Consider the following 45,339-nt stretch of genomic DNA (forward strand, 5'->3'; position numbering starts at 1 on the left):
CACCCGGCCAGCCCTGGGCCGGGGGTATGGGCTGCTGCGGGGGCGCAGAAGGACGCTGCCCCGGCTGCCCCCAGCCCCCGCCACCCACTCCTTGGTGCATCCGCTGCCACTCCGTCTCGTTCCTGCCACTGATGCGAGAACGTTATATGACCGCGGGGGCCCGGCCGTCCACCAGGCCACCGGGCGGGAGTGTCAGGCGTCGGTCTCGTCCGCCAGCGCGCGCAGCGCCAGCCGGTAGGAACCGATCCCGAAGCCCGCCACGGTCCCGGTCGCCACGGCCGCGATGACCGAGGTGTGCCGGAACTCCTCGCGGGCGTACGGGTTCGAGATGTGCACCTCGATGAGCGGCGCCGTGCGCTGCGCGGCCGCGTCCCGCATGCCGTAGGAGTAGTGGGTGAAGGCCCCGGGGTTGATGACCACGGGGATCTTCCCGTCCGCCGCCTCGTGCAGCCAGCGGATCATCTCGCCCTCGTCGTTGGTCTCGCGGACCTCGACGTCGAAGCCGAGCTCCTCCCCCAGCGAGCGGCAGCTGTCCACCAGCCCGGCGTACGAGGTGGCCCCGTACACGTCGGGCTCGCGCGAGCCGAGCCGGCCCAGGTTCGGGCCGTTCAGCACGAGTACGCGGCGGCTCACGCCGACACCTCGCCGTAGGCGGCGATCAGGTGCGCCGGGTCGGGGGCCTCCAGGACGGTCGGCTTGGCCAGTCCGTCGAGGACGATGAAGCGCAGCAGGTTGCCCCGGGACTTCTTGTCGACCTGCATGGTCTGGAGCAGCTTGGGCCACTGGTCGCCGCGGTAGGTCAGCGGCAGGCCGACGGAGGCGAGGACCGCCTTGTGCCGGTCGGCGGTGGCGTCGTCGAGGCGGCCGGCGAGCCGGCCGAGTTCGGCGGCGAAGACCATGCCGACCGACACGGCCGCGCCGTGCCGCCACTTGTAGCGCTCGTTCTTCTCGATGGCGTGCGCGAGGGTGTGGCCGTAGTTGAGGATCTCCCGCAGCCCCGATTCCTTGAGGTCGCTGGAGACGACGTCGGCCTTGACCTGGATGGAGCGCACGATCAGCTCGGCGGTGTGCGGGCCGTCGGGCGTGCGGGCGGCCTGCGGGTCCTCCTCGATCAGGTCGAGGATCACCGGGTCGGAGATGAAGCCGGCCTTGATGATCTCGGCAAGGCCACTGACGTAGTCGTTGACCGGCAGCGACTCCAGCGCCGCCAGGTCGCAGAGCACGCCGGCCGGCGGGTGGAAGGCGCCGACGAGGTTCTTGCCCTCGGCGGTGTTGATGCCGGTCTTGCCGCCGACCGCCGCGTCCACCATCGCGAGGACGGTGGTGGGTACGGCGACCCAGCGCACGCCGCGCAGCCAGCTGGCGGCGACGAAGCCGGCCAGGTCGGTGGTGGCGCCCCCGCCGACGCCGACGATGACGTCGGTGCGGGTGAAGCCGGACTGGCCGAGCGCCTTCCAGCAGTACGCGGCGACCTCGACCGTCTTGGCCTCTTCGGCGTTCGGCACCTGGATGGCGATCGCCTCGTAGCCCTGGTCGGCGAGGTCGTCACGCAGCGCCTCACCGGTCGAGGCGAGGGCCTCGGGGTGGATCACGGCGACCCGCTGGGCCTTCGTACCGATCAGGGAGCCGAGCTCGCCGAGCAGCTGCCGCCCGACCAGCACGTCGTACGGGTCATGGCCGGCGCTTCCGCCGACGTGGATCCGCGTCACCTGGTCTGTCATACGTCCTTCAACTCCAGAGCGTCGAGGACCGCCTGGGCGACCTCTTCGGGGGTGCGGTCGTCGGTGGCCACGACGACGCGTGCGACTTCGGTGTAGAGGGGGCGCCGGGCCTCCATCAGCTCGCGCCACTGGCGGCGCGGGTTGACGGCGAGCAGCGGGCGCGCGGCACCGAGGCCCACGCGCCGTACGGCTTCTTCGACGTCCATCGAGAGATAGGCGACGGGCAGGCCGGTCAGCAGCGTGCGGGTGCCCTCGTCGAGGACGGCGCCGCCGCCGAGGGCGAGGACTCCGGTGTGCTCGGCGACGGCGGCCGCGACGGCCTGCCGCTCCAGCTCACGGAAGTACGGCTCGCCCTCGTCGACGAAGATCTCGGAGACGGGCCGGCCCTGGGCCGTGACGATGTCGGTGTCGGTGTCCCGGTAGGGGACGCCGAGCCGCTCGGCGAGCAGCGCCCCCACCGTGGACTTGCCCGACCCCATCGGCCCGACGAGGACGACGAGCGGTCCGGCCGTCACCGGATCTGCAGGTTGTCGAGGTAGGACCGGACGTTGCGGCGGGTCTCGGGGACCGAGTCGCCGCCGAACTTCTCGACGACGGCGTCGGCCAGCACGAGGGCGACCATCGCCTCGGCGACGATGCCGGCTGCCGGGACGGCACACACGTCGGAGCGCTGGTGGTGGGCCACCGCCGCCTCGCCGGTGGCCACGTCGACGGTGGCGAGGGCGCGCGGAACGGTCGCGATGGGCTTCATCGCGGCGCGGACGCGCAGCAGTTCGCCGGTGGTCAGGCCGCCCTCGGTGCCGCCGGAGCGGCCGGAGGTGCGCTTGATGCCCTCGGGGGTGGAGACGATCTCGTCGTGCGCCTTCGAGCCGGGCACGCGGGCGAGCTCGAAGCCGTCGCCGACCTCGACGCCCTTGATGGCCTGGATGCCCATGAGGGCGGCGGCGAGGCGGGCGTCGAGGCGGCGGTCCCAGTGGACGTGCGAGCCGAGGCCGACCGGGACGCCGTAGGCGAGGACCTCGACGACGCCGCCGAGGGTGTCGCCGTCCTTGTGGGCCTGGTCGATCTCCGCGACCATCGCCTTCGAGGCGTCCGCGTCGAGGCAGCGCACCGGGTCGGCGTCGAGCTTCTCGACGTCGGCGGGGGTCGGGTAGACGCCGTAGGGCGCCTTGGCCGAGGCCAGTTCCACCACGTGGGAGACGATCTCGATGCCCGCGACCTCCTTGATGAAGGAGCGTGCGACGGCGCCGAGGGCGACGCGGGCGGCGGTCTCACGGGCGCTGGCGCGCTCCAGGATCGGCCGGGCCTCGTCGAAGCCGTACTTCTGCATGCCCGCGAGGTCGGCGTGACCGGGGCGGGGGCGGGTCAGCGGCGCGTTGCGGCCGGTGTCCTTGAGCAGTGAGGGGTCGACCGGGTCGGCCGACATGACGGTCTCCCACTTGGGCCACTCGGTGTTGCCGATCATGACCGCGACGGGGCCGCCCTGGGACAGTCCGTGGCGGACGCCGCCGAGGAAGGTGATCTCGTCCTGCTCGAACTTCATGCGGGCACCGCGGCCATAGCCGAGTCGGCGCCGGGCCAGGTGATCGGCCACCAGCTCGGTGGTGACCGGGACGCCGGCGGGAAGGCCCTCCAGCGTCGCGACCAGTGCCGGTCCGTGCGACTCTCCTGCGGTCAGCCAACGCAACCTGCTCAACGATGCTCCTCATGCTCGCGCCTGGTACTGCGACGGCGCGATCGGGTGCGCGGCCCGGACCCGCCTCACCCGAATCCTCCCACGTCCGGAGTGGTTTCACGGGCCCCGGTCCAGCTATCGGACGCCCCGCTGGTCAGCGGACCCTGCTGCGGCGCCCGCGGAGCCAGCTCGCAGCCGTCCACACGCCGACGGAACCGATGAGTCCCCAGACGACGGCCTTGGCCCAGACCGGCAGGTCACCGAAGGTGACCCTGATCATGGCGAACAGCGCGAAGGGGACGTCCCACTTCGACGCGAGTACCTGTTCCGTGTCCGTCCCGTCCATCCATCCCCCTGTAAAGGTGCAGGTGAACAGGGTAAGCCGTGACATTACCGGCGAGTAGTCGGGATTCTGCCAAGATCGCCCGAGACAGAGGCCGCCCGGGCGGCGTGGAGCGTCAGTGGCCCACGGAGAGGGCCGCGAGGCCCGCCCGCCGCATCACGTCGAGCGGCGCCGGGGAGCGGCGGGTCATCTGCTCGACCTGGAGGACCGCTTGGTGCACCAGCAGGTCCAGGCCGCCGAGGAGCGTGCCCCCGCGCCCGGACCAGGCGGCGGCCAGGGCCGTGGGCCACGGGTCGTAGAGGACGTCGAAGAGGGTGCCCGGGGCGTCCGGGACCGCCGCGGCCAGTTCGTCGGTGGCTCCGGCCGGGGTGGTCGCGATGACCAGGGGCGCCTCGAGGGCCGCGGCCGCCCGCGACCAGTCGGCCGTGCGGACGGCCACGCCGAGCCGCTCGCCCCACTGCCGCATCTCGTCGGCGCGGGCCTGCGAGCGGACGTACGCCGTGACCTCGCCGGTGCAGATCCGCGAGAGCGCGGCGAGCGCCGAGGAGGCGGTGGCCCCGGCGCCGAGGATGGCCGCCGAGGACACCTTCTCGACCCCGCGCTCGTGCAGCGCGGCGACGATGCCCGGGATGTCGGTGTTGTCACCCAGGAGCCGGCCGTCCTCGGTGAGCACGACCGTGTTGACCGCCTCGACCGAGGCCGCCGTGTCGCTGACGCCGTCCAGCAGCGGGATGACCGCCCGCTTGAGCGGCATGGTCAGCGACAGCCCGGCCCACTCGGGGCCGAGCCCGGACACGAACCCCGGGAGCGCGGCCTCGTCGATCTCGAAGCGGTCGTACGACCAGTCGACGAGGCCCAGCTCCCGGTACGCGGCACGGTGCAGTACCGGTGAGAGCGAGTGCTCGATGGGTGAACCCAGCACCGCGGCCCGTATCCGTGTCATGTCCTGCTACCCGCCGTTCTTCTGCTTCTGCCGTTCCTGGAACTCGGCGACGAGCTTGAGGTGCTCGTCGTAGGTCTTGGTGAAGGTCGTCGTGTTGCCGTCGACCGACACGAAGAACATCCAGCCGCCGTGATCCGGGTTGAGCGTAGCGGTCAGCGCGTCCATGCCCGGGTTCCCGATCGGGCCGACCGGCAGACCCTTGATGAAGTGGGTGTTGTACGGGTTGTTGAACGCCTGGGCTTCCTTGAGGTTGAAGTTGATCTCGCTCTGGTTCTTGGCGTAGTTGTACGTCGAGTCGAACTCGATCTTCTGGTTCGTGACGTCGTTGGTCTTCTTCATGCGGTTGTAGACGACCTCGGACATCTTGCGGAAGTCGTCGTGGTTCTTGCCCTCGGCGTTGACGAGGCTGGCGACCGTGACGACCTGCAGCGGGTTCTCCAGCCCCAGCTCCTTGGCCTTGGCCTCGATGCCCAGCTCCGCGTACTTGTCGGCGGCGTTCTTGACCATCTGCCTGAGCAGCGACTCGGGGGTGCTGTCCTTGCTGAGGTCGTAGCGCGTGGGGAACAGGAAGCCCTCGAGCGGGTCCATGAGCTTGGGGTTGTTGCCGGCCCATGCGGGCAGCCCCAGGTTCTTGGCGTCGCGCAGGGCGATCTCCTTGGTGGTGCCGTCGGGCTTGCCCAGCTTCTTGTCGATCGCCTCGTACACCTTGGAGTTGCGCATGCCCTCGGTGACGGTGATCACGTTCAGCTTGGTGGGGTCGATCATCAGCGCGACGGCGGCCGCACCCGACATCTTCTTGTTCATCGGGTAGACGCCGGGCTGGATGGACTTGCCCTTGGGGTTGGCGTTCGCCGCGTCGACGAACGCCTGGGCGCTTGCGACGACGCCGGCTTCCTTCAGGATGCGGCCCATCTGCCCCAGGCCCGCGCCCTTGGGGATCTCGACGTCGACCACCTCGCCGGCGCCCTCGCCCGCGAAGTCCTCGGCGGGCGCGAACCTCGCCTTGATGTAGGTGTAGCCGTAGTAGCCGCCACCGCCGACCACGCCGAGGATGACCACGGCCGCGATCAGGCAGGCCGCGCCGCTGCGCTTCTTGGGCTTGCCGCCCTTCGTACGGCCGCCGCGACGGCCCGCGGGCCCGTCGTCGTCACCGTCGTCGTCACCGTCCAGGCCGCCGACGAGGTCGCCCTCGGGCTCCTCCTCCTGCTCGGCCGGTTCCGGCTCCAGGTGGCGCCGGCCCGGGGGCTGCGGCGGCGGGTAGGCCTCGTCGGTGCCGTAGAGGTCCGGGGTCTCCCCCGGGTAGCCGGCCGACGGGTGCTGGGCGTAGTCCGCGCCCGCGTACGGGTCGGTCTGCACCGCGGCCGTGTACTGGCCCTGGCCGGTGTCCCAGCCCTGGCTGTCGTAGACCGGCTGCTGGGACTGGGGCTGCGGCTGCTGCGCGTACTGCGGCTGCTGGGCCTGCTGGGGGTGCGGAGCCTGCTGCGGGGCGTACCCCTGCTGCGGCGGGGCGTACTGCTGCTGCTGCGCGTACTGCTGCTGCTGTGGGTACTCGGGGTACTGCTGGTACTCCTGGTACTGAGGCTGCTGGGGGTACGGCTGCTGGTACTGGGGCTCCTGCTGGTACTCCTGCTGCGGCGCACCGGCGTACGGCACCTGGCCCTGCTGGGTCTGGTGCCCGGTCCACCCCTGGTCCCCGTACAGGGGATCCTCAGGGTGCCAGGGTTCGGGGCCACGGCCCCGGCCATAGTCAGTCATCGGTCCCCTAGAGCCGCGAGACGGAGGCCACGGACTCCGTCATCCGTGGCAACCGGTTCCGCCTCTTTGACGGTGATCGACGGCTGTTCGAATGCCGCCTCATCGCGCGGAACGTTACCGTATCGCGATCAGACAACCACTTCGACGCACTCACCAGGCGGATTACCCGATACCCGTTCGGTCTCAAGAGCGTTCTGGAGGATCACCACAGCGGCGGCCTGATCGATGACCGACCGGCCCTTCTTCGCGTTCCTGCCGGAGGCCCTCAGCCCCTGGGCGGCGGTGACCGTGGTCATCCGCTCGTCCACCAGACGGACCGTCACCGGCTTGATGCCCTTGGCCAGTGCGTTCGCGAAGGCGCGCACCTTGGCCGCGGCCGGCCCCTCCCGCCCGCTGAGCGAGCGGGGCAGGCCGACCACGACTTCGAGGGGCTCGTACTCCTCGACGAGCTGCCGCAGCCGCCGGTGGGCGAAGGGGATGTCCCGGCCCGGAACCGTTTCCACCGGTGTGGCCAACACCCCATCGGGGTCGCAGGACGCGACCCCGATCCGGGCGTCCCCGACGTCGATGGCCAGTCGGCGGCCGCGGCGCAGAGTCATCGTCAGACCGTCTCGACGACGAGGCGCTCGACGGCGCTGATGGCCTCCGGAACGGCTGCCGGGTTCTGGCCGCCGCCCTGGGCGACGTCCGGCTTGCCGCCACCGCCGCCGCCGAGGGTCTTGGCGGCCGTACGGACCAGGTCGCCGGCCTTGAGACCCCGCTCGCGGGCCGCCTCGTTGGTGGCGATGACGGTCAGCGGGCGGTCGTTCGCCACGGTGAACAGGGCCACGACGGCCGGGCGGTCGCCCGGGATGCGCCCGCGCACGTCGAGGACCAGCTTGCGCAGGTCGTCGGCGCCGACGCCGTCCGTCACCTGGCCGACGACCAGGGCGACGCCCTTGATGTCCTGGGCGTTCTGGGCCAGCCCGGCGGCGGCCTGGAGGACCTTCTCCGCGCGGAACTTCTCGATCTCCTTCTCGGCGTCCTTCAGCTTGCCGAGCATGGTGGAGATCTTCTCCGGCAGCTCCTCCGGACGGCCCTTGACCAGCTCCTGGAGCTGGGCGACGACCGTGTGCTCCTTGGCGAGGAAGTTGTACGCGTCCACGCCGACGAGGGCCTCGACACGGCGCACGCCGGAGCCGATGGAGGACTCGCCGAGCAGCTTCACCAGACCCAGCTGGGCGGTGTTGCCGACGTGCGTGCCGCCGCACAGCTCCTTGGAGAAGTCGCCGATGGTCACGACGCGGACCCGCTCGCCGTACTTCTCGCCGAACTCGGCGATGGCGCCCTGCTTCTTCGCCTCGTCGATGCTCATGATCTCGGCGGTCACTTCGAGCTCGCGCGAGAGCACGTCGTTGATCTTCTGCTCGACGTCGGTGAGGACCGAGCCGGGAACGGCGTTCGGCGAGCCGAAGTCGAAGCGGAAGCGACCGGGGCTGTTCTCCGAACCGGCCTGGGCGGCGGTCGGGCCGAGCGCGTCGCGCAGCGCCTGGTGGGTCAGGTGCGTGGCGGAGTGGGCGCGGGCGATGGCCCGGCGGCGCTTGACGTCGATGGCGGCGTACGCGGAGGCGCCCACCGTCACCTCGCCGACCTGGACGGATCCCTTGTGCACGGAGACGCCGGGAACCGGCTGCTGGACGTCGCGGACCTCGATGACGGCGCCGGTGTCGAGCTTGATCCGGCCCTGGTCGGCGAGCTGGCCGCCGCCCTCGGCGTAGAAGGGGGTGCGGTCGAGGACGACCTCGACCTCGTCGCCCTCGGAGGCGGCGGGCGCGGAGACGCCGTTGACCAGGAGGCCGACGATGGTGGACTCGCCCTGGTTGGTGGCGTAACCGGTGAACTCGGTGGCGCCGGCCGCGTCGGCGATCTCGCGGTAGGCGGCGACGTCGGCGTGGCCGGTCTTCTTGGCCTTGGCGTCGGCCTTGGCGCGGTCGCGCTGCTCCTGCATCAGGCGGCGGAAGCCCGGCTCGTCCACGGAGAGGCCCTGTTCGGCGGCCATCTCCAGGGTGAGGTCGATCGGGAAGCCCCAGGTGTCGTGGAGCAGGAACGCCTTGTCGCCGGAGAGGACCGTGCCGCCGGCGGCCTTGGTCTCGGTCACGGCGGTGTCGAGGATGTTCGTGCCGCCCTTGAGGGCCTTGAGGAAGGCGGCCTCTTCGGCGAGGGCGACCGTCTCGATGCGCTTGCGGTCGGTGACGAGCTCGGGGTACTGCTGGCCCATCGTGTCGATCACGACGTCGACGAGGTCCTGCACGACGGGGCCCGTGGCGCCCATGAGGCGCATGTTGCGGATGGCGCGGCGCATGATGCGGCGCAGCACGTAGCCGCGGCCCTCGTTGCCGGGGGTGACGCCGTCACCGATGAGCATGACGGAGGTGCGCATGTGGTCGGCGACCACGCGCATCGAGACGTCGGTGCCCTGGGCGGCGCCGTAGCGCACGCCGGTCAGCTCGGTGGCCTTGTCCATGACCACGCGCAGGGTGTCGGTCTCGTACATGTTCTGCACGCCCTGCAGGATCATGGCGAGGCGCTCGAGGCCGAGACCGGTGTCGATGTTCTTCGACGGCAGGTCGCCGAGGATCGGGAAGTCCTCCTTGCCGTCGCCGGCGCCCCGCTCGTACTGCATGAAGACCAGGTTCCAGATCTCCACGTAGCGCTCGTCGTTGACGGCGGGGCCGCCCTCGACGCCGAACTCCGGACCGCGGTCGTAGTTGATCTCGGAGCACGGGCCGCAGGGTCCCGGGACGCCCATGGACCAGAAGTTGTCCTTCTTGCCCAGGCGCTGGATGCGCTCGGCGGGCACGCCGATCTTCTCGCGCCAGATCTGCTCGGCCTCGTCGTCGTCGAGGTAGACCGTGATCCAGAGCTTCTCGGGCTCCAGGCCGTAGCCGCCGTCCGCCACGGAGCTGGTGAGCAGCTCCCAGGCGTACTTGATGGCGCCTTCCTTGAAGTAATCGCCGAAGGAGAAGTTGCCGCACATCTGGAAGAACGTGCCGTGGCGGGTGGTCTTGCCGACCTCTTCGATGTCCGGCGTACGGACGCACTTCTGCACGCTGGTGGCCCGGGGGGCCGGGGGCTTGGTCTCACCGAGGAAGTACGGCTTGAAGGGGACCATGCCCGCGTTGACCAGCAGCAGAGTCGGGTCGTCCGCGATGAGCGACGCCGAAGGGACAACGGCGTGACCGCGCTCCTCGAAGAAGCTCAGCCAGCGGCGGCGGATTTCAGCCGACTCCATCAGTGGTCCTCATTCCGGTTGTACGAAAGCTTTGGTCGGTGATTGTTCTGGTCGTTCTGGATGGCCTGCAGCCGCCGCGGCCCGGGGAGGGCGGTGACGTTGTCCGGCCGGTCGGGGTCCTGGTGGAGCCCCAGTGCATCGTTCAGCTCGTCCTCGCGCTGCGTCATTCCCGCTCGGACGTCGAGGGCGAAGTCCTTGAGGCGGTGACCCGCCTCCACGGCCTTGTCCGCCGCCTGGGCTGCGAGACTCTCCGGGGTCAGCTTCTTGAGCTGCCGGTTGACCTTGGTGGTGGCCCACACGCCGGCGGCTGCGCCGGCGGTGAACCAGAAGGCTCGGCGGAACATCGGCGGTCTCAGCCCTTCTGCTTACGGCGCCGGGCGGCCGGCACCGTTCGGCCAACGATCACAGTACGGCGCGTTCCCTTCGGCGGCGCGCCGCCCGGGGCGGCGTCCCCCTTGCCCAGTGCCTTGCGGACGCCGTAGCCGAAGGCGGCGACCTTCACGAGCGGGCCGCCGAAGGCGGTGGCCACGGTGGAGGACAGGGCGGAGGCGTTCGAGGTGACCTCCTGGACGTCGCTCGCGATCGCGTCGACCCGGTCGAGCTGGGTGCGCGCGGAGCGGACGGTGCTGGAGGCGTCGGCCAGGAGCGGTACGGCCTGGTCGGTGACCTCGGACACCAGCCTGGTGGTCGCCCTGAGCACCTGCGCCAGCCGCACCAGGGCGACGGCGAGGAAGGAGATCAGGATGGCCCAGAAGACGGCCACGATGATCCCGGCCACCTCTACACCGGACACGTCACACCGCTCTCTGTCTCTACCCGGATCGCCGGCAGTGGCGATTCCTACGAACGACCCTCCGACCCTATCGCGCCGGGGATACCCGGCCGTACCCGAATTCGGGGCCGGGGGCACCTGTCTTGGACGCAACGCATCCGGGCCAGTACGCTCCGTGTCCCATGCGACACAGACCCCTTCGTCATACCGGCCGGGGCAATCTTCCCTCGGAGCTGAGCGGGTTCATCGGGCGGGGTGCCGAACTCGCCGCGCTGGGGCGCCTCCTGGAGGACTCGCGGCTGGTGACCGTGACCGGTGTGGGCGGGGTCGGCAAGTCCCGGCTGGTGCTCGCGGCGGCCGGGGCGGCCTCCGGAGTGGCGCGGGAAGCCGCGGAGCCGGAAGCGCAGGGAGCGCACGGGGCACGAGAGGCGCATGCGCCGGGGCGGGAACGCCACCACGACGGCGTCCGGCTGGCCGAGCTGGCCGGCGTACGGGATCCGGGGCTGCTGGAGCTGACGCTCTCCGAGGCGCTCGGGCTGACCGACCACACCACCCGGCCGCCGCGGACGGTGCTGGCCGAGCACCTGGCCGACAAGCACCTGCTGCTGGTCCTGGACGGCTTCGAGCATCTGGTGGAGGAGACCGCCGCCCTGGTGCGGGAGCTGCTGCTGCGCTGCCCCGGCCTGCGGGTGCTCGCGGCCGGCCGGCGCCCCCTGGAGCTGGAGGGGGAGCGCGTCTTCCCGCTCGCCCCACCGGCCTCGGAGGAGGCGCTGGAGCTGCTGGCGGCCCGCGCGTCCGCCGCCGACCCGGCCTTCGCGGTGACCGGGGCCAATCGGGCCGAGCTCGTGGAGCTGTGCGCGCGCCTGGACAGGATCCCGCTGGCCCTGGAGCTGGCGGCGGGCCGGCTGCGGACGCTGTCCCCGGCCCAGGTGCTCGCCCGGCTGGAGGACCTCTTCGGGCTGTTGACGGGCGGAGCGCGCGGGGGGCTCCCCCGGCACCGGGCGCTGCGTACGGCCATCGGCTGGAGCCATGAGCTGTGCACGCCGGCGGAGCGGTTGTTGTGGGCGCGGCTGTCGGTGTTCGCTGGGCAGTTCGACCTGGACGCCGCCGAGTACGTGTGCGCCGGTCCGGACATGCCGGTGGAGGGCGTGCTGGACCTGGTGGGCGAGCTCGTCGCCCAGTCCCTGCTGGTCCGGGAGGAGACGGCGGCGGGGGCCCGCTTCCGGATGCTGGAGACCGTACGGCTGTACGGGGCGGGCTGGCTGGAGTCGCTGGGCGACGCGGTGCGGCTGCGGCGGCGGCACCGGGACTGGTACATGGGGCTGGCGACCTGGTGCGAGCTGGACTGGTTCAGCCCGCGCCAGTACGAGGTGGCCGCGCTGGTGGAGGTGGAGCTGCCGAACCTGCGGCTGGCCCTGGAGTGCTGCCTGGACGAGCCGGACGAACTGCACCTGGGCCAGTACCTGGCGGGCACCCTGTGGTTCTTCTGGGCGGGCTGCGGGCGCCTGACCGAGGGCCGGCACTGGCTGGAGCGGACCCTGGACGCTCCGGGCGGGGCGACGACGGACTACGAGAGCTCGCGACTGAAGGCCCTGTGGGTGCTGGGTTACGTCGCGGCCCTGCAGGGGGACGCCACGGCCTCGATGTGCGCCCTGCACGAGTGCCGGGACGCGGCGGCGTGCAGCGGGAACCGGGTGGCGGCGGCGTACGCGGTGCACCGGCTGGGCTGTCTGGCCCTGGTCTCGGACGACATGGCCCGGGCCCGGGAGTTGCTGGGCGAGGCGCTGGAGCAGTACCGGGCGGCCGGGGAGCTGAACAGCAACGTGCTGATGTGCCAGGTGGAGCTGGGGATGGCGCTGGCGTTCCTCGGCGACCTGCCGGGGGCGCTCGCGCTGTGCGGGGAGGTCCGGGAGATCTGCGAGGAACGCGGGGAGCTCTGGACGAAGGCGTACGCCCTGTACGTGCTGGCGTACGCGGCCCTGGAGGCGGGCGGCACGCGGGAGGCGAGGCGGCTGCTGACCGAGTGCGTGGAGGTGAACCACGCCTTCAACGACCTGGTCGGGCTGGTGCTGGCGCTGGAGCTGCTCGCGCTGGTGACGGTCGCGGAGGGCGATCCGGCCGAGGCCGCGGTGCTCCAGGGCGCCGCGGAGCCGCTGTGGGGCGGGGTGGGGCTGCAGCTGTTCGGCTCGGGGTACTTCAACGCCCCGCGGCTGTTGTGCCGGGAGCGGGCGGGCGAGCTGCTGGGCGCGGAGCGCTACGCGGCGTTCGAGGCCGAGGGGCGGGAGCTGAGCCGGGAGTCGCTGGTGGTGCGGGCGCTGCGCGGGGCGGCGTGGGTGCCGCGGCGGGCCGGCGCACCGGGCGGGATGCCTGGTCCCCGTCTCTCCCGCAGTACGGCGCCGGTGGACCAGCCGTAGGGCGCAGGAAGCGGAAAACCCGCCGCCCCCGGAGGGGACGGCGGGTTTCCACCAGCCTGTGAGGGCTACGCCTGCCGGAAGATCAGCGGGCGTAGTACTCGACGACGAGCTGCTCGTCGCAGATGACCGGGATTTCCTTGCGGTTCGGGTCGCGGTCCAGGCGGAAGGCCAGGGCCTTCAGGTTGACCTGCAGGTAGCGCGGGGTCTCGCCCTCGCCTGCGTAGCCACCCTCACGGGCGACCTGGAACGGAACCTTCTCGCGGCTGCGCTCGCGCACGGTGATGACGTCGTCCGGACGGACACGGAACGACGGCTTGTCGACCTTGGCGCCGTTGACCTCGATGTGGCCGTGGACGACCATCTGGCGGGCCTGGTAGATCGTGCGGGCGATGCCCGAACGCAGGACCAGGGCGTCGAGACGACGCTCGAGCTCGACGACCAGCGCCTCGCCCGTCTTGCCCTCGGCCTTCTTGGCGCGGTCGTACGCGCGGGCCATCTGGCGCTCGGAGATGTCGTACTGAGCGCGCAGACGCTGCTTCTCCAGCAGACGGACCTTGTAGTCCGAGTTCTGCTTGCGGCCACGGCCGTGCTCGCCCGGCGGGTAGGGGCGGGCCTCGAAGTACTTGACGGCCTTCGGCGTCAGGGCGATGCCGAGGGCACGAGACTTCTTGACCTTGGGTCGCTTCTGGTTCACGGGGAACCTACCTCCATGTAAGTTAGGTGAGGCTTACCTTAGCGAGGAGGACGTAATGTCTCGACCACATGGGATCCCCCTGCCCAGTGCGCAACGCAGTTCGAATTCCAACGAAACGGAATCCGCTTGCGCCGACGATAAGCAAGGTCAGCCGCGTCCCAGGGAAGGCGTTCGGCAGCTCACCGGAGCCGAACGCGTACGAACCCTCGTAGAGTCCAACGCCTCAGTATCCCTCACTCTGATCGGTGCTCGTGACGGTCACGGTTCCGAGGAGTTCGGGACGGGGATGCCGGTCGCTCGGACCGTCACCCCGGACGGGGACGTGATTCTCCTTGTTTCCGGGGAATCCGCGGCTGCCAGGGCAGCCGCTCACGCCCAGGACGACGACCTCACCGCCGTGATCGAGATCACGGATGTGGCGCCGGTGTCCGTCCCACATCGTATCCGAGGCCGCGCATGGCTGGCCGGGTGGCTGACGCCGGTACGCGGGGACGACCGCGCGGCCTGCGCCGCACTGCTCGCCGAGCGCCACCCGGTGGGCGAGCTGCTGGGCCTGGGCGAGTCCCTCGACGCCCCGCACACGGGGCGCCCGGCCTGGATGATGCTGCGCCTGGAGGTCGGCGAGATCACGGTGGACGACCTGTGGGGCGCCGAGCAGGTGGACCCCGATGACCTGGCATCGGCGGAGCCGGACCCGGTGTCCCCGCACGAGGCGGAACTGCTCCAGCACCTGCACTCCTCCCACGGCGACCGGATCGGCGAGCTGTGCGGCCTGCTCGGCGACCGCGGGGCGCGGGGCATGACCGCCGTCCCGCTCGCTCTGGACCGCGTCGGCCTGCGCGTCCGCTTCACCGGCGGCGCCGCCGGCGGCTCCTTCGACGCCCGCTTCGACTTCCCCGATCCGGTGACGGACATCTGCGGCCTGCGGCGTGCCATGCGCGCCCTCTTCTCGGCCGCCGCTCTCTGACGCACCGGCCCCGGTCCCCCTCGCGCAGCGCCGTCAGGTCCCGGCGCAGCACGTCGTCCCGGGTGTCGCGGCCGTTGCGCCCGCCGAACCTTGGCTCCCGCGCCACCGCCCCGGCGCGGCCCCGCCGGACCCGCCCGCGCCAGGCAGCGCTCACGGCGTGCTCGAGGGAGCGCCAGATCTGCTGGGCCCGGGCCAGGTCGGCGGGCGGCCTCGAAGGTGCGGAAGAACCCGGTGGCGATCCCGGGGACCACGGCCATGCCGTAGAACTCGTGGCGCGGCTGGCCGCTGCCGGCCGCGGCCGCGGCCGGCCGTGGCCCTGCGGGGTCAGCCAGAACGCGTACCGCACGCCCCGGTCCAGCGGCTCGCTCAGGCGCTGCGCGGGCCGGGTGTCGGGGGCGCCCGACAGCAGTGCCGTGAGGAAGTCCGCGGGGGCGCGGCCGGGGACCTCGACCCAGGCGCCGTGGACGAGCGCGGTGTCCTGGGTCCGCCTGACGGCCAGCAGGCAGCGGATGGATGAAGCAGCCGACCCCGTCCCCCCGGAGCAGGGCGCGCGCGCCGGGCCGGTGGAGGGCCCCTCGGGAACGCCGAGGGCGGCGTCGGGCAGGTTGAAGCCGAAGTCGATGCGACGCTCGTCGGCGAGCGTGTCTCCGCAGCAGGCCAGGTGGGGAGCACGCGGGCAGCTTGGACACCCCGGTCGGGAGGCCTCAGCCGCCGTCGGTGCCGCGCAGTCGCTCGCGGACCTTCTCCACCACGTCCGCGTAGCGGGCTTCGGCTCCGTAGCGGGTCGGTTCGTAGTACCGCTTCCCGTGGATCTCGTCCGGGGCGTACTGCTGGGCCGCGATGGCACCCGGCACGTCGTGCGGGTACACGTATCCCACCGCGTGCCCCAGCTTCGCCGCGCCCTTGTAGTGCCCGTCCCGCAGATGCGTCGGGACGGAGCCGGCCAGGCCCGCCCGTACGTCGGCGAGCGCCGCGCCGATCGCGGTCGTGGCGGTGTTCGACTTCGGGGCGAGGGCCAGGGCGATCGTGGCGTGCGAGAGGGTCAGCGCGGCCTCCGGGAAGCCGATCATCGCCACCGCCTGGGCCGCGGCGACCGCGACCGGCAGGGCCGTGGGGTCCGCCAGGCCGATGTCCTCGCTCGCGGAGATCATCAGGCGGCGCGCGATGAACCGGGGGTCCTCGCCGGCCTCGATCATCCGCGCCAGGTAGTGCAGAGCGGCGTCCACGTCCGAGCCGCGGATCGACTTGATCAGCGCGCTCGCCACGTCGTAGTGCTGGTCGCCGTCGCGGTCGTAGCGGACCGCCGCCCGGTCGACCGCCTCCTCCAGCGTCCGGAGGGTGATCTCGTCCTCGCCCTGGGCGATGGCCGAACCGGCCCCCGCCTCCAGCGCCGTCAGCGCACGCCGGGCGTCACCGCCGGCGATCCTCAGCAGGTGGGCCTCGGCGTCCTGCGGGAGGGTCACCGCCCCGGCCAGGCCCCGCTCCTCCGTGAGGGCGCGCCGCAGGAGCGCGCTCAGGTCGTCGTCGGTCAGCGGTTCCAGCGTCAGCAGCAGCGATCGCGACAGCAGCGGGGAGATGATCGAGAAGTACGGGTTCTCCGTGGTGGCCGCGATCAGCGTGACCCAGCGGTTCTCGACGGCCGGCAGCAGGGAGTCCTGCTGTGCCTTGCTGAAGCGGTGGATCTCGTCGAGGAAGAGGACGGTCTCCTTGCCGTAGCCCCCGGCCGCGCGCTTGGCGCCCTCGATGACGGCCCGTACCTCCTTGACGCCCGCCGTGATCGCGGAGAGCTCCACGAAGCGCTTCTGGGTGGCCTGGCTGACCACGTAGGCGAGGGTCGTCTTCCCGATGCCGGGCGGGCCCCAGAGGATCACCGAGGAGGCGCCGGCCGGGCCGCCGCTCCCTTCCCCGACCAGCCGCCGCAGCGGTGATCCGGGCTTCAGCAGGTGCTGCTGGCCGACGACCTCGTCCAGGGTGCGCGGGCGCATCCGCACGGCGAGCGGCGAGCTCGCGGGGTCCTTCTCCTGGCGCTCTTCGGCGGCGGCGGTGAACAGGTCTGGTTCCACATGGGAAGCCTAAGCGAGTCCACCGACAAGGCCGCCCGCCGCCGGTCCGCGGGACCGCGGGTCAGGAGGTCCAGAAGTCCCACCAGCGGGTCAGGATCAGCATCCCGATGATCCCGATGTGCAGCACCGGCAGCACCCAGGTGAACTCCTCGAAGAAGCTCCTGAGCCAGCCCGGCGCGGGCAGCAGCCCGGCACGGACGTTGTGGGAGGTGACGTACCAGAACATCAGGATCGTGGCGACCCAGGCCAGGGAGCACCACAGGCACAGCGCGTTGATGTTGTAGAGCGACTGATAGGTCAGCCAGGCGCAGAAGACGACGCCGAAGAGGGTGCCGGCGTTGAAGGTGAGCCAGTACCAGCGGCGGAAGCGGGCTCCGGCCAGGATGCTCATGCCGACGCAGATCACGATGCCGTAGGCGACGAGGCCGAGCATGGGGTTCGGGAAGCCGAAGACGGCCGCCTGGTCGCTCTTCATGATGTTGCCGCAGGAGACGACCGGGTTGAGGCTGCAGCCCGGCGTGAAGTTCGGGTCCTCCAGCAGCTTGAACTTGTCGATCGTGATCACCCAGGCGGCGAGGAGGCCCGCGGCCCCCGTGATCACCAGCAGCAGGGCCAGCGCCCGGCTCGCCCCGAAGGTCGTCCCCCCGGCGGTGTCCGCGTCCGTGCTCCGTGTCGTCATACCGCCCGCTCCACATCTGCGAGGTGATCAAGGCCCGGGCCATTGTGCCGTACGAGCCTGTGAACGGACGGGGCCGGGGAAGGATCCCCGGCCCCGCCCGCCACGCTGCCCGCTCAGGCCAGGCGCGCCTTGACCGTGTCGATCAGCTCGCCGACGGGCACGGCCGTCTGGTCGCCGGACTCCATGTCCTTGAGCTGGACGACGCCCTCGGCGAGGTCGCGGTCGCCCGCGACGACCGCGAAGCGGGCGCCGCTGCGGTTCGCGTCCTTCATGGCGCCCTTGAGGCCCTTGCCGCCGTACGACATGTCCGCCGCCACGCCCGCCTTGCGCAGCTGCGTCACCAGGCCGAACACGGTCGCCTTGGCCTCGCCCAGTGCCACGGCGAACACCGAGGTCGACGCCGGGATGTCCAGCTCGACGCCCTCGGCCTGGAGCGCGAGGACCGTGCGGTCCACGCCGAGCGCCCAGCCCACCGACGGCAGGGCCGGTCCGCCGATCATCTCGGACAGGCCGTCGTAGCGGCCGCCGCCGCCGACCGCCGACTGCGAGCCCAGACCGTCGTGGACGAACTCGAAGGTGGTGCGGGTGTAGTAGTCGAGCCCGCGCACCAGCTTCTCGTCGTCCTCGAAGGCGACGCCGGCCGCCGTCACCAGCGCCCGTACGTCCTCGTGGTACGCCTTGCACGCGTCGCACAGGTAGTCGCGCAGCACCGGCGCGCCGACGAGCTGCTTCTGGACGTCGGCCCGCTTGTCGTCGAGGACGCGCAGCGGGTTGATCTCCGCCCGGCGGACGGTCTCCTCGTCGAGGTCGAGGCCCCGCAGGAAGGCCTGCAGCGCCTCCCGGTACACCGGGCGGCACTCCTTGTCACCCAGCGAGTTCAGCAGGATCCGGAAGTTGCGCAGGCCGAGCGAGCGGTAGGCCTGGTCGGCCAGGATGATCAGCTCGGCGTCCAGCGCCGGGTCCTCGGCGCCGATCGCCTCGGCGCCGACCTGCGAGAAGTGGCGGTAGCGGCCCGCCTGCGGCTTCTCGTAGCGGTAGTAGGAGCCGGAGTACCAGAGCTTGACCGGCAGGTTGCCCTTCTTGTGCAGGCTCGCCTCCAGGGCGGCGCGCAGCACGGAGGCGGTGCCCTCGGGGCGCAGGGCCAGCTGGTCGCCGCCCTTGGTCTCGAAGGCGTACATCTCCTTGGAGACGATGTCGGTGGACTCGCCGACGCCGCGGGCGAAGAGGCCCACGTCCTCGAAGCCGGGGGTCTCGATGTAGCCGTAGCCGGAGTTGCGCAGCGGGGCCGCGATGGCCTCGCGTACCGCCAGGTACTTCACGGAGACCGGCGGGATCAGGTCGTACGTGCCCTTGGGGGCCTGGAAAGTAGCCACGAAGCTTTCGTCACATTCCTCGTCGTGGAGCGGCGGTGCCGTCTCCGAGCCCGGCGGCGACCTCCCGAAGGTACGGGTTGGTCGCGCGCTCGCGGCCGATGGTGGTCTGGGGACCGTGGCCGGACAGCACCACGGTCGAGTCGTCGAGCGGCAGGCACACGCGGGCCAGCGAATCGAGCATCTCGGCGTGGGAGCCGCCCGGCAGGTCGGTTCGTCCGATGGAGCCGGCGAAGAGCAGGTCGCCCGAGAAGAAGACCGGCGGGATGTCGGCCAGCTCGGGCATCCGGAAGGTCACCGACCCCTTGGTATGGCCCGGCGCGTGCGCCACGGAGAAGTCCATTCCGGCCAATTTCAGGGCGGCTCCGTCGGCCAGCTCGCGGACGTCGTCCGGCTCGCCCACGGTCAGCTCGCCCATGAGGGGCATCCCGATGGAGCGGCCGAGGGCCTTCTCCGGGTCGCTCATCATGTAGCGGTCCTCGGGGTGGATCCAGGCCGGTACGTCGTGTGCTCCGCACACCGGGACCACCGAGGCCACATGATCGATGTGGCCGTGGGTCAGGACGACCGCGACGGGCTTGAGCCGGTGCTTCTTCAGCGTCTCCTCGACACCCTGGGCGGCCTGGTGGCCCGGGTCGACGATGACGCACTCCTCGCCGGCGGCGGGGGCGACCACGTAGCAGTTGGTACCCCAAGCACCTGCGGGGAACCCGGCAATCAGCACGTTCGTCCTCAATCGTCGTCGGCGGGAGGTTGCAGGTCGTCAATCCTGCTGCTCAGAGCCTACCGGCGCCGCTCATTACACAGCGAACCCATATACGGTACGGCCTATCCCAGCCCGGACAGCAGTATCAGACACGTACAAGGAGACGACCCGGTGGTCACGAGCGATCAGCGGCGGCGACAGCTCGCCAGGGAGAAGTACGAGCGCCAGCAGAAGCGCCGCGCCGAGGCCCGGAAGAAGAGCCGTCAGCGGGCGGCGGTGATCGGCGCGGCGGTGGCCGTGGTGATCGCGACGCTGGTCGGCCTGATCGTGGGCGGCGTCTTCGACTCGGACAAGGACCCCAAGGACACGGCGGCCGACCCGTCGGCCTCGGCGACGCCGCCGGAGCCGAAGCAGTCGCCCTCGCCGGAGATGGCGATCGACCAGAAGGGCAAGTACACCTTCGCGCTGAAGACCAGTGCCGGTGACATCACCTTCGCGATGGACGCGGCGAAGACCCCGCAGACCGTGAACTCGTTCAAGTCGCTCGCCGACAAGGGCTACTTCGACAACACCAAGTGCCACCGGCTGACGGCCGGCGGGATCTTCGTGCTCCAGTGCGGCGACCCGGAGGGCACCGGCCGCGGCGGCCCGGGCTACACCATCCCGGACGAGAACCTGGACTCCCTGGGCAAGCCCAACGAGCAGGGCCAGGTCGTCTACCCGGCCGGCACCGTGGCGATGGCCAACACCGGCCAGCCCGGCTCGGGCGGCAGCCAGTTCTTCCTGGTCTACAAGGACAGCCCGCTGACGCCGACGTACACGCCGTTCGGCAAGATCGACGCGGCGGGCCTGAAGGTGCTGGAGGAGATCGCCAAGGCCGGCACGGTCGACGGCGGCCAGGACGGTGCGCCGAAGACCGAGGTGAAGATCGAGAAGGGCTCGGTCACCCAGAACTGACGGGTGCTGCGACCCCGGGGCCGGCCGGCCCGCTCCCGTGCGCCGATATTCCGTCGTGCGGGATGCGGACAGCCGGCCCGGCGGTCGCCTATGTTGGCGTTGTGCAGGGCGGGCGCTGCCCGCCCCAGGAAACTGTGGACGATGCCCAGGGGGTGAACCCCCCTCGCAGGCATCAGGTGGAGGAGGCGCTGTGAGCAGCGACCCGTGGGGCCGAGTCGACGAGACGGGCACCGTGTACGTGCGTACTTCCGATGGCGAGCAGGTCGTCGGATCGTGGCAGGCCGGCACCCCCGAGGAGGCCCTGGCCTACTTCGAGCGCAAGTACGAGGGCCTGGTGGTCGAGATCGGCCTCCTCGAAAAGCGGGTGCGGACCACTGATCTGTCCGCCAAGGACGCCCAGACGGCGATCGACCACCTGCGCACGCAGGTCGACGAGCACCACGCCGTGGGCGACCTGGACGCCCTGCGCGTGCGGCTGGACAAGCTGGTCGCGACCGTGGAGTCCCGGCGCGAGGAGCGCAAGGCCGCCAAGGCCAAGCAGGCCGACGAGGCCCGGGCGGCCAAGGACGCGCTGGTCACCGAGGCCGAGCAGCTGGCGCAGAGCGACCAGTGGCGCAGCGCCGGTGAGCGGCTGCGCGCCCTGGTGGACATCTGGAAGGGCCTGCCGCGCCTGGACCGCAAGTCGGACGACGAGCTGTGGCACCGGTTCTCGCACGCCCGGTCCGCCTTCTCCAAGCGCCGCAAGGCGCACTTCGCCTCGCTGGACGCGCAGCGCGAGGACGCCCGCAAGGCCAAGGAGAAGCTGGTCTCGGAGGCCGAGTCGCTGTCGAAGTCGACCGACTGGGGTCCGACGGCCGCCCGCTACCGCGAGCTGATGGCGGACTGGAAGGCGGCGGGCCGGGCGCAGCGCGAGGCCGAGGACGACCTGTGGAACCGCTTCCGCGGCGCGCAGGACGTGTTCTTCGCGGCCCGCAGCGAGGTGTTCGCGGAGCGTGACGCCGAGCAGGTCGAGAACCTGAAGCTCAAGGAGGAGCTGGCCGAGGAGGCCGAGAAGCTCGTCCCCGTGACGGACCTGAAGGCGGCCCGGGCCGCGTTCCGCTCCCTCAACGAGCGCTGGGAGGGCATCGGCCACGTGCCGCGCGACGCCCGGCCGAAGGTCGAGGGCCGGATGCACGCCGTGGAGCGGGCCATCCAGGAGGCCGAGGAGGGCGAGTGGCGCCGTACGAACCCGGAGGCGCGGGCCCGTGCGGCCGGTCTGACCGGGCAGCTCCAGGCCGCGGTCGACAAGCTGCGTGAGCAGATCGACGCGGCGCGCGCGGCGGGCAACAACGCCAAGGCCGACAAGCTGGCGCGGGAGCTGGAGGGCCGCCAGGCCCTGCTGGACCAGGCGCTGAAGGGCCTGGAGGAGTTCGGCGGCTGATCCGGCCGCCCCACGGCGAGGGCCCCGGTACGGATCTTCCGTACCGGGGCCCTCGTCGTGTCCGCCCGCTACGGCCGGCGGGCCGAGGTGACGCGGTAGACGTCGTAGACGCCCTCCACGCCCCGGACCGCCTTCAGGACGTGCCCCAGGTGCTTGGGGTCGCCCATCTCGAAGGTGAAGCGCGAGGTGGCCACCCGGTCGCGGGAAGTCTGGACGGCCGCCGACAGGATGTTGACGTGCTGGTCGGACAGGACGCGGGTGACGTCCGACAGCAGCCGGGACCGGTCCAGCGCCTCGACCTGGATGGCGACGAGGAAGACCGAGGACTGGGTGGGCGCCCACTCGACCTCCAGCATCCGCTCGGGCTGCTGGGAGAGGGAGTCGACGTTGACGCAGTCCGCGCGGTGAACCGATACGCCACTGCCGCGCGTGACGAACCCGATGATCGGGTCGCCCGGTACCGGGGTGCAGCAGCGGGCCAGCTTGACCCACACGTCGTCGACGCCCTTGACGACGACGCCGGGGTCGGCGTTGCTGCGCCGCTTGCTGCGGGCCCGCGCGGGCGGGATCGATTCCTCGATGTCCTCGTTGGCCGCCTCCTCGCCGCCGAGGGCAGCCACCAGCTTCTGCACGACGCCCTGCGCGGCCACGTGGCCCTCGCCGATCGCCGCGTAGAGGGAGGAGATGTCCGGGTAGCGCATCTCGTGCGCGAGGGTCACGAGCGAGTCGCCGGTCAGGATGCGCTGGATCGGCAGGTTCTGCTTGCGCATGGCCCGGGCGATGGCGTCCTTGCCGTGCTCGATTGCCTCGTCGCGGCGTTCCTTGGAGAACCAGGCGCGGATCTTGTTCCGGGCGCGCGGGGACTTGACGAAGCCCAGCCAGTCGCGGGACGGCCCGGCCCCCTCGGCCTTCGAGGTGAAGACCTCGACCAGGTCGCCGTTGTCGAGGGTCGACTCCAGCGGGACCAGCCGGCCGTTGACCCGGGCCCCTATCGTCCGGTGGCCGACCTCGGTGTGGACGGCGTAGGCGAAGTCCACGGGGGTGGCGCCGGCGGGCAGCGCTATGACGTCGCCCTTGGGGGTGAAGACGAAGACCTCGTTGCGGGAGAGGTCGAAGCGCAGCGAGTCCAGGAACTCGCCCGGGTCCTCGGTCTCCTTCTGCCAGTCCAGCAGCTGGCGCAGCCAGGCCATGTCGTTGACCGTGTCCTGGCCGGCGCTGCCCTTGGCGGCCTGCGGGACGTCGGTGCGGACCTTGGAGGTGCCCGCCACGGTCTGCTGCTTGTACTTCCAGTGCGCGGCGATGCCGTACTCGGCGCGGCGGTGCATGTCGAAGGTGCGGATCTGCAGTTCGACGGGCTTGCCGCTGGGCCCGATGACCGTCGTGTGGAGCGACTGGTACATGTTGAACTTGGGCATCGCGATGTAGTCCTTGAACCGGCCCGGGACCGGGTTCCAGCGCGCGTGCACGGTGCCGAGGGCCGCGTAGCAGTCCCGGACGGTGTCGACGAGGACGCGGATGCCCACCAGGTCGTAGATCTCCGCGAAGTCACGGCCGCGGACGATCATCTTCTGGTAGACGCTGTAGTAGTGCTTGGGGCGGCCCGTCACGGTGGCCTTGATCCGGGCGGCTCTGAGGTCCACCTGGACCTCGTCCGTGACGACGGCGAGGTACTCGTCGCGCTTGGGCGCCCGCTCGGCGACCAGGCGCACGATCTCGTCGTACATCTTGGGGTAGAGGATCGCGAAGGAGAGGTCCTCGAGCTCCCACTTGATCGTGTTCATGCCCAGCCGGTGCGCCAGCGGGGCGTAGATCTCCAGGGTCTCGCGGGCCTTCTTCTCCTGCTTCTCCCGCTTGAGGTAGCGCATCGTGCGCATGTTGTGCAGCCGGTCGGCGAGCTTGATGACCAGGACGCGCGGGTCCTTCGCCATCGCCACGACCATCTTGCGGACGGTCTCGGCCTGCGCGGCCTCGCCGAACTTCACCCGGTCGAGCTTGGTGACGCCGTCGACGAGCAGCGCCACGGCGTCGCCGAAGTCGCGGCGCAGGTCCTCCAGGCCGTACTCGGTGTCCTCGACGGTGTCGTGCAGCAGGCCGGCCATGAGGGTGGCCGGGTCCATGCCGAGCTCGGCGAGGATGGTGGTGACCGCGAGCGGGTGGGTGATGTACGGGTCGCCGCTCTTGCGCTTCTGGCCGCGGTGCCAGCGCTCGGCCACCTGGTAGGCCTGCTCGAGCTGGCGCAGCGTCGACGTCTCGATCTTCGGGTCGTTGCTGCGGACGATGCGGAGCAGGGGCTCCAGCACCGGGTTGTACGGGTTCGAGCGCTGCACGCCGAGCCGGGCCAGGCGGGCGCGCACCCGGTTGGAGGACGCGGCCGACTTCGCCGGCGCGGGCTTGACCGGCGCCGGCTTGGCCGGGGCGGGCTTGACCGGCGGGGCCGGCGGGGGCGTGGCGGCGGCCGCCGGGGCCCGCTCGGCCTGCGGGTCGGGCTGCGCGGCGGAGATTGGCTGGACCTCGTCTGGCAAGAGCGCTCCTCACGGGGGTCCCCCAGACGGAGTCCGGGAGAGGATCCGGTGCACGTGTCCGGTCCGGATAACCCATCGTAGCGAGGGTTCGGTCACCCCGTTCGCCGAGCCTGTCGCAACGGCCCGGGGACACGAACGGCGGGCACCCGGAGGATTCCGGATGCCCGCCGCCCGGTGCGCCGGTGGGCGCGGTCAGACCACGATCAGCGCGTCCAGCGGAGCCCCCGCCAGGGACCCGGCCAGCTTGGCCCGGCCCGGGAGGAACGACAGCTCCATCAGGACGGCCACGCCGGCGACCTCGGCCCCGGCCCGCCGGATCAGCGAGAGGGAGGCCTCCGCCGTACCGCCGGTGGCCAGCACGTCGTCGATGACCATGACCCGGTCACCGGCCGACAGGTCCTCGGCGTGGACCTCGATCTCCGCCGTGCCGTACTCCAGCTCGTAGGACTGCGCGAGGGTCGCGCCCGGCAGCTTGCCGGCCTTGCGGACCGGCACGAAGCCGATCCCGGCCTGCACCGCCACCGGGGCGGCGAGGATGAACCCGCGCGCCTCCAGTCCGACGATCTTCGTGGCGCCGTACTGCCCGGCCAGCTCGACGAGCGCGCCGGTCAGCGCGCCGAACGCGTCGGGGTCCGCCAGCAGCGGGGTGATGTCCTTGAACATCACGCCCGGCTTCGGGTAGTCCGCCACGTCCTTGATCCGGCTGAGCAGGAGGGACCGTACGTCCTCGGGCAGCTGTGCGGTCAACGTCGCCGTCCCGGCTGCCGGCCCTGCGACACGACCTGCGGCTCGTCGTCGGAGCCGTGGACGTCGTCCGCGGACTCGCCCTTGGCCGCCGCGGACGCGCGCTTGGCGAGCACCCGCTTCTTCAGCGCCTTCATCGCCGGCTCGCGCTCCTTGAGGTCCACGACCAGCGGGGTCGCGATGAAGATCGAGGAGTACGCACCGGCCGCGAGGCCGACGAAGAGCGACAGCGAGATGTCGTTCAGCATGCCGGCGCCCAGGAAGCCGCCACCGATGAACAGCAGGGCCGCGACCGGGAGCAGCGCCACGACCGTGGTGTTGATCGAGCGGACCAGCGTGCCGTTGATGCTGCGGTTGGCGATCTCGCTGAAGGTGTAGCGGGTCTGCTTGGTGATGTCCTTCGAGCCCTCCTTCAGACCGTCGAAGACGACGACGGTGTCATAGAGGGAGTAACCGAGGATGGTCAGCAGACCGATGACGGTGCCCGGGGTGACCTCGAAGCCGACGAGCGCGTACACGCCGACGGTGATCGTGAGGTCGTGGATCAGGGCGATCAGCGCGGCGACGGCCATGCGCCATTCGAAGGCGATGGCGAGGTAGATCACCACGAGGACCATGAAGACGCCGAGGCCGGTCCAGGCCTTGTTCGCGATCTGCTCGCCCCAGCTGGGGCCGACCAGGTCGGCGTTGATGTCGGCCTCGGTGACCTTGAGGTCGGTGGCCAGCACCTTCTTCACGTCGGTCGCGGCGTCGGTGTCCAGACCGGAGATCTGGATGCGCATGCCGCCGGTGCCGAGCTCCTGGACGATCGCGTCGTGGCCGGATGCCTCCTCCGCGGCCTCCGTGACCTTGGCGACCGACAGGGCCGTCTTCGGGGTCGTGAAGACGGCACCGCCCTTGAACTCGATGCCCATGTTGAGGCCCTGGACGGCCAGGGCGACGATCGCCGTGATGGTGATCAGGATGGAAACGCCGTACCAGAGAAAGCGCTTGCCGACGAAGTCGTAGCCGACCTCACCGCGGTACAGCTTGGCGCCGAGATCTCCCAGCTTCGACATCTCTCACGCCTCCTTTGCTTCGACGGGGGCGGGTGCGGCGGTACGCCGGGAGCTGCGCAGCGGGGGCTTGGCGCCCAGCCGCTTCGGGTCGAGCCCGGACCACGGGTGACCGCTGGCGAAGAACTTCGTGCGCGCCAGCAGCGTCATGACGGGCTTGGTGAAGAGGAACACCACGACCACGTCGAGCAGGGTGGTCAGACCCAGCGTGAAGGCGAAGCCCTGCACCTTGCCGACGGTGACGATGAACAGCACCGCGGCGGCGAGGAACGACACGAAGTCGGAGACCAGGATCGTGCGGCGGGCACGCGGCCAGGCGCGCTCGACGGCCGGACGCAGCGTGCGGCCCTCGCGGATCTCGTCACGGATGCGCTCGAAGTACACGATGAACGAGTCGGCGGTGATACCGATGGCGACGATCGCACCGCAGACGGCCGGCAGGTTCAGCGCGAAGCCGATGCCCTTGCCGAGCAGCGCCATGATCGTGTAGGTCAGGATCGCGGAGACCAGGAGGCTGACGATCGCGATGAAGGCCAGACCGCGGTAGTAGACCAGCAGGTAGACGACCACGAGGAGGAGGCCGATCGCACCGGCGATCAGGCCGGCGCGCAGCTGCTCGCCGCCGAGCGCGGCGGTGACGGTGGTGACGCTGTCCTCCTGGAAGGACAGCGGCAGGGCGCCGTACGACAGCATGTTGCCCAGGTCCTGCGCGGACTGCTGGTTGAAGCCACCGGAGATCTGTGCGTTGCCGCCGGTGATCGCGGTGCTGACGGACGGGTCCGAGATGACGTCGCCGTCGAGGACGATCGCGAACTGGTTCTGCGGCATCTGCTTGGCCGCCAGCTCGCCGGTGACCTTCGCGAAGGCGTCGGCGCCGTGGTCGTTGAAGTTCATCGTGACGATCCACTGACCCGACTGCGGGTCGATCTCGCCCTTGGCGCTCTTCACGTCCTTGCCCTCGACCGCGGCGGGGCCCAGGATCCACTTGCCCCACTGGTCGCCGCGCTGGCCGCAGGCGAGCGTCGGGTCGGTGGGCTTGACGCCCTTGCCTACGGCTGCCCGCTGCTCCTCGTTGGTGCAGTCGAGTGCGGCGAACTTGGCCTGGAGGTCCGCGGCGGCCGGGTCGGGCGCGGGGCCGCTCGCCGACGGCGACGGGGCCGCCTTGTCGTCTGCCTTCTTCGACTCGCTCGCCGACGGCGTGGGAGTGGGCGCGTTCGGGGCCTTGAGGCCCTCGCTGAGCGCGCGGCCCTGGGAAGTGGCGCTGGACGACGGGGTGGCGGACGGGCTGGTCTTGTTCCCGTCCTGGGCCTTCGGAGCGCCGGAGCCGCTCGCGGAGGGGTTCGGGCTCGGGCTGCCCTCGGGAGCGGCGGGGGCGCCGTCCGCGAACGCGATGACCGGGCGGAAGTAGAGCTGGGCGGTGGTGCCGACCTGCTCGCGCGCCTGCTTCTCGTTCATCCCCTTGGGGATGTTCACGATGATGTGGTCGCGGCCCTGCGTCTGGACCTCGGCCTCGGAGACGCCGAGTCCGTTGACACGGCGCTCGATGATGCCGACCGCCGTGTTCATGTTGGTCTCGTTGACGGCGTTCTCTTTGCCGGGCTCGCTCTTCGCCTTGAGCGTGATGCTCGTGCCGCCGGCGAGGTCGATGCCCAACCGGGGAGTCGTCTGCTTGGAGATGAACATCCCCGCGGTGAGCGCCACCATCGCGATCAGGATGATCGCCAGGGCGCGCCCCGGCCTCCCCTGAGCCCCCGTGGGCCGCCGGCCCTTCTTCGGTGCTGCCACCTTGTCGTTTCTCCCTGTCCAACCGTCCCGCGCCGGGTCAGCGCGCGGACGGCCACGAAATGTGTGGTGGGGACCCCTGCCCCCCGCAGAAGTGTCACTGACGGGGACCGCGCCGACCGCCGGTCGGGCGCCCGCACGGTCCCCGGCCGCGCGCTACTTCGCGCCGGCCTCGCCGTCGTTCTTGCCGTCCTCGGGCTTGTCGTCGCCCTTGGGCTCGTCCTTCTTGCCCAGGTCCAGCTTCGGCGCCTCGGCCTCGTCCCGGGTGAGGGAGGAGGCGTCGTCCGGGACGACGGGCGTGTCCGTCGTCGCGTCGTCGATGCCGTGGACGATGCGGTTGTACTCCGCGTCCTCCAGTACGGCGCCGATGGCGTTCTTCGCATAGATCGCGTGGACGCCGGGAGCCACCTCGAGGGTGACCGTGTCGTCACCGATCTCCTTCACCGTGGCGTACATGCCGCCGATGGTGCGGACCCCGGTGCCGGGCGTCATCTGGTCGCGCATCTGCGCGGCCTGCTGCTGCTTCTTCTTCGCGGAGCGGGTCATCAGGAACATCGCCCCGATGAGCACGATGAACGGGAGGAGTGTCACGAGATTCACGGGACGGAAATCCTTCGCACGACCGCACGCGGACGGCGGCCTTTTCTACGGGGGTGGGCACACCGACCCGAAGGGTCGGCATCGGCGGAGTCTAGGCGAGTCCGCACCGATGGAACAACGCCCAGCATGGCACCGGCGTTCCCGACCGGGCGAACCTCCGCGCCGTCAGGCCCCGAACAGGCCCTGTTGCCCGGTTGATCCACCGGCGCCGTGCTGCGGTGCGACAAGCCCCAGGTGAGCCCATGCGGCGGGGGTCGCGACCCGTCCCCGGGGGGTGCGCGCGAGCAGGCCCTCGCGGACCAGGAACGGTTCCGCGACCTCCTCCACGGTCTCCCGCTCCTCCCCCACCGCCACGGCGAGGGTCGACAGCCCCACCGGGCCGCCGCCGAAGAGCTTCAGGAGTGCCTCCAGAACGGCTCGATCCAGTCGGTCGAGGCCGCGGGCGTCCACCTCGTACACCTGGAGGGCGGTGGCGGCCACCTCCCGGTTGATCACCCCGTCCGCCCGGACCTGGGCGTAGTCGCGCACGCGGCGCAGCAGACGGTTGGCGATGCGCGGGGTGCCGCGGGAACGCCCGGCGATCTCGGCCGCGCCGGCAGTGTCGATCTCGACATCGAGGAGGCGGGCGGAGCGGTGGACCACGCGTTCCAGCTCTTCGGGGGCGTAGAACTCCATGTGGCCGGTGAAGCCGAAACGGTCGCGCAGCGGCGGGGGCAGCAGTCCGGCCCGGGTGGTGGCACCCACGAGGGTGAAGGGCGGCAGCTCCAGCGGGATCGCGGTGGCTCCGGGGCCCTTGCCGACGATCACGTCGACGCGGAAGTCCTCCATGGCCATGTAGAGCATCTCCTCGGCGGGCCGGGACATGCGGTGGATCTCGTCGAGGAAGAGGACCTCGCCCTCCTGGAGGGAGGAGAGGATCGCGGCGAGGTCGCCGGCGTGCTGGATGGCGGGGCCGGAGGTGATCCGGATGGGTGCCCCCATCTCGGCGGCGATGATCATGGAGAGGGTGGTCTTGCCCAGTCCGGGCGCGCCCGACAGCAGGACGTGGTCGGCGGTGGCCCCGCGCTGCTTGGCCGCCTTCAGCACCAGGTCCAGCTGCTGGCGGACCTTCTCCTGGCCGACGAACTCGCCGAGGTCCTTGGGGCGCAGGGCCGCCTCGACGGCGGTGTCCTCACCGTCGGCTGCCGCCGCTACCAACCGGTCCGGCTCGGTGGTGTCGGTCTCGTCGTCCCAGTTCACGGTGTCAGTCTGCCTTCTGCGTCGGTGCGGTGGTCTGTGCGGGGGCTGTGGCTGCGCGTGGGCCGGGGCTGCGCGTGGGCAGGTGCGCGCCGGTTCCGGCCCGCGCGGCGTCCGAGCGCACCGGTGCGAAGCGCCCGGACCGGATCCGGGCGGAGCCCGGGGAACGGCGGAAGGGCGGGAGCTGCTCCGCGCAGGGGCGCAACGTCAGCGGGCGCGGTTCAGGGACTGCAGGGCCGCGCGCAGCAGCTGGGGCACCGGGGCCGAGCCGCCGGCGGCGATGGCCGCCTCCGCCTGCGGGGTCACCGCCACCACGGCCTCCTCCGCCTCCCGCGAGGCATAGCCGAGGCCGATCAGCGCGGCCGTGAGCTGCTCGGTCCAGGGGGCCGGCCCCGACGCCACCGCGCGCTGGGCACCCACCACCGGGGCGGGGGCGCCCAGCTTGCCCTTGAGCTCCAGCAACAGCTTCTGCGCGCCCTTGGGCCCGATGCCCGGCACCGCCGTCAGCGCCTTCGCGTCGCCCGAGGCGAAGGCCACCCGCAGGGCGTCCGGGGTGTGCACGCCGAGCATGGCCTGCGCCACCCGGGGTCCGACCCCGCTGGCGGTCTGGAGCAGCTCGAAGACCTGGCGTTCGTCGTCGTCGGCGAATCCGTACAGGGTCAGCGAGTCCTCCCGGACGACCAGGGAGGTCGCCAGCCGGGCCTGCTCCCCGACGCGCAGGCCGGCGATGGTGTTGGGCGTGCAGTGCACGGCCATGCCCACTCCGCCGACCTCGATCACGGCGAGGTTGGGGGTGAGCGCGGCGACCGCGCCGTTGACGAAGGCGATCATCGGGTACGGCCTTTCGAGGCGTGCTGGGCGACCGCCTGCTGGAGGCGGTTCTGGGCGGGGGCCCGCCAGATGTGGCAGATGGCGAGGGCGAGGGCGTCGGCGGCGTCGGCGGGCCTGGGCGGCTCGGCCAGCCGCAGCAGCCGGGTGACCATCGCGCCGACCTGGGCCTTGTCGGCCCGGCCGCTGCCGGTGACGGCGGCCTTGACCTCGCTGGGGGTGTGCAGCGCGACCGGTATCCCGCGGCGTGCGGCGCACAGCATGGCGACGGCGCTCGCCTGGGCGGTGCCCATCACGGTGCTGACGTTGTGCTGACTGAAGACCCGCTCCACGGCGACGATGTCGGGCCGGTGCGTGTCGAGCCACTCCTCGATCCCCTGCTCCACGGCGACGAGCCGGTGGCCCAGCTCCGCGTCCGCGGGCGTCCGTACGACCCCCACCCCGAGCATGGTGAGGGGACGGCCCGCGACGCCTTCCACGACACCGACGCCGCATCGCGTCAGCCCCGGGTCAACGCCCAGTACGCGCACTCGCCCTCCCCTCCTCACGGCACGGCCCGTGCCGCCTCCGCGGGCCCGGCGGGCCGCGGGGCGCCGACGGTGGTCGCCGACGCCGTCAGGCTAACCGCTGCCACCGACAACGACGGCGGGGCGGGGGGGGGGGGGCCCCCCGCCCCCCCGCCCCCCCCGGCCCGGGGGGGCTGGAGTCCGCCGAGTCGTAGTCGATGCCGGCTTCCTGGAGCGCGGTGCGGACCGCGACCAGGTCGGTGGCCTCGCTGATGATCTCGAAGGTGTCGCCGTTGTCGTTGACCTCTTCGGCACCGGCCTCCAGGACCGCGCCGAGGACGTCATCCTCGCTCAGCTCGGCCTTGGGCAGGACGATGACGCCCTTGCGGTTGAACAGGTACGAGACCGAGCCCGGGTCGGCCATCGAACCGCCGTTGCGGGTCATGGCGACGCGGACGTCGGAGGCGGCGCGGTTGCGGTTGTCGGTGAGGCACTCGATGAGCACCGCGACGCCGTTCGGGCCGTAGCCCTCGTACATGATCGTCTCGTAGTCGGCGCCGCCGGCCTCGAGGCCGCCGCCGCGCTTGACCGCGGAGTCGATGTTCTTGTTCGGTACCGACTGCTTCTTGGCCTTCTGGACCGCGTCGAAGAGCGTCGGGTTGCCGTCGATGTCGGCGCCGCCCATGCGCGCCGCGACCTCGATGTTCTTGATCAGCTTCGCGAAGAGCTTGCCGCGCTTGGCATCGATCACGGCCTTCTTGTGCTTCGTCGTAGCCCATTTAGAGTGGCCGGACATCCGCCTGTCTCCTTCGCGTCACCAACAGTGTTCGTCTTCGATCCTACCGGGAGCTCGTCACAGCCCGGCGCGCACCATCTCGACGAAGTACGCGTGGACGCGGTCGTCGCCGGTCAGTTCGGGGTGGAACGAAGTCGCCAGGACGTTGCCCTGGCGCACGGCGACCGTGTGGCCGTCGTAGGTGGCGAGCACCTCGGCGGCGCCGCCGACGGACTCGACCCACGGGGCGCGGATGAAGACGCCCTCGACCGGGCCGCCCTCGATGCCCGCGAAGTCGATCTTCGCCTCGAAGGACTCGTTCTGACGGCCGAAGGCGTTGCGGCGCACGATCATGTCGATGCCGCCCAGGGTCTCCTGGTCGTCCCGGCCGTCGAGGAGCTTGTCCGCCAGCATGATCATGCCGGCGCAGGTTCCGTACACGGGCATGCCGGCGGCCACCCGCTCGCGCAGCGGCTCCAGCATGCCGAAGAGCACGGCGAGCTTCGACATCGTCGTGGACTCGCCGCCGGGGATCACCAGGGCGTCGACCTCGGAGAGCTCCTCGGGGCGCCGGACCGGCCTGGCCACGGCGTCCGCCGCGGCCAGGGCGATCAGGTGCTCCCGTACGTCGCCCTGGAGGGCCAGGACACCGATCACGGGGGTGTTCGTCATGTCGGGACTACCAGCCGCGGTTGGCGTAGCGCTCGGCCTCGGGGAGGGTGTCGCAGTTGATGCCGACCATGGCCTCGCCCAGGTTGCGGGAGGCGTCCGCGATGATCTTCGGGTCGTCGAAGAAGGTGGTGGCCTTCACGATGGCGGCGGCGCGCTTGGCCGGGTCGCCCGACTTGAAGATGCCGGAGCCGACGAAGACACCCTCGGCGCCGAGCTGGCGCATCAGGGCGGCGTCGGCCGGGGTGGCGACACCACCGGCGGAGAACAGCACGACGGGGAGCTTGCCGAGCTCGGCGACCTCCTTGACGAGCTCGTACGGGGCGCGCAGCTCCTTGGCGGCGGCGTACAGCTCGTTGTTGTCGAAGCCGCGCAGCTTGGCGATCTCGTTCTTGATCTGGCGCAGGTGGCGGACGGCCTCGACGACGTTGCCGGTGCCGGCCTCGCCCTTCGAGCGGATCATGGCCGCGCCCTCGGCGATGCGGCGCAGGGCCTCGCCCAGGTTGGTGGCGCCGCAGACGAAGGGGGTGGTGAACGCCCACTTGTCGGAGTGGTTGACCTCGTCGGCCGGGGTCAGGACCTCGGACTCGTCGATGTAGTCGACGCCGAGGGACTGCAGGACCTGGGCCTCGACGAAGTGACCGATGCGGGACTTGGCCATCACGGGGATGGACACGGCCTCGATGATCTCTTCGATCATGTTCGGGTCGGACATGCGCGCGACGCCGCCGTCCTTGCGGATGTCGGCCGGGACCCGCTCCAGGGCCATGACGGCCACGGCGCCCGCGTCCTCGGCGATCTTCGCCTGCTCGGCGTTGACCACGTCCATGATCACGCCGCCCTTGAGCTGCTCGGCCATGCCGCGCTTGACGCGCGAGGTGCCGATCGCCGACTCGGCGGACTGGGGGGAGGTGGGAAGCGTGCTCACGGATTGACCTCACTCGAAAGGAAGACGGGGTACTGCGCGTACTACTCGGCTGAGGAAACCCCAGAGGATCAGTCCACTACAAGGGCCAATATGGAGCCAGTGGCTCTTTCATTTGTCCCTCGTGGCCCTAGCAGCCGCCTCCCGGGGGTCAGGTCGGCCGGTCCGCGAGGTCCGCCGGAGGCTCGTCGTCCATTTCGAAGGCCAGCGGGAACGGCGCGTGTCCGGCCAGTCTGAACCAGCGGACCTTGCGGTGGCGGCGCAGCGCGCGGGCGGCCCGTACGGCGTCGTTGTGGAAGCGGCGGGCCATCGGCACCCGGCGGACGGCCGCCGCCAGCTCCTCGGTGGCCTGCGCCCCACCGGGAGCGGCCTTCAGCACCTCGACCTGGTCGGCGTCGGCGAACACCGCCCGCAGCGCTTGGCTCAGCTCGCTCTCGGCGACCTCACGGTGGTCCTCCTCGGCCTGCCGGGCGGCGTGCGCGGCCTCGTACAGAACCAGTGAGGAGGCGGGGTCGAGCGCCCCGGAGGTGGCCACCTCCAGCACCACGGAGGCGCGCCGGACGAGCTGTGCGTCGAGCGCGGCCCGCGCGGCGTCCATCCGCGAGTGCAGCCGGTCCAGCCGGCCTGCGGTCCAGCTGAGGTAGACGCCGATGACAGCGAGGGCCAGGGCGATCCAGACAAGGGTTTCGATCACGCTGCGCGACCCTACCGCTCCGGGGGCACCCGGCTCCCATCGGGCCTGGCCGGGCCGCTCCGGGGCCCGTAGGGTGCATGATCACCGACGACCCGGGGGGACGAGACGCATGGCTCCGTACCGCAGACCACTCGCCTGCGCGCTGATCGCACTCGCGGTCGCCCTCGTGGGGACCGTCCTGGCCGCGTTCCGCTGGGGCGGCCCGGACGGCGGCCTCGTCGTGCTGAACGAAGTGGGCCGGCACTTCGTCGCACTCGGCTGGCTGTCGCTGACCGCCCTGTGCGGGGCCGTCCTGCTGGGTGTGCGCAGGCCCATGACGCGGGTCACGGTCGGCGTGCCGGTGCTCGCCCTCGGCGCCCCGGTCATGTGCCTCGTCACCCTCCTGGCCATGCTGGACGGTGGGCAGGAGCAGGCCGAGAGCCAGCCGGCCCCCGGCAGGGACGACCGGCGGCTGGTCGTCGAGACGGGCTCGGCCATGATCGACCCGCTGTGGTTCGTGTACGTCCACCAGGGCACCTGGCCCCGCGAGCGCCGCTGGGCCGTCGGGTACTTCAACGGTGACGCGACCGACAACGAGCTCCACGAGGCCGTCTGGACGGGCCCGGACCGGATCCGGCTGACCACCTCGGGCGGCGTGGTCCACGAGGTGACCGTGGCACCCGGCGGACGGCCGGACCGGACCGTCAGCGCGGGCGGGTAGCCCGTCGGCGCCCGCCCCCCGGCGGCGAGGCCGCGCAGGTCGGTACGGCCTCGCAGGACGGTGCGGCCGCTCAGGAGTCCGGGGACTCGCGGGAGAAGCCCAGGCGGGTGCGCAGCGGGACGCGTTCGTCCGCGCCCACCGCCGCCGCGCCGTCCGTCACCGTCTCGTAGACGGCCAGGATGTCCGCGCCCACCGTGGACCAGTCGAAGCGCCGGACGTGCGCCGAGCCACGCTCGCTGAGCTCGGCCCGGCGGTCCGGGTCGCGCAGGAGGGCGATCGCGCCGGCCGCCAGGGCGTCCGCGTTCTCGTTGGCGAAGAGGTCGCCGGCCCCGCCCTGGTCCAGGACCTGCGCGAAGGCGTCCAGGTCGGACGCCAGCACCGCGGCGCCCGCCGACAGGGCCTCGACCAGGATGATGCCGAAGCTCTCGCCGCCGGTGTTCGGGGCCACGTACACGTCGACGCTGCGCAGCAGCCGTGCCTTGTCCTCGTCCGAGACCATCCCGAGGAACTCCACGCGCGCGCGCAGGTCGGCGGGGAGCGAGGCCACCGCCTCCTCCTCGTCACCGCGGCCCGCGACCAGCAGGCGTACGTCCGGGCAGGCCTCCACGATCTTCGGGAAGGCCGCCATCAGCACCGGCAGGCCCTTGCGGGGTTCGTCGATGCGGCCGATGAAGCCGAGCGTCCCGCCGCCCCATTCCGCCTTGGGCTCGGCCTTCGCGAAGAAGTCCACGTCCACGCCGTTCGGGATCACGACCGCGTCCCCGCCGAGGTGCTCCACCAGCGTGCGCCGCGCGTACTCGCTCACCGCGATCCGCGCGCTGATCTTCTCCAGCGCGGGCTGCAGGATCGGGTACGCGGCGATCATCGCCCGGGAGCGCGGGTTCGAGGTGTGGAAGGTGGCCACGATCGGCCCCTGCGCCGCCCAGCAGGAGAGCAGTCCCAGCGAGGGGGAGGCCGGCTCGTGGATGTGGATCACGTCGAAGGTGCCGTCGTGCAGCCAGCGCCGTACCCGGGCCGCCGACAGGAAGCCGAAGTTCAGCCGGGCCACGGACCCGTTGTACGGGACCGGCACGGCCCGCCCCGCGGAGACCACGTACGGCGGGAGCGGGGTCTCGTCGTCGGCCGGGGCCAGCACCGACACCTCGTGGCCGAGGCCGATCAGGTGCTCGGCCAGGTCCCGGATGTGGAACTGGACGCCGCCCGGCACGTCCCACGAGTACGGGCACACGATGCCGATCTTCACTGCGTGCGCTCCTCCAGGTCTTCCAGCCAGAGCCACTGCAGCATGTGCCAGTCCTCCGGGTGCTCGGCGATGCCCCACGCGAAGGCGTCCGCCACCGCCTGGGTCATGGCGGTGGTCTTCTCGGCCCGGGTCCCGGTCTTCGGGACCTCCACCTCGGGGTGGATCCGGCCGTACATCTTCGGTGTGTCGCCGTAGTGCAGGGTGGCGGGGAGCAGCACGGCTCCCGTCTGCTGGGCCAGCAGCGCCGGGCCGGCCGGCATGCGCGCCGTCGAACCGAAGAAGTCGACCTCGACGCCGGAGGCCGACAGGTCCCGGTCGGCGACCAGGCAGACCAGGCCGCCGGAGCGCAGCCGCCGGGCGAGGGTGCCGAAGGCGGCGCCGCCGCTGTGCGGCAGGACCTCCATGCCCAGGCTCTCGCGGTAGGCCACGAAGCGGTCGTAGAGGGTCTCGGGCTTGAGGCGCTCGGCGACCGTGGTGAAGGGCACGCCGATGTGGCCGATGGCCCAGGCTCCGGCGAGGTCCCAGTTGGCGAGGTGCGGCAGGGCGACGACGACCCCGCGGCCGGAGGCGAGGGCCTCGCGCAGGAGGTGCTCGTCCTTGAACTCGACGTCGGTGCCGAACCGCGCCGGGTCCATGGTCGGCAGCCGGAAGGACTCCATCCAGTAGCGCATGTACGAGCGCATGCCGGCCTTGGACAGCTCGCGCAGCTGCTCCGGACCGGCGTCCGGCACCACCCGGGCCAGGTTCGACTCCAGCCGCAGCACGCTCTTGCCGCGGCGCTTCCACGCGAAGTCCGCGATCCGCCGGCCGAGGGCCACGGCGGCCGGCTCGGGCAGCTTCTTGACCCCGGCCCAGCCCAGGCCGTACAGCCCGTCGACCAGTTTGTCCTTTGCGGCGCCCATCAGGCGGCGCCCCCCTCGGCGGCGGCCGCGGCGTCGGCCTCGGCGGCCTCGCGGCGTACGGTGACCACGCGCTGGATCAGCGTGACGAGCGAACCGGCCGCGACCGCCCACAGGGCGATCGGCAGGAGGACACCGAGCCAGGACGGCGCCCCGAAGGTCTGCAGTCCGGACAGACCGGCCGCGACCAGCGAGATCACCAGGCGCTCGGCGCGTTCGACGAGCCCGTTGACGGCCACCGGCAGGCCGATCGACTCGCCCCGTGCCTTGGTGTACGACACCACCTGGCCGCTGGCCAGGCAGAAGATCGCCACCGCGCACAGCGCGTTGTCATGGCCGGAGCCGGCGTACCAGAGGGCGAGGCCGCCGAAGATCGCCGCGTCGGCCACCCGGTCGAGGGTGGAGTCCAGGAAGGCGCCCCACCTGCTGGAGATCCCGGCCTGGCGGGCCATGTTCCCGTCGACGAGGTCGGAGAAGACGAAGAGGGTGATCGTGATGGTGCCCCAGAAGAACTCCCCGCGGGGGAAGAAGATCAGCGCGCCCGCCACCACTCCGGCCGTGCCGATCAGGGTGACCGCGTCCGGGCTCACCCCCCGCCGGAGCAGAAATGCGGCGAATGGCGTGAGAACACGCGTGAAGAATGCACGCGCGTACTTGTTCAGCATGGCCTTCCCGGAGGGTCGCTGGGCCGCACGGCCACCACGGCCACCGGCTGGCCCATCGTAGCCAGCACGCCGCCGCCTCAACGCCGCGCACCCACCGGTTCTCGCTCCGTAAGGCGTACTTCGTGCCGCGGACCGTCGGCGATGCGCCACGGGTACGCCCCCTGTACGCCCCCGGTACGTCCGCGGTACGACGTATGGACGCCGCGTGACAGCGGTGCAAAGCTCGTAGAACCGCGCATTCCTCATGCGCGGGGACAAGGAACCCACCCTCCTCACCGTCACCACCGGGAGGCACGAGCACCATGGGAGCCACATCACACCAAGCCGGAGCCGCCGGCAGGGCACTGACGGCCGACCGCCCGTCCTCCATACGGAACGTCGTGCTGGTCGGCCACAGCGGATCCGGCAAGACCACACTGGTCGAAGCCCTCGCCCTGACCGCCGGAGCGGTCAACCGGGCCGGACGGGTCGAGGACGGCGCCACGGTCTCCGACTACGACGAGATCGAACACCGTCGCCAACGCTCCATCCAGCTCTCCCTCGTCCCCGTCGAATGGGACGGGATCAAGATCAATGTCTTGGACACCCCCGGATACGCCGACTTCGTCGGGGAACTCAGGGCCGGTCTGCGCGCGGCGGACGCGGCCCTTTTCGTCGTCTCGGCCTCGGACGGGATCGACGGCGCCACCCGCATGGTCTGGGACGAGTGCGAGGCCGTCGGCATGCCCCGCGCCATCGTCGTGACCCACCTGGAGGCAGCCCGCGCCGACTACACGCAGATGACCGCGGTCTGCGGCGAGATCTTCGGCGCGGACGACCCCGACGCGGTCATCCCCCTCTACCTCCCCCTGCACGGCCCCGTCGGCCCGGACGGGCACGCCCCCGTCACCGGTCTGCTCGGCCTGCTCTCGCAACGCGTGTACGAGTACGCCTCCGGTGAGCGCGTGGAGCGCGACCCGGACCCGGCCGAGCTCGCCCTCATCACCGAGGCCCGTTCGCGCCTGATCGAGGGGATCATCGCCGAGAGCGAGGACGAGACCCTCATGGACCGCTATCTCGGCGGCGAGGACATCGACCTCAAGACCCTGGTCGACGACCTGGAGCGGGCGGTGGCCCGCGGCACCTTCCACCCCGTCCTGATGGCCGCTCCCGCCGCCGACGGCGCCCGCCAGGGCCTCGGCACCGTGGAACTCCTCGAACTGATCACGGGCGGCTTCCCGACGCCCCTGGAGCGCCCCGCCGTCGCCGTCACCCGTCCCGACGGGACCGCCCGCCCCGACGTCACGTGCGATCCCGCCGGTCCCCTGGTCGCCGAGGTCGTCAAGACCTCCTCCGACCCCTACGTCGGCCGCGTCTCCCTCGTACGCGTCTTCTCCGGCACCCTGAACCCCGAGGAGACCGTCCACGTCAGCGGGCACGGCCTGACCGACCGGGGGCACGAGGACCACGACGTGGACGAGCGGATCGGCACCCTCACCGCTCCGTTCGGCAAACAGCAGCGCGTCCTCGGCCGGTGCATCGCCGGCGACCTGGCCTGCGTGGCCAAGCTCAGCCGGGCCGAGACCGGCGACACCCTCTCCGCCAAGGACGACCCGCTCCTGATGGCGCCCTGGACCATGCCCGACCCGCTGCTCCCGCTCGCCATCGAGGCCCACAGCAAGGCCGACGAGGACAAGCTCTCGCAGGGCCTGGCCCGGCTCGTCGCCGAGGACCCCACCATGCGGCTGGAGCAGAACCCGCACACCCACCAGGTCGTCCTGTGGAGCCTCGGCGAGGCCCACCAGGACGTCGCCCTGGAGCGGCTGCGCACCCGCTTCGGCGTCCAGGTGGATCCCGTCCCGCACAAGGTGAGCCTGCGCGAAACCTTCAGCGGCAAGGCGGCCGGGCGCGGCCGGCACGTCAAACAGTCCGGCGGACACGGCCAGTTCGCCATCTGTGAGATCGAAGTGGAACCGCTCCCGCCGGGCAGCGGCATCGAGTTCGTCGACAAGGTCGTCGGCGGCGCGGTGCCCCGCCAGTTCATCCCGTCCGTGGAGAAGGGCGTCCGCAGCCAGGCCGCCCGCGGGGTCGCGGCCGGCTACCCGCTGGTCGACGTACGCATCACCCTCCTCGACGGCAAGGCGCACTCGGTGGACTCCTCCGACGCCGCCTTCCAGACCGCCGGCGCGCTCGCCCTGCGCGAGGCCGCCGCCGAGGCCCGGATCGACCTGCTCGAACCGGTCGCCGAGCTCGACGTCCTGATCCCCGACGAGTACGTCGGGCCCGTCATGAGCGATCTCGCGGGCCGCCGCGGCCGCGTCGTCGGCACCGACCAGGCCGGGTCCGGGCGCACCCGGGTCCGCGCCGAGATCCCCGAGATCGAGATCGGCCGCTACGCCGTCGAGCTGCGCTCGGTCTCGCACGGCACCGGCCGCTTCGCCCGCGCCTACGCCCGGCACGAGCCCATGCCGCCGCAGATCGCGGAAAGGGTGCGTGAACAGGCCGAGAAGGGAACTTAGTTGAGGTAGCACCGGGGAGTGCCGCCCATCCAACCGGCTTGCGGTGGGCGGCATTTCCCTGTCCCATGACCGTGGGGCGAGATCCGCCGATAGGCTCGTCGGCGCACCAAAACAGCAGGAACGCACAGCGATGGGGTGGGGGCAGCGGTGGCGGACGACGGATTCGACTTCAGGCCCGGAGCGCAGATTCCTCTGCAGAACGGCGGGGGGCAGACGGCGGCGACGAACGCCCTCGCCTCGGCCGCGTACCGCGACGGCGGCAAGGACACCCGGCTCGACGCGATACTCGGGGCCAACAGCGAGAACCACCCGGCCACGGTGAAGCCCCCGAAGCTCTCGCTCTTCGAGCCCAGCCTCGGCGAGGCCTTCTGCCGGGCCGTCGAGGCCCGCACCCTGGGGTCCGGCCGCAAGCCGCTCATCCAGTCCTTCGGCGCCGACCCGCAGACGGTCGTGGAGCACTGCCTGGCCGCGTCCCGCATCCGCAAGGAACGCGACCGCAAACTCCGGGTGATCATGCTGGTCTGCGGTGTGCTGTTCCTGCCCGGGCTGCTGCTGTGGCTGGGTCTCTTCCAGCTCCGCAAGTCCCTGGCGAGCAAGGAGGGCAAGCACTCCTGGCTGGGCACCACGCTCCTGGTGGGCGTGGGCATCGTGGTGGCCGTCCTGATGTTCAGGCTGCCGCTCACCGGCTTCCTCGGCCTCTACGTACGCGGCATGATCATCGCGCCCGCGCTGGGCTGGCTGCTCGCCCGCCGCACCTGCGAGTCCACCGCCCGCGACCTGCGCGAACGCTGGGACGGGCTGCTGTCCGGCGGCGGCGTCGCCGCCAAGATCCCGGAGGCCGTGCCCGGCAACCCCGACGAGAAGGCCCGCGAGGACCTGCGCCACCAGCTCGCCAAGCTCACCGCGGAGGACCGCAGCAACCAGGTCTTCTACGCGGGCCCCAAGGGCATCCTCGGGATGGGCACCCGCTGGGGCAACTGGCAGATGGCCGAGGAGCTCGCCCCGAAGGACGAGGGCAAGGAGATCCACCCCTTCCGGGCCTGGGACGTCATCCGCGCGATCGACGCCCAGCTGCGCAAGCTGGAACGGGGCCCGCTGCACACCGGCGGCTTCCCTCCGGCCGCCATCCAGCACTGGATCGTCACACCGGTCGGCGAGGGCGCCGCCGAGGTGGCCCGCCCCACCGGGGAGAACGTCGACGCCTTCCTCGTCAAGCCGCACGAGGTCACCCGGATCTGCAACGAGCAGCAGTTCAACTCGGGCAACCGGCACTACCTGGGCATCCAGTACCCGCTCTGGGACGGCCAGCTGATCATCAACATGCTGGTCACGGTCACCGTGCTCTACAAGACCCTGCGCGTGGACGTCACCGCGCACGCCCTGGGTCCCGTGCACGGCCTGTTCACCACCAAGTCCAAGGCGCCGGTGGTGGAGGTGCCCAAGAGCATCCGCTTCTGGGAGACCGTGGAGAAGCCGCTGGCGCTGGTCGACGCCCAGGAGGTGGTGCGCCTGGCCGTGCGGGCGCCGCTGACCTGGTACCCGCCGATCCTCGACTTCTTCGGCGGCAAGCTGGTGCTGCCCGAGCCCTTCGGCCTGCGCCACGTCTGGGCGAGCTCGATGTGGCGCCACCGGTTCATGGCCGACGACGCCCTGCGCACGGTGGCTCCGGTCCTGAGGTCGATCCACACGGCGACCTTCAAGGTCCTGGAGGAGAACGGCGTGGACACCGAGCGCTTCACCAACCGCTCCTCGATCATGAGCGGGCTCATCCAGGAGCCGGCGCCGCGCAAGGCGGACGTGTACGACGCGTAGCGTCGGCCGGCTGCCGGCTGCTGGCTAGGGTGGAGGGACGAGGAGACGGCCCGAGGAGGCAACCGTGACCGAGCGCAAACCGCCGGGCGTGGACTTCGAGTCCTTCGTTGACCGGCAGATCAGGCAGGCCACCGCACGCGGCGATTTCGAGGAGCTGCCCGGCTTCGGCAAGCCGATGGCCTCGCTCGACGCACCGTACGACGAGCTGTGGTGGATCCGGGACAAGATGCACCGGGAGGGCTTCGCCGCCCTCCCGCCGGCGCTCGCGCTGCGCAAGGAGGCCGAGGACGCCCGCGAGGCGGCTGCGGCGGCGCACACGGAGCGCGAGGCGCGGGCCCTGCTCACCGAGGTGAACGAGAAGATCCGGGCGGCGCTGCGCATGCCCCCGCCGGGCCCTCCGCTCAACCTGAAGGAATTCGACGTCGAGGCCGAGCTGCGGGCCCGGCGCGAGCGGCACGCTTCGTAGGGGGCGTCCGGCACGGCGGGGGCCGGAGCCCCCGGGGTCAGCCCTGGGGCCAGGCGTCGGCGAGCATCTGGCGCGTGTCCGCCAGGAGTTGGGGCAGCACCTTGGTGTGACCGACCACCGGCATGAAGTTCGTGTCACCGCCCCAGCGGGGCACGATGTGCTGGTGCAGGTGCGCGGCGATGCCCGCGCCGGCCGCCGCGCCCTGGTTCATGCCGATGTTGAAACCGTGGGCACCCGAGGCCTTCCGGAGCGCCACCATCGCCCGCTTGGTGAGGTCGGCCAGCTCGGCCGTCTCCGGGGCGTCGAGCTCGGTGTAGTCGGCGACGTGCCGGTACGGGACCACCATCAGGTGGCCGCCGTTGTAGGGGTAGAGGTTCAGCACGGCGTAGACGTGCTTGCCCCGCGCCACGACCAGGCCGTCCTGGTCGGACATCTCCGGAATCCCGCAGAAGGGGCAGCCGTCCCCGGCCTCGGGGCCGGTCGGCTTGTTCTCCCCTTGGATGTAGGCCATCCGGTGGGGCGTCCACAGCCGCTGGAACGCGTCCTGCGTGCCGACCCCGATCTGCTGCTCCGGCTCAGTCGTCATGGCATGCAGCATATGACCTTGCCCGCGCGGACGAGGAAGGCCCCCGGAAAGTGATCACTTTCCGGGGGCCCCTCGACACGGATCAGACCTGGACGCGGTCGGCGACGACCTTCGCCAGCTTGGCCAGCGCCTCGTCCTTCGGGATGCCGTTCTCCTGCGAACCGTCGCGGTAGCGGAAGGAGACGGTGCCCGCGGCCATGTCCTCGTCACCGACGATGATCATGAAGGGGACCTTGAGCTTCTGGTGGTTGCGGATCTTCTTCTGCATGCGGTCGGAGGAGGCGTCCACCTCCACCCGCAGGCCCTGCTTCTTCGCCGCGGCGGCGAACTCCTGCAGGTACTCGACGTGCCCGTCGCCGATCGGGATGCCGACGGCCTGGACCGGGGCCAGCCACGGCGGCATGGCACCCGCGTAGTGCTCCAGCAGCACGGCGAAGAACCGCTCGATCGAGCCGAACAGGGCGCGGTGGATCATGACCGGCCGCTGGCGGGAGCCGTCCGGGGCGGTGTACTCCAGGTTGAAGCGCTCCGGCAGGTTGAAGTCCAGCTGCACGGTCGACATCTGCCAGGTGCGGCCGATGGCGTCGCGCGCCTGCACGGAGATCTTCGGACCGTAGAAGGCGGCGCCGCCCGGGTCGGGGGTCAGCGGGAGGCCCTGCTTCTCGGCGACCTGCTGGAGGACCGCGGTGGCCTCCTCCCAGACCTCGTCCGAGCCGACGAACTTCTCCGGGTCCTTGGTGGAGAGCTCCAGGTAGAAGTCGGTCAGACCGTAGTCGCGCAGGAGGTTCAGCACGAAGGTGAGCGTGCGGTCGAGCTCCTCCGCCATCTGCTCACGGGTGCAGTAGATGTGCGCGTCGTCCTGGGTGAAACCGCGGGCACGGGTGAGACCGTGCACGACGCCGGACTTCTCGTACCGGTACACGGTGCCGAACTCGAACAGGCGCAGCGGCAGTTCGCGGTAGGAGCGGCCGCGCGCGTCGAAGATCAGGTTGTGCATCGGGCAGTTCATGGGCTTGAGGTAGTAGTCGGTACCACCGTCGAGCTGCATGGGGGGGTACATGCCCTCCGCGTACCAGTCGAGGTGGCCGCTCTTCTCGAAGAGGGCGCCCTTGGTGGCGTGCGGCGAGTAGACGAACTCGTAGCCCTCCTCCTCGTGCCGGCGGCGCGAGTAGTCCTCCATCACCCGGCGGATGATGCCGCCGCGCGGGTGGAAGACGGCGAGGCCGGAGCCGATCTCGTCCGGGATGGAGAAGAGGTCGAGCTCGTTGCCGAGCTTGCGGTGGTCGCGCTTCTCGGCCTCGGCGAGGAAGTCGAGGTGGGCCTTCAGCTCCTCCTTCGACGGCCACGCAGTGCCGTAGATGCGCTGGAGCATCGGGTTCTTCTCGCTGCCGCGCCAGTACGCGGCGGCGTTGCGCATGAGCTTGAACGCCGGGATGTTGCGGGTGGTGGGCAGGTGGGGACCGCGGCAGAGGTCCTTCCAGCACAGCTCGCCGGTCTTGGCGTCCAGGTTGTCGTAGATGGTCAGCTCGCCGCCGCCCACCTCGACGTTCGCGCCGTCGTCGGTGGACGCGGAACCCTTGATGCCGATGAGCTCCAGCTTGTAGGGCTCGTCCGCGAGCTCCTCGCGGGCCGCCTCGTCGGTGACGACCCGGCGGGAGAAGCGCTGACCGCGCTTCTGGATCTCCTGCATCTTCTTCTCGACGGCCTTCAGGTCCTCCGGGGTGAAGGGCCGGGCCACGTCGAAGTCGTAGTAGAAGCCGTCACGGACCGGCGGGCCGATGCCGAGCTTGGCCTCGGGGAACAGCTCCTGCACGGCCTGCGCCATGACGTGCGCGGTCGAGTGGCGCAGGATGTTGAGGCCGTCCTCGGAGGAGATCTCCACCGGCTCGACGGTCTCGCCGTCCTGCACCTCGTAGGCGAGGTCCTTGAGCTCGCCCGCGACGCGGGCGGCGACGATGGTGCGCTCGCCGGCGAAGAGCTCCGCCGCCGTAGTGCCCGTGGCCACCACGCGCTCGTCCCGCTCGGAATCGCGTTGGATGATCACACGGACGTCTGACACCGGTCACTCCTGACTCAGGGGATGCGCGAGCGAACACTGCGCGCGTGAATCGTACCGAGCCGAATGGCTGCGCCGCTAAACGGTTACTCCCGGGGCCCCGCCCCTTCCCCTTGGACAGCCGCAGGCGGCGCGGGCAGCGGGGTCCCCGGCACCGCCCGTACGGACAGCCGGGGCGGTGCCCCCGGAGGGGCACCGCCCCGCACCGAAGCCACCGCCGCGCCCACGCCGGAGCCGGGCCGCGCATCCGAAGCCCCCGCCCCGGTACGTGCCGGCCGCGCCTCCAAGCCCCCCGCCGCGCCACCGAGCCCCGGCCCCCGCCCCGGTC

General features: G+C 71.4%; 40 protein-coding genes and 1 pseudogene. 8 read left to right on the forward strand and 33 right to left on the reverse strand.

The genetic code is table 11. The features are described 5' to 3' along the window. Positions 1 to 192 precede the first annotated feature (192 nt). The 11 genes from aroQ to IH80_RS0132095 form a co-directional block, all read right to left on the reverse strand. On the reverse strand, positions 193 to 633 hold the full coding sequence (gene aroQ, locus IH80_RS0132040; RefSeq protein ID WP_030965137.1) for a type II 3-dehydroquinate dehydratase: 441 nt from the start codon (positions 631 to 633) through the stop codon (positions 193 to 195). Beyond that, positions 630 to 1,721 (reverse strand): 3-dehydroquinate synthase, encoded by a 1,092-nt coding sequence (gene aroB / locus IH80_RS0132045; RefSeq protein WP_030965139.1) that lies wholly within the window; start codon positions 1,719 to 1,721, stop codon positions 630 to 632. Before aroB ends, aroQ begins: the two co-directional genes overlap by 4 nt. Next, positions 1,718 to 2,236, reverse strand: a complete 519-nt coding sequence (locus IH80_RS0132050; RefSeq protein ID WP_030965140.1) for a shikimate kinase — start codon at positions 2,234 to 2,236, stop codon at positions 1,718 to 1,720. Before IH80_RS0132050 ends, aroB begins: the two co-directional genes overlap by 4 nt. Next, the gene (aroC, locus tag IH80_RS0132055) at positions 2,233 to 3,417 is read right to left on the reverse strand and encodes a chorismate synthase (RefSeq protein ID WP_030965142.1); all 1,185 of its coding nucleotides are present in this window, start codon (positions 3,415 to 3,417) and stop codon (positions 2,233 to 2,235) included. Before aroC ends, IH80_RS0132050 begins: the two co-directional genes overlap by 4 nt. A 133-nt stretch (positions 3,418 to 3,550) precedes the next feature. Then, complete coding sequence (locus IH80_RS0132060) at positions 3,551 to 3,742, reverse strand: hypothetical protein (protein WP_030965143.1); 192 nt, start codon at positions 3,740 to 3,742, stop codon at positions 3,551 to 3,553. A gap of 112 nt (positions 3,743 to 3,854) precedes the next feature. Continuing rightward, positions 3,855 to 4,682, reverse strand: a complete 828-nt coding sequence (locus tag IH80_RS0132070) for a shikimate dehydrogenase (protein ID WP_030965145.1) — start codon at positions 4,680 to 4,682, stop codon at positions 3,855 to 3,857. A 6-nt stretch (positions 4,683 to 4,688) separates the two neighbouring features. Further along, positions 4,689 to 6,437, reverse strand: a complete 1,749-nt coding sequence (gene mltG / locus IH80_RS0132075; RefSeq protein WP_030965146.1) for an endolytic transglycosylase MltG — start codon at positions 6,435 to 6,437, stop codon at positions 4,689 to 4,691. A 128-nt stretch (positions 6,438 to 6,565) separates the two neighbouring features. Continuing rightward, positions 6,566 to 7,036 (reverse strand): Holliday junction resolvase RuvX, encoded by a 471-nt coding sequence (ruvX, locus tag IH80_RS0132080; RefSeq protein ID WP_030965148.1) that lies wholly within the window; start codon positions 7,034 to 7,036, stop codon positions 6,566 to 6,568. 2 nt (positions 7,037 to 7,038) lie between these two features. Then, positions 7,039 to 9,708 (reverse strand): alanine--tRNA ligase, encoded by a 2,670-nt coding sequence (alaS, locus tag IH80_RS0132085; protein WP_030965149.1) that lies wholly within the window; start codon positions 9,706 to 9,708, stop codon positions 7,039 to 7,041. Beyond that, positions 9,708 to 10,052: a DUF6167 family protein gene (locus tag IH80_RS0132090; protein ID WP_030965150.1), complete on the reverse strand. Its 345-nt coding sequence runs from the start codon at positions 10,050 to 10,052 to the stop codon at positions 9,708 to 9,710. Before IH80_RS0132090 ends, alaS begins: the two co-directional genes overlap by 1 nt. An 8-nt stretch (positions 10,053 to 10,060) precedes the next feature. Beyond that, on the reverse strand, positions 10,061 to 10,501 hold the full coding sequence (locus tag IH80_RS0132095) for a DUF948 domain-containing protein (protein WP_030965152.1): 441 nt from the start codon (positions 10,499 to 10,501) through the stop codon (positions 10,061 to 10,063). A 161-nt stretch (positions 10,502 to 10,662) separates the two neighbouring features. Between IH80_RS0132095 and IH80_RS0132100 the strand changes: the two genes are divergently transcribed. Further along, entirely contained in the window at positions 10,663 to 12,894 is a 2,232-nt protein-coding gene (locus IH80_RS0132100) for an ATP-binding protein (RefSeq protein WP_107056949.1), read from the forward strand. An 82-nt stretch (positions 12,895 to 12,976) separates the two neighbouring features. Here the strand turns inward: IH80_RS0132100 and rpsD are convergent, their stop codons facing one another. Then, a complete protein-coding gene (rpsD, locus tag IH80_RS0132105; RefSeq protein ID WP_030026606.1) occupies positions 12,977 to 13,588 on the reverse strand; it encodes a 30S ribosomal protein S4 in 612 nt (203 codons plus the stop codon). Between the two features lie 55 nt (positions 13,589 to 13,643). Here rpsD and IH80_RS0132110 point away from each other — a divergent pair, with 55 nt between their 5' ends. Then, complete coding sequence (locus IH80_RS0132110; RefSeq protein WP_386392334.1) at positions 13,644 to 14,555, forward strand: DUF2470 domain-containing protein; 912 nt, start codon at positions 13,644 to 13,646, stop codon at positions 14,553 to 14,555. Between the two features lie 704 nt (positions 14,556 to 15,259). Here the strand turns inward: IH80_RS0132110 and IH80_RS0132115 are convergent. From IH80_RS0132115 to IH80_RS0132130, 4 genes are all read right to left on the reverse strand, one after another. After that, a complete protein-coding gene (locus tag IH80_RS0132115) occupies positions 15,260 to 16,618 on the reverse strand; it encodes a replication-associated recombination protein A (protein ID WP_030965155.1) in 1,359 nt (452 codons plus the stop codon). A 61-nt stretch (positions 16,619 to 16,679) separates the two neighbouring features. Continuing rightward, positions 16,680 to 17,297, reverse strand: coding sequence for a vitamin K epoxide reductase family protein (locus IH80_RS0132120; protein ID WP_030965156.1), 618 nt, complete (start codon positions 17,295 to 17,297; stop codon positions 16,680 to 16,682). Positions 17,298 to 17,410: 113 nt separating this feature from the next. Continuing rightward, positions 17,411 to 18,670 (reverse strand): histidine--tRNA ligase, encoded by a 1,260-nt coding sequence (gene hisS, locus IH80_RS0132125; protein WP_030965157.1) that lies wholly within the window; start codon positions 18,668 to 18,670, stop codon positions 17,411 to 17,413. A gap of 10 nt (positions 18,671 to 18,680) precedes the next feature. Further along, positions 18,681 to 19,391, reverse strand: a complete 711-nt coding sequence (locus IH80_RS0132130) for an MBL fold metallo-hydrolase (protein ID WP_030965159.1) — start codon at positions 19,389 to 19,391, stop codon at positions 18,681 to 18,683. A gap of 153 nt (positions 19,392 to 19,544) precedes the next feature. On the opposite strand from IH80_RS0132130, the gene IH80_RS0132135 reads away from it, so the two are divergent. Continuing rightward, the gene (locus IH80_RS0132135) at positions 19,545 to 20,330 is read left to right on the forward strand and encodes a peptidylprolyl isomerase (protein WP_030965161.1); all 786 of its coding nucleotides are present in this window, start codon (positions 19,545 to 19,547) and stop codon (positions 20,328 to 20,330) included. Positions 20,331 to 20,520: 190 nt separating this feature from the next. Further along, entirely contained in the window at positions 20,521 to 21,750 is a 1,230-nt protein-coding gene (locus IH80_RS0132140) for a DUF349 domain-containing protein (RefSeq protein WP_030965162.1), read from the forward strand. A gap of 68 nt (positions 21,751 to 21,818) precedes the next feature. On the opposite strand, the gene IH80_RS0132145 is transcribed toward IH80_RS0132140, so the two are convergent. From IH80_RS0132145 to IH80_RS0132200, 12 genes and pseudogenes are all read right to left on the reverse strand, one after another. Continuing rightward, entirely contained in the window at positions 21,819 to 24,272 is a 2,454-nt protein-coding gene (locus IH80_RS0132145) for a RelA/SpoT family protein (RefSeq protein WP_030965163.1), read from the reverse strand. A 192-nt stretch (positions 24,273 to 24,464) separates the two neighbouring features. Further along, positions 24,465 to 25,019 (reverse strand): adenine phosphoribosyltransferase, encoded by a 555-nt coding sequence (locus IH80_RS0132150; protein ID WP_030965166.1) that lies wholly within the window; start codon positions 25,017 to 25,019, stop codon positions 24,465 to 24,467. Further along, positions 25,016 to 26,074: a protein translocase subunit SecF gene (gene secF / locus IH80_RS0132155; protein WP_030965167.1), complete on the reverse strand. Its 1,059-nt coding sequence runs from the start codon at positions 26,072 to 26,074 to the stop codon at positions 25,016 to 25,018. The genes IH80_RS0132150 and secF overlap by 4 nt, the downstream gene beginning before the upstream one ends. 3 nt (positions 26,075 to 26,077) lie before the next feature. Next, positions 26,078 to 27,856: a protein translocase subunit SecD gene (secD, locus tag IH80_RS0132160; RefSeq protein WP_030965168.1), complete on the reverse strand. Its 1,779-nt coding sequence runs from the start codon at positions 27,854 to 27,856 to the stop codon at positions 26,078 to 26,080. 153 nt (positions 27,857 to 28,009) lie between these two features. Then, positions 28,010 to 28,453, reverse strand: coding sequence for a preprotein translocase subunit YajC (gene yajC, locus IH80_RS0132165; protein ID WP_030965169.1), 444 nt, complete (start codon positions 28,451 to 28,453; stop codon positions 28,010 to 28,012). Positions 28,454 to 28,618: 165 nt separating this feature from the next. Beyond that, the gene (ruvB, locus tag IH80_RS0132170) at positions 28,619 to 29,692 is read right to left on the reverse strand and encodes a Holliday junction branch migration DNA helicase RuvB (protein WP_030965170.1); all 1,074 of its coding nucleotides are present in this window, start codon (positions 29,690 to 29,692) and stop codon (positions 28,619 to 28,621) included. Between the two features lie 204 nt (positions 29,693 to 29,896). Further along, entirely contained in the window at positions 29,897 to 30,520 is a 624-nt protein-coding gene (ruvA, locus tag IH80_RS0132175) for a Holliday junction branch migration protein RuvA (protein WP_030965171.1), read from the reverse strand. Beyond that, entirely contained in the window at positions 30,517 to 31,047 is a 531-nt protein-coding gene (ruvC, locus tag IH80_RS0132180) for a crossover junction endodeoxyribonuclease RuvC (RefSeq protein WP_030965173.1), read from the reverse strand. The genes ruvA and ruvC overlap by 4 nt, the downstream gene beginning before the upstream one ends. 169 nt (positions 31,048 to 31,216) lie before the next feature. Next, a pseudogene (locus tag IH80_RS0132185) lies at positions 31,217 to 31,819 on the reverse strand (YebC/PmpR family DNA-binding transcriptional regulator); the annotation flags it as partial. 57 nt (positions 31,820 to 31,876) lie between these two features. Further along, positions 31,877 to 32,470 carry a pyridoxal 5'-phosphate synthase glutaminase subunit PdxT gene (gene pdxT, locus IH80_RS0132190; RefSeq protein WP_030965175.1) on the reverse strand — a complete coding sequence of 198 codons (594 nt, stop codon included), beginning with the start codon at positions 32,468 to 32,470 and terminating at the stop codon, positions 31,877 to 31,879. 7 nt (positions 32,471 to 32,477) lie between these two features. Continuing rightward, complete coding sequence (pdxS, locus tag IH80_RS0132195; protein WP_030656154.1) at positions 32,478 to 33,395, reverse strand: pyridoxal 5'-phosphate synthase lyase subunit PdxS; 918 nt, start codon at positions 33,393 to 33,395, stop codon at positions 32,478 to 32,480. A gap of 148 nt (positions 33,396 to 33,543) precedes the next feature. Further along, positions 33,544 to 34,086, reverse strand: a complete 543-nt coding sequence (locus IH80_RS0132200) for a membrane protein (RefSeq protein ID WP_030965176.1) — start codon at positions 34,084 to 34,086, stop codon at positions 33,544 to 33,546. Positions 34,087 to 34,195: 109 nt separating this feature from the next. Here IH80_RS0132200 and IH80_RS0132205 point away from each other — a divergent pair, with 109 nt between their 5' ends. Then, positions 34,196 to 34,786, forward strand: a complete 591-nt coding sequence (locus IH80_RS0132205; RefSeq protein WP_030965178.1) for a hypothetical protein — start codon at positions 34,196 to 34,198, stop codon at positions 34,784 to 34,786. A 70-nt stretch (positions 34,787 to 34,856) separates the two neighbouring features. Here IH80_RS0132205 and IH80_RS0132210 read toward each other — a convergent pair whose 3' ends face one another. The 3 genes from IH80_RS0132210 to pgsA are packed head-to-tail and all read right to left on the reverse strand — an operon-like array spanning position 34,857 to position 37,593. Continuing rightward, positions 34,857 to 36,029 carry a glycosyltransferase family 4 protein gene (locus tag IH80_RS0132210; RefSeq protein WP_030965180.1) on the reverse strand — a complete coding sequence of 391 codons (1,173 nt, stop codon included), beginning with the start codon at positions 36,027 to 36,029 and terminating at the stop codon, positions 34,857 to 34,859. Further along, positions 36,026 to 36,931: a phosphatidylinositol mannoside acyltransferase gene (locus IH80_RS0132215; RefSeq protein ID WP_030965181.1), complete on the reverse strand. Its 906-nt coding sequence runs from the start codon at positions 36,929 to 36,931 to the stop codon at positions 36,026 to 36,028. The genes IH80_RS0132210 and IH80_RS0132215 overlap by 4 nt, the downstream gene beginning before the upstream one ends. Continuing rightward, the gene (gene pgsA / locus IH80_RS0132220) at positions 36,931 to 37,593 is read right to left on the reverse strand and encodes a phosphatidylinositol phosphate synthase (protein ID WP_030965182.1); all 663 of its coding nucleotides are present in this window, start codon (positions 37,591 to 37,593) and stop codon (positions 36,931 to 36,933) included. The genes IH80_RS0132215 and pgsA overlap by 1 nt, the downstream gene beginning before the upstream one ends. A gap of 302 nt (positions 37,594 to 37,895) precedes the next feature. Between pgsA and IH80_RS0132225 the strand changes: the two genes are divergently transcribed. The 3 genes from IH80_RS0132225 to IH80_RS0132235 all read left to right on the forward strand — a co-directional run bounded on the left by IH80_RS0132225 (position 37,896) and on the right by IH80_RS0132235 (position 42,369). Then, positions 37,896 to 40,091: an elongation factor G-like protein EF-G2 gene (locus IH80_RS0132225; RefSeq protein WP_030965183.1), complete on the forward strand. Its 2,196-nt coding sequence runs from the start codon at positions 37,896 to 37,898 to the stop codon at positions 40,089 to 40,091. A gap of 147 nt (positions 40,092 to 40,238) precedes the next feature. Further along, positions 40,239 to 41,903, forward strand: coding sequence for a hypothetical protein (locus IH80_RS0132230; protein ID WP_030965185.1), 1,665 nt, complete (start codon positions 40,239 to 40,241; stop codon positions 41,901 to 41,903). A gap of 64 nt (positions 41,904 to 41,967) precedes the next feature. Beyond that, a complete protein-coding gene (locus IH80_RS0132235; RefSeq protein WP_030965186.1) occupies positions 41,968 to 42,369 on the forward strand; it encodes a DUF1992 domain-containing protein in 402 nt (133 codons plus the stop codon). Between the two features lie 37 nt (positions 42,370 to 42,406). On the opposite strand, the gene IH80_RS0132240 is transcribed toward IH80_RS0132235, so the two are convergent. Together IH80_RS0132240 and thrS are read right to left on the reverse strand one after the other, a co-directional pair. Further along, a complete protein-coding gene (locus IH80_RS0132240; protein ID WP_030965187.1) occupies positions 42,407 to 42,967 on the reverse strand; it encodes an HIT family protein in 561 nt (186 codons plus the stop codon). A 70-nt stretch (positions 42,968 to 43,037) separates the two neighbouring features. Beyond that, on the reverse strand, positions 43,038 to 45,014 hold the full coding sequence (gene thrS / locus IH80_RS0132245; protein ID WP_030965188.1) for a threonine--tRNA ligase: 1,977 nt from the start codon (positions 45,012 to 45,014) through the stop codon (positions 43,038 to 43,040). Positions 45,015 to 45,339 lie beyond the last annotated feature (325 nt).

Origin of the sequence: Streptomyces sp. NRRL S-378 (assembly GCF_000720645.1) — a bacterium.
GTDB lineage: Bacteria > Actinomycetota > Actinomycetes > Streptomycetales > Streptomycetaceae > Streptomyces.

What these genes read in the sequence shown, in the direction of transcription:
- aroB (WP_030965139.1), bottom strand. Translation starts at nt 1,721, where the DNA reads ATGACAGACCAGGTGACGCGGATCCACGTCGGCGGAAGCGCCGGCCAT.
- IH80_RS0132060 (WP_030965143.1), bottom strand. Translation starts at nt 3,742, where the DNA reads ATGGACGGGACGGACACGGAACAGGTACTCGCGTCGAAGTGGGACGTC.
- IH80_RS0132070 (WP_030965145.1), bottom strand. Translation starts at nt 4,682, where the DNA reads ATGACACGGATACGGGCCGCGGTGCTGGGTTCACCCATCGAGCACTCG.
- mltG (WP_030965146.1), bottom strand. Translation starts at nt 6,437, where the DNA reads ATGACTGACTATGGCCGGGGCCGTGGCCCCGAACCCTGGCACCCTGAG.
- ruvX (WP_030965148.1), bottom strand. Translation starts at nt 7,036, where the DNA reads ATGACTCTGCGCCGCGGCCGCCGACTGGCCATCGACGTCGGGGACGCC.
- alaS (WP_030965149.1), bottom strand. Translation starts at nt 9,708, where the DNA reads ATGGAGTCGGCTGAAATCCGCCGCCGCTGGCTGAGCTTCTTCGAGGAG.
- IH80_RS0132090 (WP_030965150.1), bottom strand. Translation starts at nt 10,052, where the DNA reads ATGTTCCGCCGAGCCTTCTGGTTCACCGCCGGCGCAGCCGCCGGCGTG.
- IH80_RS0132100 (WP_107056949.1), top strand. Translation starts at nt 10,663, where the DNA reads ATGCGACACAGACCCCTTCGTCATACCGGCCGGGGCAATCTTCCCTCG.
- IH80_RS0132110 (WP_386392334.1), top strand. Translation starts at nt 13,644, where the DNA reads ATGTCTCGACCACATGGGATCCCCCTGCCCAGTGCGCAACGCAGTTCG.
- IH80_RS0132120 (WP_030965156.1), bottom strand. Translation starts at nt 17,297, where the DNA reads ATGACGACACGGAGCACGGACGCGGACACCGCCGGGGGGACGACCTTC.
- secF (WP_030965167.1), bottom strand. Translation starts at nt 26,074, where the DNA reads ATGTCGAAGCTGGGAGATCTCGGCGCCAAGCTGTACCGCGGTGAGGTC.
- ruvA (WP_030965171.1), bottom strand. Translation starts at nt 30,520, where the DNA reads ATGATCGCCTTCGTCAACGGCGCGGTCGCCGCGCTCACCCCCAACCTC.
- pdxT (WP_030965175.1), bottom strand. Translation starts at nt 32,470, where the DNA reads ATGACGAACACCCCCGTGATCGGTGTCCTGGCCCTCCAGGGCGACGTA.
- IH80_RS0132205 (WP_030965178.1), top strand. Translation starts at nt 34,196, where the DNA reads ATGGCTCCGTACCGCAGACCACTCGCCTGCGCGCTGATCGCACTCGCG.
- IH80_RS0132215 (WP_030965181.1), bottom strand. Translation starts at nt 36,931, where the DNA reads ATGGGCGCCGCAAAGGACAAACTGGTCGACGGGCTGTACGGCCTGGGC.
- pgsA (WP_030965182.1), bottom strand. Translation starts at nt 37,593, where the DNA reads ATGCTGAACAAGTACGCGCGTGCATTCTTCACGCGTGTTCTCACGCCA.
- IH80_RS0132225 (WP_030965183.1), top strand. Translation starts at nt 37,896, where the DNA reads ATGGGAGCCACATCACACCAAGCCGGAGCCGCCGGCAGGGCACTGACG.
- IH80_RS0132240 (WP_030965187.1), bottom strand. Translation starts at nt 42,967, where the DNA reads ATGCTGCATGCCATGACGACTGAGCCGGAGCAGCAGATCGGGGTCGGC.